The 55,950-nt window shown below is 66.7% G+C and carries 46 protein-coding genes, 5 tRNA genes, 1 pseudogene and 1 riboswitch (1 of these 53 cut by a window edge); of the genes and pseudogenes, 21 read left to right on the forward strand and 31 right to left on the reverse strand.

Going from position 1 to position 55,950, the window contains the following annotated elements; all coding sequences use genetic code 11:
• The 11 genes from PQU96_RS11010 to PQU96_RS11060 all read right to left on the reverse strand — a co-directional run.
• Positions 1-14, reverse strand: partial view of an amino acid ABC transporter permease gene (locus PQU96_RS11010; RefSeq protein ID WP_476345559.1) — the 5' portion only. 646 nt of this gene lie to the left of the window's left edge; 14 of the gene's 660 nt are visible here — the first part of the coding sequence; the start codon lies at positions 12-14; its stop codon lies off the left edge, out of view.
• Positions 15-77: 63 nt separating this feature from the next.
• Positions 78-857 carry a transporter substrate-binding domain-containing protein gene (locus tag PQU96_RS11015; RefSeq protein ID WP_272772375.1) on the reverse strand — a complete coding sequence of 260 codons (780 nt, stop codon included), beginning with the start codon at positions 855-857 and terminating at the stop codon, positions 78-80.
• 293 nt (positions 858-1,150) lie between these two features.
• Positions 1,151-2,242 carry a redox-regulated ATPase YchF gene (ychF, locus tag PQU96_RS11020; protein WP_272772376.1) on the reverse strand — a complete coding sequence of 364 codons (1,092 nt, stop codon included), beginning with the start codon at positions 2,240-2,242 and terminating at the stop codon, positions 1,151-1,153.
• 121 nt (positions 2,243-2,363) lie between these two features.
• Positions 2,364-2,945 (reverse strand): aminoacyl-tRNA hydrolase, encoded by a 582-nt coding sequence (pth, locus tag PQU96_RS11025; protein WP_272772377.1) that lies wholly within the window; start codon positions 2,943-2,945, stop codon positions 2,364-2,366.
• 89 nt (positions 2,946-3,034) lie between these two features.
• Positions 3,035-3,322, reverse strand: coding sequence for a 50S ribosomal protein L25 (gene rplY, locus PQU96_RS11030; RefSeq protein WP_272772378.1), 288 nt, complete (start codon positions 3,320-3,322; stop codon positions 3,035-3,037).
• A 71-nt stretch (positions 3,323-3,393) separates the two neighbouring features.
• On the reverse strand, positions 3,394-4,377 hold the full coding sequence (locus tag PQU96_RS11035; RefSeq protein WP_189351774.1) for a ribose-phosphate pyrophosphokinase: 984 nt from the start codon (positions 4,375-4,377) through the stop codon (positions 3,394-3,396).
• An 88-nt stretch (positions 4,378-4,465) separates the two neighbouring features.
• Positions 4,466-4,542 (reverse strand) — tRNA-Gln (locus PQU96_RS11040).
• A 24-nt stretch (positions 4,543-4,566) separates the two neighbouring features.
• Positions 4,567-4,643: transfer RNA gene (locus tag PQU96_RS11045), tRNA-Gln, on the reverse strand.
• Positions 4,644-4,652: 9 nt separating this feature from the next.
• Complete coding sequence (gene ispE / locus PQU96_RS11050; protein ID WP_272772379.1) at positions 4,653-5,507, reverse strand: 4-(cytidine 5'-diphospho)-2-C-methyl-D-erythritol kinase; 855 nt, start codon at positions 5,505-5,507, stop codon at positions 4,653-4,655.
• A complete protein-coding gene (gene lolB / locus PQU96_RS11055) occupies positions 5,504-6,094 on the reverse strand; it encodes a lipoprotein insertase outer membrane protein LolB (protein ID WP_272772380.1) in 591 nt (196 codons plus the stop codon). Before lolB ends, ispE begins: the two co-directional genes overlap by 4 nt.
• The gene (locus tag PQU96_RS11060) at positions 6,091-7,848 is read right to left on the reverse strand and encodes a tetratricopeptide repeat protein (protein WP_272772381.1); all 1,758 of its coding nucleotides are present in this window, start codon (positions 7,846-7,848) and stop codon (positions 6,091-6,093) included. The genes lolB and PQU96_RS11060 overlap by 4 nt, the downstream gene beginning before the upstream one ends.
• A 79-nt stretch (positions 7,849-7,927) precedes the next feature.
• On the opposite strand from PQU96_RS11060, the gene mutM reads away from it, so the two are divergent.
• The 3 genes from mutM (at position 7,928) to PQU96_RS11075 (ending at position 11,124) form a co-directional block, all read left to right on the forward strand.
• Positions 7,928-8,743, forward strand: a complete 816-nt coding sequence (gene mutM, locus PQU96_RS11065; RefSeq protein WP_272772382.1) for a bifunctional DNA-formamidopyrimidine glycosylase/DNA-(apurinic or apyrimidinic site) lyase — start codon at positions 7,928-7,930, stop codon at positions 8,741-8,743.
• A 34-nt stretch (positions 8,744-8,777) separates the two neighbouring features.
• Positions 8,778-9,566 (forward strand): lysophospholipid acyltransferase family protein, encoded by a 789-nt coding sequence (locus PQU96_RS11070; RefSeq protein ID WP_272772383.1) that lies wholly within the window; start codon positions 8,778-8,780, stop codon positions 9,564-9,566.
• A gap of 232 nt (positions 9,567-9,798) precedes the next feature.
• Positions 9,799-11,124 (forward strand): dicarboxylate/amino acid:cation symporter, encoded by a 1,326-nt coding sequence (locus tag PQU96_RS11075; protein ID WP_272772384.1) that lies wholly within the window; start codon positions 9,799-9,801, stop codon positions 11,122-11,124.
• A gap of 96 nt (positions 11,125-11,220) precedes the next feature.
• Here the strand turns inward: PQU96_RS11075 and PQU96_RS11080 are convergent, their stop codons facing one another.
• A complete protein-coding gene (locus PQU96_RS11080; protein ID WP_272772386.1) occupies positions 11,221-12,048 on the reverse strand; it encodes a symmetrical bis(5'-nucleosyl)-tetraphosphatase in 828 nt (275 codons plus the stop codon).
• Positions 12,049-12,377: 329 nt separating this feature from the next.
• Here PQU96_RS11080 and PQU96_RS11085 point away from each other — a divergent pair, with 329 nt between their 5' ends.
• The gene (locus tag PQU96_RS11085) at positions 12,378-14,393 is read left to right on the forward strand and encodes a UvrD-helicase domain-containing protein (protein ID WP_272772388.1); all 2,016 of its coding nucleotides are present in this window, start codon (positions 12,378-12,380) and stop codon (positions 14,391-14,393) included.
• 81 nt (positions 14,394-14,474) lie between these two features.
• On the opposite strand, the gene PQU96_RS11090 is transcribed toward PQU96_RS11085, so the two are convergent.
• Positions 14,475-15,212, reverse strand: a complete 738-nt coding sequence (locus PQU96_RS11090) for a c-type cytochrome (protein WP_272772389.1) — start codon at positions 15,210-15,212, stop codon at positions 14,475-14,477.
• A gap of 164 nt (positions 15,213-15,376) precedes the next feature.
• On the opposite strand from PQU96_RS11090, the gene PQU96_RS11095 reads away from it, so the two are divergent.
• The 7 genes from PQU96_RS11095 (at position 15,377) to PQU96_RS11125 (ending at position 21,319) form a co-directional block, all read left to right on the forward strand.
• Positions 15,377-15,453 (forward strand) — tRNA-Arg (locus PQU96_RS11095).
• 253 nt (positions 15,454-15,706) lie between these two features.
• Entirely contained in the window at positions 15,707-16,585 is an 879-nt protein-coding gene (locus PQU96_RS11100; protein ID WP_272772391.1) for an NUDIX hydrolase, read from the forward strand.
• Positions 16,586-16,847: 262 nt separating this feature from the next.
• The gene (locus PQU96_RS11105) at positions 16,848-18,203 is read left to right on the forward strand and encodes an aldehyde dehydrogenase family protein (protein ID WP_272772392.1); all 1,356 of its coding nucleotides are present in this window, start codon (positions 16,848-16,850) and stop codon (positions 18,201-18,203) included.
• 81 nt (positions 18,204-18,284) lie between these two features.
• On the forward strand, positions 18,285-18,917 hold the full coding sequence (locus tag PQU96_RS11110) for an exopolysaccharide biosynthesis protein (protein WP_272772393.1): 633 nt from the start codon (positions 18,285-18,287) through the stop codon (positions 18,915-18,917).
• Positions 18,918-18,982: 65 nt separating this feature from the next.
• Positions 18,983-19,606: a glutathione S-transferase family protein gene (locus tag PQU96_RS11115; RefSeq protein ID WP_272772394.1), complete on the forward strand. Its 624-nt coding sequence runs from the start codon at positions 18,983-18,985 to the stop codon at positions 19,604-19,606.
• 1 nt (position 19,607) lies between these two features.
• A complete protein-coding gene (locus PQU96_RS11120) occupies positions 19,608-19,940 on the forward strand; it encodes a hypothetical protein (protein WP_272772395.1) in 333 nt (110 codons plus the stop codon).
• Positions 19,937-21,319, forward strand: a complete 1,383-nt coding sequence (locus PQU96_RS11125) for an FAD-binding oxidoreductase (RefSeq protein ID WP_272772397.1) — start codon at positions 19,937-19,939, stop codon at positions 21,317-21,319. The genes PQU96_RS11120 and PQU96_RS11125 overlap by 4 nt, the downstream gene beginning before the upstream one ends.
• A gap of 313 nt (positions 21,320-21,632) precedes the next feature.
• Here the strand turns inward: PQU96_RS11125 and PQU96_RS11130 are convergent, their stop codons facing one another.
• Both PQU96_RS11130 and PQU96_RS11135 read right to left on the reverse strand, forming a co-directional pair.
• Positions 21,633-22,157 carry a response regulator transcription factor gene (locus PQU96_RS11130; RefSeq protein ID WP_272772399.1) on the reverse strand — a complete coding sequence of 175 codons (525 nt, stop codon included), beginning with the start codon at positions 22,155-22,157 and terminating at the stop codon, positions 21,633-21,635.
• The gene (locus tag PQU96_RS11135; RefSeq protein WP_272772400.1) at positions 22,154-23,398 is read right to left on the reverse strand and encodes an ATP-binding protein; all 1,245 of its coding nucleotides are present in this window, start codon (positions 23,396-23,398) and stop codon (positions 22,154-22,156) included. Before PQU96_RS11135 ends, PQU96_RS11130 begins: the two co-directional genes overlap by 4 nt.
• 132 nt (positions 23,399-23,530) lie before the next feature.
• Here PQU96_RS11135 and PQU96_RS11140 point away from each other — a divergent pair.
• A tRNA-Tyr gene (locus PQU96_RS11140) sits at positions 23,531-23,615 on the forward strand.
• A 198-nt stretch (positions 23,616-23,813) separates the two neighbouring features.
• Here PQU96_RS11140 and PQU96_RS11145 read toward each other — a convergent pair.
• Entirely contained in the window at positions 23,814-24,809 is a 996-nt protein-coding gene (locus PQU96_RS11145) for an isocitrate/isopropylmalate dehydrogenase family protein (RefSeq protein WP_272772401.1), read from the reverse strand.
• 244 nt (positions 24,810-25,053) lie between these two features.
• Here PQU96_RS11145 and PQU96_RS11150 point away from each other — a divergent pair, with 244 nt between their 5' ends.
• Positions 25,054-25,833, forward strand: coding sequence for a ferredoxin--NADP reductase (locus tag PQU96_RS11150; protein WP_272772402.1), 780 nt, complete (start codon positions 25,054-25,056; stop codon positions 25,831-25,833).
• Between the two features lie 378 nt (positions 25,834-26,211).
• Here the strand turns inward: PQU96_RS11150 and PQU96_RS11155 are convergent.
• From PQU96_RS11155 to recB, 5 genes are all read right to left on the reverse strand, one after another.
• Positions 26,212-26,288: transfer RNA gene (locus PQU96_RS11155), tRNA-Pro, on the reverse strand.
• 85 nt (positions 26,289-26,373) lie between these two features.
• A complete protein-coding gene (locus tag PQU96_RS11160) occupies positions 26,374-27,153 on the reverse strand; it encodes a gamma-glutamyl-gamma-aminobutyrate hydrolase family protein (RefSeq protein ID WP_272772404.1) in 780 nt (259 codons plus the stop codon).
• Positions 27,154-27,242: 89 nt separating this feature from the next.
• Complete coding sequence (gene recD / locus PQU96_RS11165) at positions 27,243-28,955, reverse strand: exodeoxyribonuclease V subunit alpha (protein ID WP_272772405.1); 1,713 nt, start codon at positions 28,953-28,955, stop codon at positions 27,243-27,245.
• 75 nt (positions 28,956-29,030) lie between these two features.
• Positions 29,031-30,515, reverse strand: coding sequence for a polyphosphate:AMP phosphotransferase (gene pap / locus PQU96_RS11170; protein WP_272772406.1), 1,485 nt, complete (start codon positions 30,513-30,515; stop codon positions 29,031-29,033).
• Positions 30,516-31,085: 570 nt separating this feature from the next.
• Positions 31,086-34,646, reverse strand: coding sequence for an exodeoxyribonuclease V subunit beta (recB, locus tag PQU96_RS11175; RefSeq protein ID WP_272772407.1), 3,561 nt, complete (start codon positions 34,644-34,646; stop codon positions 31,086-31,088).
• Here recB and PQU96_RS11180 point away from each other — a divergent pair.
• On the forward strand, positions 34,645-35,079 hold the full coding sequence (locus PQU96_RS11180) for a hypothetical protein (protein WP_272772408.1): 435 nt from the start codon (positions 34,645-34,647) through the stop codon (positions 35,077-35,079). The two genes, recB and PQU96_RS11180, sit on opposite strands and share 2 nt — an antisense overlap.
• Before the next feature lie 98 nt (positions 35,080-35,177).
• On the opposite strand, the gene recC is transcribed toward PQU96_RS11180, so the two are convergent.
• Positions 35,178-38,354, reverse strand: coding sequence for an exodeoxyribonuclease V subunit gamma (gene recC, locus PQU96_RS11185; protein WP_272772409.1), 3,177 nt, complete (start codon positions 38,352-38,354; stop codon positions 35,178-35,180).
• 226 nt (positions 38,355-38,580) lie between these two features.
• Between recC and PQU96_RS11190 the strand changes: the two genes are divergently transcribed.
• Positions 38,581-38,958, forward strand: a complete 378-nt coding sequence (locus PQU96_RS11190; protein WP_272772410.1) for a SirB2 family protein — start codon at positions 38,581-38,583, stop codon at positions 38,956-38,958.
• A 113-nt stretch (positions 38,959-39,071) separates the two neighbouring features.
• Here the strand turns inward: PQU96_RS11190 and PQU96_RS11195 are convergent, their stop codons facing one another.
• Positions 39,072-40,358 (reverse strand): NAD(P)/FAD-dependent oxidoreductase, encoded by a 1,287-nt coding sequence (locus PQU96_RS11195; RefSeq protein ID WP_272772411.1) that lies wholly within the window; start codon positions 40,356-40,358, stop codon positions 39,072-39,074.
• Between the two features lie 149 nt (positions 40,359-40,507).
• Positions 40,508-41,473: a LysR family transcriptional regulator gene (locus tag PQU96_RS11200; RefSeq protein WP_272772412.1), complete on the reverse strand. Its 966-nt coding sequence runs from the start codon at positions 41,471-41,473 to the stop codon at positions 40,508-40,510.
• 530 nt (positions 41,474-42,003) lie between these two features.
• Between PQU96_RS11200 and PQU96_RS11205 the strand changes: the two genes are divergently transcribed.
• Entirely contained in the window at positions 42,004-43,182 is a 1,179-nt protein-coding gene (locus tag PQU96_RS11205) for an NAD(P)H-dependent flavin oxidoreductase (protein ID WP_272772413.1), read from the forward strand.
• 183 nt (positions 43,183-43,365) lie between these two features.
• On the opposite strand, the gene PQU96_RS11210 is transcribed toward PQU96_RS11205, so the two are convergent.
• The 6 genes from PQU96_RS11210 to PQU96_RS11235 form a co-directional block, all read right to left on the reverse strand.
• On the reverse strand, positions 43,366-44,670 hold the full coding sequence (locus PQU96_RS11210) for an ATP-binding protein (protein WP_272772415.1): 1,305 nt from the start codon (positions 44,668-44,670) through the stop codon (positions 43,366-43,368).
• A complete protein-coding gene (locus PQU96_RS11215; RefSeq protein WP_272772416.1) occupies positions 44,667-45,329 on the reverse strand; it encodes a response regulator in 663 nt (220 codons plus the stop codon). The genes PQU96_RS11210 and PQU96_RS11215 overlap by 4 nt, the downstream gene beginning before the upstream one ends.
• A 54-nt stretch (positions 45,330-45,383) precedes the next feature.
• Positions 45,384-45,920 carry a cytochrome b/b6 domain-containing protein gene (locus PQU96_RS11220; protein ID WP_272772417.1) on the reverse strand — a complete coding sequence of 179 codons (537 nt, stop codon included), beginning with the start codon at positions 45,918-45,920 and terminating at the stop codon, positions 45,384-45,386.
• Positions 45,921-46,037: 117 nt separating this feature from the next.
• Positions 46,038-46,307 (reverse strand): PepSY domain-containing protein, encoded by a 270-nt coding sequence (locus PQU96_RS11225; protein ID WP_272772418.1) that lies wholly within the window; start codon positions 46,305-46,307, stop codon positions 46,038-46,040.
• 62 nt (positions 46,308-46,369) lie between these two features.
• Complete coding sequence (locus PQU96_RS11230) at positions 46,370-47,104, reverse strand: phosphatase PAP2 family protein (RefSeq protein ID WP_272772419.1); 735 nt, start codon at positions 47,102-47,104, stop codon at positions 46,370-46,372.
• Positions 47,105-47,134: 30 nt separating this feature from the next.
• On the reverse strand, positions 47,135-48,763 hold the full coding sequence (locus PQU96_RS11235; RefSeq protein ID WP_272772420.1) for a phosphoethanolamine transferase: 1,629 nt from the start codon (positions 48,761-48,763) through the stop codon (positions 47,135-47,137).
• Between the two features lie 200 nt (positions 48,764-48,963).
• Between PQU96_RS11235 and PQU96_RS11240 the strand changes: the two genes are divergently transcribed.
• Together PQU96_RS11240 and PQU96_RS11245 are read left to right on the forward strand one after the other, a co-directional pair.
• Positions 48,964-49,785 carry a UDP-2,3-diacylglucosamine diphosphatase gene (locus PQU96_RS11240; protein ID WP_272772421.1) on the forward strand — a complete coding sequence of 274 codons (822 nt, stop codon included), beginning with the start codon at positions 48,964-48,966 and terminating at the stop codon, positions 49,783-49,785.
• Positions 49,773-50,840: a glycosyltransferase family 4 protein gene (locus tag PQU96_RS11245; RefSeq protein ID WP_272772422.1), complete on the forward strand. Its 1,068-nt coding sequence runs from the start codon at positions 49,773-49,775 to the stop codon at positions 50,838-50,840. Before PQU96_RS11240 ends, PQU96_RS11245 begins: the two co-directional genes overlap by 13 nt.
• A gap of 67 nt (positions 50,841-50,907) precedes the next feature.
• Here PQU96_RS11245 and PQU96_RS11250 read toward each other — a convergent pair whose 3' ends face one another.
• A complete protein-coding gene (locus tag PQU96_RS11250) occupies positions 50,908-51,813 on the reverse strand; it encodes a DMT family transporter (protein ID WP_272772423.1) in 906 nt (301 codons plus the stop codon).
• Between the two features lie 82 nt (positions 51,814-51,895).
• On the opposite strand from PQU96_RS11250, the gene PQU96_RS11255 reads away from it, so the two are divergent.
• The 3 genes and pseudogenes from PQU96_RS11255 to PQU96_RS11265 form a co-directional block, all read left to right on the forward strand.
• Entirely contained in the window at positions 51,896-52,456 is a 561-nt protein-coding gene (locus PQU96_RS11255) for a helix-turn-helix domain-containing protein (protein ID WP_272772424.1), read from the forward strand.
• Between the two features lie 43 nt (positions 52,457-52,499).
• Positions 52,500-52,562, forward strand: a riboswitch (Fluoride riboswitch).
• A 90-nt stretch (positions 52,563-52,652) separates the two neighbouring features.
• Positions 52,653-53,966, forward strand: coding sequence for a voltage-gated chloride channel family protein (locus PQU96_RS11260; protein ID WP_272772425.1), 1,314 nt, complete (start codon positions 52,653-52,655; stop codon positions 53,964-53,966).
• A 93-nt stretch (positions 53,967-54,059) separates the two neighbouring features.
• Positions 54,060-55,826, forward strand: a pseudogene (locus PQU96_RS11265) (ribonucleoside triphosphate reductase); the annotation flags it as partial.
• Between the last annotated feature and the right edge of the window lie 124 nt (positions 55,827-55,950).

Raw genomic sequence — 55,950 nt, forward strand, 5'->3', positions numbered from 1 at the left:
TCAAGCCATTCCATCATTCATCCTTCAAATACAAACGCCCCCGCGACTGGCGGAGGCGTCAAGGTTGGCCGCAACGCTCAGCGTGCGCCCGGTGCCTTCGAGACGTCGATACCGAACCACTTCACCGAGATCTTCTTGAAGCTGCCGTCCTTGTGCAGGGCGTTCAGCGCGCCGTCCAGCGCCGCCTTGAACTTAGGATTGCCCTTGGCGAACGGGATGCCCATCTGCGTCGCACTGCCCACCGCGGCGCCCGCCTTCAGCGGCAGCTTGGCTTCCTTGATCGCGAACGGGATCAGCAGGCTGTCGTTGATGCCGGCATCGATACGGCCGGTCGCCAGATCCTGGAAGATTTCCGGAGCCGACGGGTAGAACTTGGACTCGATGCTGCCCTGCGCCTTCACCATCTCGGCGTAGTTGCTGCCCTGGGTCACGCCCATCTTCTTGCCGGCGAGATCGGCCAGGCTCTTGAAGCTGCGGGTCTCGTTCTTGCGCACGATCAGCTGCGCGCTGGAGAGGGTATACGGCTGCGAGAAGTCGAACACTTCCTTGCGCTTGTCGGTGATCGACACCTGGTTCATCACCACGTCGAACTTGCCGCCCTGCAGGCCGGCCAGGAGGCCGCTCCACTCGCCGGTGATGAATTCCGGCTTCAGCTTCAGCTTCTGCGCCAGTGCCGCGCCCAGCTCCACCTCGAAACCGGTCAGCTTCTGGTCCTTGTCCTTGAAGTTGAACGGCGGGTAGGTACCTTCCAGTGCGATCTTCAGCGTGCCGCGCTGCTTCACGGTGTCCAGCAGATCGGCCGCGTAAACGTTGGCCGCCATGCCCAGCAACGTCAGGGTAAGCACTACTTTTTTCATTTTTTATTCCTTTTTGGTATTGATTTTAAAATCAATAAAACAGAAAGAACTATAACAAAGCCAACCGCTTTGCTCCAGCCTTGGCAGCGAATGAAAATGCATAAGCACATCACCAAAAGCGGATAACAGCGGTGCCGGGTCAGCGGCAATCCAGAGCGCGATTGTACGCAATATCCCGCGCGCTGGCGCGGCCGTGTTGCCTGTCAGCAGCACAGGACCGTTACGGCAATGAAAAAGCCCGGCTGGCAACCGGGCTTGCTGATGCCATCGCGGCCGGCATGGCCGCAAACGGCTTAGACGTTGAACAGGAAGTTCAGCACATCGCCGTCCTGTACCACGTAGTCCTTGCCTTCGGCACGCATCTTGCCGGCCTCCTTCGCCTTGGCTTCGCCGCCGTAGGCAACGAAATCGGCGTAGGAGATGGTCTGCGCGCGGATGAAGCCGCGTTCGAAGTCGGTGTGGATCACGCCGGCCGCCTGCGGCGCGGTGTCGCCGACGTGGATGGTCCAGGCGCGCACTTCCTTCACCCCGGCGGTGAAGTAGGTCTGCAGACCCAAGAGCTTGTAGCCGGTGCGGATCAGGCGATTGAGGCCCGGTTCTTCCAGGCCCATGTCGGCCAGGAACTCCGCCTTGTCGGCGTCGTCGAGGTCGGCGATCTCGCTCTCGATGGCGGCACACAGCGCCACTACCGGCGCGCCTTCAGCCTCGGCCAACGCCTTCAGCTTGTCCAGGTGCGGGTTGTTCTCGAAGCCGTCTTCCGCCACGTTGGCGACGTACATCGCCGGCTTGATGGTCAGCAGGCACAGCGGCTTGAGCAGCGCGATCTCGTCCGCGTCCAGCTTCATGCTGCGTACCGGCTTGCCTTCGTTCAGGTGCGGCATCAGTTTTTCCAGCAGCGCCACCAGCTTCTGCGCGTCCTTGTCGCCGGCACGGGCCTTCTTGCCGTCACGGATGATGGCTTTTTCCACCGCCGACATGTCGGCCAGCGCCAGTTCGGTGCCGATGGTTTCCAGGTCGGCGATCGGGTCGACACGACCGGCAACGTGCACCACGTTGTCGTCGTCAAAGCAGCGCACCACGTTGACGATGGCGTCGGTCTCGCGGATGTTGGCCAGGAACTTATTGCCCAGGCCCTCGCCCTTGGAGGCGCCAGCCACCAGACCGGCGATGTCGACGAATTCGACGATGGCCGGCTGGGTCTTCTGCGGGTTGACGATCTTGCACAGCTCGTCCAGGCGCGGATCCGGCACTTCCACGATGCCGACGTTAGGCTCGATGGTGCAGAACGGATAGTTGGCCGCTTCGATACCGGCCTTGGTCAGTGCATTGAACAGGGTGGACTTGCCGACGTTGGGCAGACCGACGATACCGCATTTCAGACTCATGGGAATTCCTCGAATTTTCCGGCCTGCGCGCTGGGCGCCGCAGGCATTGACCGGTGGCATTGTACCACCTGGCCGATCATTTTTTGTGCACTCGGGCTTGGCCGCAGGCTGCGGCCAACGTTTACTTGGCGGCGGTGTGCAGCGTCTTCATCGCCGCCGCGCTGTTGCCGGCCAGCACGTCCGGCATCACCTGCAGCGCCTTGGCAATGGCATCGTCGATCGCCTGCTGCTCTTCGGCGCGCGCCTTTTTCAGCACGAAGTTGGCGACCTCGTTGCGGTCGCCGGGATGGCCGATGCCGATGCGCAGGCGCCAGAAATTGGGCGAACCCAGCTTGGCGATGATGTCCTTCAGGCCGTTGTGGCCGCCGTGGCCGCCGCCCTGCTTCAACCGCGCCGCGCCCGGCGGCAGGTCCAGCTCGTCGTGTACCACCAGGATTTCTTCCGGCGCGATCTTGTAGAAGCGCGCCAGCGCGCCCACCGCCTGGCCGGACAGGTTCATGTAGGTCATCGGCTTGAGCAGCCACAGCTCGCCTGCGGCCAAGGTGGCGCGCGATACCTCGCCGAAATACTTGCCCTCGCCACGCAGCGGTGCCTTGTGCTGCCAGGCCAGTTCGTCCACCAGCCAGAAGCCTGCGTTATGGCGCGTTCTTTCGTATTCCGGCCCGGGATTTCCCAGCCCCACCACCAGACGGATTGCCGACATTCTCTTGATCCCAACAATGAAAAACCCGCTGCGGAGCGTATCAGCAGCGGGCCTCGTACCGCACCGTCAAACGGTGAGGCGCTTAAGCATTACACACGAATGAAGTCGATGTGCAGCACCAGTTGCTTGAACGGGTGGTTCTGGAAAGCAGCAACCTTGACTTGCTCTTTCTGACCGTCGATCACCAGATCCAGCACTTCGTTGTGGAAGGCTTCGGTTTTCAGTGCGTAGTACATGGTGTTGTGGTCCAGGGAGATGGACACGGCTTCCTTGCCTGCGCCGTAAACGACAGCAGGGGTTTGACCAGCGCGACGCAGGCGGCGGCTCGCACCAGTACCTTCCAGAACGCGCTTGGTAGCGATAACTTCGATTGCCATTTGAATAACTCCAGTTAAGCTTTGCAGCTTGATTTAAATCTCCAGCCCACCGCGACCAGTGGGCTGAACGTTTACGGCAGGCAGGCGCCCGACGAAACCAGATCCTCATTGAAGAGGTAGGACACCGATTCTTCGTTGTTGATGCGACGCAGGGTTTCTGCGATCAGGCCACCAATCGATACCACGCGGATGCGGCTGCTCTGCTTGGCTTGCGCCGACAGCGGAATGGTATCGGTGATCACGACTTGGTCGATGTCCGAATTGTTGATGCGATCCACGGCCTGGCCGGAGAAGATGGCGTGCGAGGCGTAGGCCAGCACGCGCTCGGCACCGCGCTCTTTCAGCGCGGAAGCGGCCTTGCACAGGGTGTTCGCGGTGTCGATCATGTCGTCGACGATCAGGCAGGTACGGCCCTGCACGTCACCGATGATGTTCATCACTTCGGCCACGTTGGCCTTTGGACGACGCTTGTCGATGATCGCGAGATCGGTATTCAGCGCCTTGGCCACGGCACGGGCGCGGACCACGCCGCCCACGTCCGGGCTGACCACGATCAGGTCTTCGATGCGCTGCGAGCGGATGTCCTTCAGCAGTACCGGGGTCGCGTACACGTTGTCCACCGGCATGTCGAAGAAGCCCTGGATCTGGTCGGCGTGCAGGTCGACGGTCAGCACGCGGTCGATGCCGGCGCTGGTCAGCATGTTGGCCACCAGTTTGGCGGTGATCGGCACACGGGCGGAACGCGGACGACGATCCTGGCGCGCGTAACCGAAATACGGAATCGCGGCGGTAATACGACCGGCAGAGGCGCGCTTGAGCGCGTCAGCCATGGTCAGGATTTCCATCAGGTTGTCGTTGGTCGGCGCACAGGTCGACTGCAGGATGAACACGTCGCGACCGCGCACGTTTTCCAGCAGCTCCACCGCGACTTCACCATCGCTGAACTTGCCCACATCGGCGCGGCCGAGGGAAATATCGAGGTGCTTGACCACGTTTTGTGCAAGTTCCGGATTTGCGGTACCGGTGAAGACCATCAAACTATCGTATGCAGCCATAATAAAAGAATTGCCTTAAATCGGTAGATAAAGAAAAAGCGTGTAAGGAGCCTTACACGCTTTTTTTCTTAGTTTACTCTCGTAAGCCTGGCTGAGGAGGAAGGATTCGAACCTTCGCATGCCGGAATCAAAATCCGGTGCCTTAACCAACTTGGCGACTCCCCAGTATTCTTTAATTGTGCAGTGTTTTGGCTGAGGAGGAAGGATTCGAACCTTCGCATGCCGGAATCAAAATCCGGTGCCTTAACCAACTTGGCGACTCCCCAGTAACCCTGCTATTCCCTGTCAAACATCGGATGTGCTGCCAACCCCTTGGCAACAAAGCCGCTGAATCGTGACGACAAGGACTGATATACTGTTTTTGCTTGATCTTCGTTACCGCATTCCAGAAATACACAGGCTCCGGAACCGGTCATCAACGGCGAGCCACATTCTCTTAATGCGCTCAAGGCTTCATTTACCGCTGGATACATTTGGCAAACAACGCTTTGCAAATCGTTTTGTTTTTGCGGCGTCGTTGCTAGGGTTCGCATTGTGGAGAAACTGACTGCCCCTGTCAACACCTGACGTGAAAATTCCTTGAAAACCGTCGCCGTCGGTACATGCACTGTTGGATGCAACACCACATACCAGGCTTCCGGCAGACTGATTTCGCTCAATTGTTCGCCGATACCGGTGGCGCGCGCATTGCGCCCGAAAATGAACACCGGCACGTCCGCCCCCAGCCGCACCCCCAGCTGCATCAGCGCCTCACGCGACAGGCCGCAGCCCCACAGGCGGTTGAGCGCCAGCAGCACGGTCGCCGCGTCGGAGGAGCCGCCGCCTAGGCCACCGCCCATCGGGATGCGCTTGTGCAGGCGCAGGCTGGCGCCTTGCGTGCTGCCGCTGGCCTGCTGCAACAGCCGCGCCGCGCGCACGGTGAGATCGCTGTCCGCCGGCACACCGGTAATCGGGTTCAGCAGCACGATGTCGCCATCGTCGCGTACGGCGATGTCGATGCTGTCGCACAGGTCGATGAAGCGAAAATCGCTGTCCAGCAGGTGGTAGCCATCGTCACGCTTGCCGGTGATCAGCAGGTTGAGGTTGAGCTTGGCCGGTGCCGGAAAGCTCTGGAACACGGGTTCGGTCATGGTGCAGGAAGGACGGTATCGGATTGCAGGGGAACGAACTGGCGCCAGTCGGACAGCACCAGGCGGATGCTCAACCCCTCGCGCTCCAGCTCGACGCGGCGTGGCTGCGCAGGGTTGGCCGCATCGCGGTGGATGCGGATCAGCCAGCCCTGCTGTAGCAGGTGGCCTTCCGGGGTGGTGGTGTAGGGAATCAGCGGCGCCGGGTGGCCGCGCACCCACCACACCAGATTGGCCAGCGGCAGCGGCCAGCCCAGCTGGCGCTCGGTCAGCGTCTCGACATCGCTGGCGAACTGCTCCTGGCCGTCGGCCAGCAGGGTGACGCCGTGGCTGTCGCGGTGCAGGCTGGCCACGGTATTGCCCACCGGCGTCCTGATCGCCAGTTGGTCGTCGTCCGGCGTGTGCTGCCAGTCAAAACCGGCGACATGGCCCTTGCCGTCCAGATTCACCGCCAGCCGTCCCCCGACATCGAAGGGCTGGTCCCGCACCAGCGGCTGCAGTGGCGCGGCACTGGATGGCACCTCCTGGAACGAGGCGCAGCCGGCGAGCAGCCACAGCGGCAGCAGCAGTAACAGCCAGCGTACGATCATGGCAGCAGGCGTTGCAGGGTTTCACGCAGCACCGGGTGATCCGGCTCCTTCTTGCGCGCCTCGGCCCACACCTTGCGCGCCTCGTCGAGACGCCCCGACTGCCACAGCACCTCGCCCAGATGGGCGGCCACCTCGGCGTCCGGCATGCTGGCGTAGGACGTCTGCAGGTATTGCAACGCCTGCTCCAGCTTGCCGAGCTTGTAGTACACCCAGCCCAGGCTGTCGAGGATCATCGGGTCGTCCGGAGCCGCCTGGTGTGCCTTCTCCACGTAGGCCAGCGCCTCGCGGTAGCGGGTAGTGTGGTTGCTGAGCGCGTAGCCCAGCGCATTCATCGCGTGCACGTGGTCAGGCACCAGTTCCAGCACCTGCAGCAGGTCTTTTTCCGCCAGCGGAAACTGTCCGTCCTGCTCCGACAGCAGCGCGCGGTCGTACAGCAGTTCGGTGGCACGCGGCTGGCGCTGCAGTCCCTGGTTCAGCAACGTCATCGCCTGCGCGCGGTCGCCGGCATTCTTGGCGATCTGCGCCTGCAGCGCGACCACCCGCACCAGCTGGTTGCCGTCGCCGGTCAGAGGCTGCAGATCGTTGATCGCCTGCTGCCAGTTGCCGCCCTCGGCGTCCAGCTGCGCCAGACGCAGCCGTGCCGGCAGGTAATTCTCGCCCTGCCCCACTTGCTGGTACCAGTGACGCGCCTGTTGCGACTGTTTCTGTTCGTCCGCCAGCTGCCCCAGGGTGTAGCGCAGGGAGTCGGCATCGGCGTAACCGGCCTGCAGCGCGGCCTCCAGCTGACGGCGCGCCAGCGGCAGGTTGCCGTTCTGGAATGCCAGCAGGCCGGCCATGTTCAGCAGTTCCGCCTGTTTCGGGTATTGTTGCAGCGCCTTTTCGGCGTGGCGCTGTGCGTCGGCGTAGCGCTTCTCGCTCGCCAGCAGCCGCACCATGGTCAGGTTCAATTCCAGGCTGGCGGCGGGGCGCAGCTGCAGTTGCGCCTGCAGGAAATCGATGGCGGAGGGCACCGAGTGGCGACGCAGGCGATCGACCTGCCACAGCAGCGGCAGGTCCCATTTCGGGGCAATCTGGGCGAGACGGGCGAACTCCTTGTCGACCTCGGCCTGCTCGCCGGCCTCGGCGGCCACCGCCAGGTGGGCGAAGCGCGCTTCCGGCAGTTCCGGATAGCGTTCGGCGAGGTCGCTGACCAGTTTCGCCGCGGCGACCCGGTCCGGCTGGCGCGCCAGCAGGCGTGCCAGCTGCACGAAGATGGCGCCGGCGCGCGCCGGTTGTCGCGCCAGCATGCCTTCCACCAGCGGCTGGCTTTCCGCCAGCTTGCCGGCGCGCAGCAGCGCGATCAGCAGCTGCTCGCGCGCCGAATCGGCATCCGGGTCCAGCTCGATCCACAGGGCCAGCGCCTCGGAGGCCTGCCGCACGTTGCCGGAGAACATCGCGAATTCGGAGGCGCGTTGCGCCACGCGCGGGTCGCGGGTTTCGCGCGCCAGTTGCAGGTAGGTTTCGGCGGCGACACCGGCGCCGCCGCGCTGCACCACGATCTCGCCGGCCAGCAGGCCGTACAGCCACTCCTCGCTCAGCTCCAGCTTGGGAATGCGCGGGTTGTCGACCGCTTCCGCCTCGACCGCCTCGTCGGCGAGATCCTCGGCCACCGCCTCGGCGCTGACGGTCGTCGCGGGAGGCGCGTGCGGAATACTGGCGCAGGCGGCCAGGGCAAGGGGAGCGAGTGCTGCGGCGATACGGAGTAGTGCGTTCATGCTTGGCCTAAACATCGGTTCAGACGGGTAGAATACCACGCCCATTCGTTTAATCATGCTCACGGCAAGGAAAACTGCAATGCCGGAATTGCCAGAAGTCGAAACCACCTGTCGCGGCATCGCGCCCCTGCTGCTGCACGCCACCATCCGTGACGTGATCGTGCGCGATGCGCGCCTGCGCTGGCCGGTGCCGCCGGATCTTGCGGCCAACCTTGCCGGCCGCCGTGTGCTCGGCATCAGCCGCCGCGCCAAGTACCTGCTCGTCGACTTCGAACACGGCACGCTGATCCTGCACCTGGGCATGTCCGGCAGCCTGCGCTTCGTGGCGCCGGGCACACCGCCGGAAAAGCATGACCATGTAGACATCGACCTGGGGCAAACGGTTCTGCGCTATCGCGATCCGCGCCGTTTCGGCGCCATCCTGTGGCAGCAGGGGCCGGTGGAAGCCCACCCGCTGCTGGCCAAGCTGGGGCCGGAGCCGCTGTCCTACGCCTTCGACGGCGCGGTGCTGCAGCAGGCGCTCCGTCGCCGCGGCAGCGCCATCAAGCTGGCGATCATGGACAACCACGTGGTGGTCGGCGTCGGCAACATCTACGCCAACGAGGCGCTGTTCCACGCCGGCATCCACCCGGCCCGCGCCGCCAACGGCCTCAGCGGCGAGGAGTGCGCGCGGCTGGCCGCCGAGATCAAGGCGGTGCTGGCGCGCGCCATCGACGCCGGCGGCAGCACGTTGCGCGACTTTGTCGACGCCAAGGGGAAACCGGGCTACTTCCAGCAAAGCTACATGGTCTACGGCCGCCGCGACCTGCCCTGCCACGTCTGCGGCAGCCTGATCCGCGAGCTGCGCCAGGGACAGCGCAGCTCCTGCTTTTGCCCGCATTGCCAGCCGTGTTAAATTGCGCCGCGTCGCCTGACTGATAAAGCCCATCGTGCATCGTCCCACCTCCTGGCCTACCCGCCTGCTCCGCCTCGGCCGCCTCGGCATGCACTTGCTGCGCGGCCTGCTGGTGATCGCCACCCGCTATCCGCACCTGTCGCAACCGGCCCGCGCGGTGATCACCCAGCGCTGGTCGCGGCACCTGCTACACATCCTGGCGATCAAGGTGCGCGTCCACGGTACGCCGCCGGCGGTGTATCCGGCCAACACGCTGGTGGTCGCCAACCACGTGTCGTGGCTGGACATCTTCGCGCTCAACAGCGTCACCGTGTCGCGCTTCGTGGCCAAGAAGGAGCTGCGCGACTGGCCACTGGCCGGTTTCCTAATCAAGAGCGCCGGCACCCTGTTCATCGACCGCAACAACCGCCGCGATGCCAGCCGCGTCAACGAACAGCTGGCCAAAGCCCTGCTGGACGGCGGCTGCATGGCGGTGTTCCCGGAGGCCACCACCTCCGACGGCCGCAGCCTGCTGCCGTTCAAGCCCTCGCTGTTCGAGGCCTCGCGCCTGGCGCACGCCACGGTGCAGCCGGTGGCGATCCGCTACCTGACCCCCGGCGGCCACTACTGCGCCGCCGCTGCCTACGCCGGCGACACCAGCTTCTGGCAGAGCCTATGCCTGATCCTGGCCTGCCGCGCCATGGTGGTGGAGCTGAACTACACCGCCGCCATCCCGCCCTACGACACCGCGCTGGCCAGCCGCTTCCAGCTGTCGGAAACCGCACGCGACGCCATCCGCGACGCGCTGCAGCTGCCGGCCGAGCCCGTCGCCGCCGCCGAATAGCCATCCAGGCCAGCCCCGGCCCGCACGCCGCCGGCATGGGGCATCACCGATGCTGCACCGCAGTAATGCCAGCCTGCTAGCCGGCAAAAGCCAATACGGAGATTCCCCAATAGGGTTTTCCGCGATGGGGAAATACCCAATGTTGGCGCCCTGTCCGTCTGCCGCATGATCCTCGCCAAGACGCAACACAGCGTGGGCGACCATCACGGCGCCAGACACAGGAGAGTGCACCATGCAGAAAAAACCCTTTTACAAGAGCCTGTATTTCCAGGTCATTGTCGCCATCGTACTGGGGGTGACCCTCGGGCACCTGATGCCGGAAGTCGGCGCCAAGCTGAAGCCACTGGGCGACGGTTTCATCAAGCTGGTCAAGATGATGATCGCCCCGATCATCTTCTGCACCATCGTGGTCGGCATTGCCGGCATGGAAGACATGAAGAAGGTTGGCCGCGTCGGCGGCAAGGCCTTGCTGTACTTTGAAGTGGTGACCACGATGGCACTGGCCATCGGTCTCCTGGTGGTGAACTTCGTGCAGCCGGGTGCCGGCATGAACATCGACCCGAGCACGCTGGACGCCGGTGCCATCGCCAAGTACACCGAGAAGGCCGCCGGCCAGAGCACGGTGGACTTCCTGCTGCACATCATCCCGCAAAGCGCGATCGGCGCCTTTGCCGAGGGCGAGATCCTGCAGGTGCTGCTGTTCTCGGTGCTGTTCGGTGCCGGCCTGTCGCTGATGGGCGAGCAGGGTAAACCGGTGCTGGGCTTCTTTGAAAAAGTGTCGCACGTGCTGTTCGCGATGATCGGCTTCATCATGAAGCTGGCCCCGATCGGTGCCTTCGGCGCGATGGCCTTCACCATCGGCAAGTACGGCGTCGGCAGCCTGGTGCAACTGGCCTCGCTGATGGGCACCTTCTACCTGACCTGCGTGCTGTTCGTCGGCCTGGTGCTGGGCACCATCGCCCGCTACTACGGTTTCAGCGTGTGGAAGCTGATCAAGTACATCAAGGAAGAGCTGCTGATCGTACTGGGTACTTCGTCCTCCGAATCCGCGCTGCCGCGCCTGATGACCAAGCTGGAGCAGCTCGGTTGCGCCAAGCCGGTGGTGGGCCTGGTGGTACCGACTGGTTACTCCTTCAACCTGGACGGCACCTCGATCTACCTGACCATGGCGGCCATCTTCATCGCCCAGGCCTGCAACATCGACCTGACCCTGACACAGGAGCTGACCATCCTCGGTGTGCTGCTGCTGACCTCCAAGGGTGCCGCCGGCGTCACCGGCTCCGGCTTCATCACCCTGGCCGCCACCCTGGCGGTGGTACCGGAAATCCCGGTTGCCGGTCTGGCGCTGATTCTGGGTATCGACCGCTTCATGTCCGAGGCCCGCGCCATCACCAACCTGATCGGCAACGCCGTCGCCACCGTGGTGGTCGCCAAGTGGGAAAACTCGCTGGACAGCGAACAGATGGCCCGCGAGCTGGCCAACCCGACGCCGATCAACCACGGCGCCCCGATCGAGGCGCCGCACCTGATCCGCGAAGTATCGCAAGAACTGAGCTGATCCCGGCCTGCCGGCCAAACACAAAGCCCCTGTCGCGAGACAGGGGCTTTTTTCTTGCGGCCAACGTTGGCCGCAGCCGCCGCGCCTTGCCTGGCCTTACTTGACCTTGCCGATCTGGCGGTACGGCGGGCACGGCAGCGAGAACTGGGCGCGGTCTTCCAGCCGCACCGCGGTCAGGCTGCCGCCCCACAGGCAGCCGCTGTCGATGGCCAGCACGTCCTCGGTCAGCATGAGCCCCAGCGCCGACCAGTGGCCGCAGACGATGGGCGTGTCCATGCTGCGCCGCCCCTCCACCGCGAACCACGGCTGCAGGGATGCCGGCGCGCTGTCCAGCTCGCCCTTGTAGGACAGGTCCAGCTCGCCGTCGCTGTTGATGAAGCGCATCCGCGTCATCGCGTTGATGATCAGCCGCCAGCGGTCCATGCCCTTCAGCTCGCCGTGCCAGCGCGAGGGCTTGTTGCCGTACAGCTTGGCGAACAGCTTGCGGTAGTCCTTGCCCGACAGCTCGTCCTCCACCTCCTCCGCCAGCCGCAGCGCCTTGTTGATACTCCACTCCGGCAGCAGGCCGGCGTGCACCATCGCGTAGCCCTGTTCGTAGATCATCAGCGGCTGGCAGCGCAGCCAGTCCAGCAGCAGCTTGCTGTCGGCGGCGTCCAGCACGTCGCCTATGGTGTCGTCGCTGTGGATCTTGCCGTAGCCCTCGGATACCGCCAGCAGGTGCAGGTCGTGGTTGCCGAGCACCATCTGCGTGCAGTCCTGGTGTTCGAACACCCAGCGCAGCACCGCCAACGATTCCGGGCCGCGGTTGACCAGGTCGCCGGTCAGCCACAGCGTGTCGCGGCCGGGGTTGAATTCAATCTGGCGCAAGAGCGCCATAAAGGGCGTGAAACAGCCCTGCAAATCGCCAATCGCGTAGGTGGCCATGTGTTGTTGTCCTGTTGATGAATGCGGCCAACCTTGGCCTGAGGGCCGGTTCACGATCTGCTACAACTGATCTCACGGGGCGATACCGCGTTGAAAATGCCTTCGGAATGCTGGTTTATATCTGGATAAACGCAGCTTCCTCAGCCGTTTTCGCCTTGTCTCGCGTGAGCGTACGAGATCGTGAGCACGCTCTGAGCCGTGCCGCAACGTCGCGCCCGCCGTCATTGCCACGGCGGCGCGCCGGCCGTCCATGATAAAGGAAAGCGCATGGCCGTATCGTGCCGCTGGCTCTACAATGCGCGCTGTCCATGAAAGATTGACGACATCCCATGTCCCTGCTGCAACTGAATCCGCCGCAACGCGCCGCCATCATGTCGCTGGACGGCCCGCTGCTGGTGCTGGCCGGCGCCGGCTCCGGCAAGACGCGGGTGATCACCCAGAAGATCGAGTACCTGATCCGCGAGGGCAATTACGACGCGCGCAACATCGCCGCCATCACCTTTACCAACAAGGCGGCGCGCGAGATGCTGGAACGCGTCGGCAAGCTGATGAACAGCCGCGAGCTGAAGGGCATCACCGTGTCGACCTTCCACTCGCTGGGCATGCAATTGCTGCGCCAGGAGGCGCCGCACCTGGGCTACAAGCCGCAGTTCTCCATCCTCGACAGCTACGATGCAGCCAAGATCATCTCGGACGTGCTCAAGACTACGCACAAGGACGAGGTGCGCAAGGTGCAAAGCCGCATCTCGCTGTGGAAAAACGAGCTGCTCGGCCCCGACGCCGCCATCGTGCAGGCCGACAACGAGTTCGACCGCATCTGCGCGATGACCTACGCCAGCTACCAGGCCACGCTCACCGCCTACCAGGCGATGGACTTCGACGACCTGATCCGCTTCCCGGTCGAGCTGTTCCTGAGCAACGCCGAGGTGCTGCAGAAGTGGCAGCACAAGCTGCGCTACCTGCTGATCGACGAATACCAGGACACCAACACCTGCCAGTACCAGCTGGTGAAGCTGCTCACCGGAACGCGCGGCATGTTCACCGCGGTGGGCGACGACGACCAGTCCATCTACGCCTGGCGCGGCGCCAACATGGAAAACCTGCGCCTGCTGCAGCACGACTTCCCCAGGCTGAAGGTGATCAAGCTGGAGCAGAACTACCGCTCCACCGCGCGCATCCTGCGTGCGGCCAACTCGGTGATTTCCAACAACCCCAAGCTGTTCGAGAAGCAACTGTGGAGTGAACTGGGCCTCGGCGAGCCGATCCACGTGGTGCAGTGCAAGGACGAGGAGCATGAGGCCGACGTGGTGGTGCAGCGCCTCTTGGCCCACAAGTTCGAGCACCGCACCGAGTTCAAGGACTACGCGATCCTCTACCGCGGCAACTACCAGGCGCGCATCTTCGAGCAGGCGCTGCGCAACCAGCGCATTCCCTACCAGATGGCCGGCGGGCAGAGCTTCTTCGACAAGCCGGAAATCAAGGACGTGCTCTCCTACCTGCGCCTGATCGCCAATCCCGACGACGACCCGGCCTTCATCCGCGCGCTGACCACGCCCAAGCGCGGCGTCGGCGCCACCACGCTGGAAAAGCTGGGTAGCTGGGCCGGCCAGCGCGGCAACAGCCTGTTCGCCGCCGCGCACGAGGAAGGCTTCCAGTTGCAGGTCGGCGCCGCGCAGCTCGCGCCGCTGCAGGACTTCTGCCGCTTCATCGTCAACCTGGAATACCGCGCCACGCGCGAGCCGGCCGGCGAGCTGGTGATGGAGATGCTGAAAGCGATCGGCTTCGAGGCCTGGCTGTACGACAGCGAGGACAGCCAGCGCGCCGCGGAAGTGAAGTGGAAGAACGTGATGGACCTGGTGGCCTGGCTGCAAAAGAAGGGCGAGGCCGACGGCAAGAACCTGATCGAGCTGTCGCAAACCATCGCGCTGATCACCATGCTGGAAGGGCGCGACGAGGGCGAGGTCGACGCGGTGAAGATGTCCACCCTGCACGCATCCAAAGGGCTGGAGTACCCGCACGTGTTCCTGATCGGCTGCGAGGAAGGCATCCTGCCGCACAGCGAATCGGTGGACAACGGCATGGTGGAGGAAGAACGGCGCCTGATGTACGTCGGCATCACCCGCGCCCAGCGCAGCCTGACGCTGACCTACTGCGTGAAGCGCCGCCGCGCCGGCGAGTGGCTATTCGTCGAGCCGTCGCGCTTCATCAGCGAAATCAACGGCGACGATATCCGCCACTTCGGCAAGCCCGGCGCCGAGCCCATCGTCAGCAAGCGCGAGGGCAAGAGCAAGCTCGCCAGCCTGATGGCCAGCCTGGACAGCAAGGTGCAGAAGCCGGAGGAGTGAGCGCCGCCTTGCGGCCAACCTTGGCCACAATAAAAAACGCCGCGCAACAGCGCGGCGTTTTTCATGACAACTACCGGTAACTTACTTGGCGGCGTTGGTCAGGTATTCCACGGCGGCACGGAACTCTGCATCGGAGCCGCCGAAACCACCCTTAGGCGGCATCGCGTTCAGGCCCTTGGTAGCGATCTTCACCACTTCGTCCAGACCCGGCTTCAGACGTGGCGCCCAGGCAGCCTTGTCGCCGAACTTCGGTGCACCGGCCGCGCCGGAGGCGTGACAGGCAACGCATACGCTCTCGTACACTTTCTTGCCAACTACCGCAGGATCGGCAGCAGCACCGCCTTCGGCACCACCCACTGGCGGCTCGGTGAACTTGCCACCGGCGGCGTTACCCATATAGGCCACTGCGCGCTTCAGTTCGTCGTCGGTCAGGTCGGCAGCGCCACCCTTGGCCGGCATCGCGTTGAAGCCTTGCAGCGCGTGCTGGGTCAGCGTATCCCAGCCCTTGGCAATACGCGGGCCCCAGGCGGCGGCATCGCCGAATTTCGGCGAACCGGCCAGACCGGCGCCGTGACAGGAAATACAGATGCCCTTGAACACCTGCTCGCCGGTACGCATACCCGGTGGTGCGTCGCTGGCCACGGATTCGCCGACCGGTTTCAGACGGGCGGCAACGGCTTCCTTGCTCATTACTTCCGCATTGACATCAAAACCGCTGGTGGCCAGTTTCGCCAGCAACCAGATACCCACCACGACCAGTACGACGATACCGAGCAAGATCGAGACGATCTGGCCTGGCGCTTTGGTTTCGTTACTCATTCCAGCCTCGCTGTAATAATGTCATTCAAAAATTGGGGAAATTATACGGAAAGCCCCAGCACAAGGCAAAGGCGGGAGGAACTTTCCGGAAATTCGTGAAACTGGCAGTCGCGACTGGACGCTGGGCGCCGCTATGCGCTATGATCCGCCTGCTTTTTTGCGCAGCACCCGTAGCTCAGTTGGATAGAGTGTCAGTTTCCGAAGCTGAAGGTCAGTGGTTCGATCCCACTCGGGTGCGCCAATCCGCCGGATTATCCGGCATCCCGCCGCAGTGTTCTTTGCGGATTGTCAAAGCAGCTTCCTCGTTGTGCCCCTCCCCAGCGTCTGCCGAATTTATATACCCTGAGCATGTCCCGTGCGCGGTCATTTCGCGCGATGTGTTGCAGCTACACACGCCGGCACCCGCGCCAAACGCCATCCTGCCGCAAATTCCTGCCCGTCGCGGCAAATCTCCGTAAGATGTCGCCTTCCCGAAGATTCAGGCAGGAGATGTCATGCAGTTGCAAGCCGTTACCGGCGCACTCGAGCAGATCGTGTGCTACGACAAGACCGGTTATTCCCCTCTCGAACTCGCAGGTCAGCGTATCGGCTGTGTCAACGACATCTGGCGCGAACGCCTGCTGACGCAGGAAGCGGCGATCTTCCGCGAGGAAAACGGCGTGCTGAAAGCGCTGGATGACGAACCGGACTTTGCCGCCCGCAGCGCCACCCTCGCCGCCGCCGCGCTGCGCTGGCGTGACGCCGGCTGGCTCAACGGCTGGCGCGACGAGCAGTTCACCGCCTACTTCACCGACGGCACGCCGGCCTTCGCGATGGAGCGCGCCGCGTTCCGTCCGCTGGGCCTGACCAGCCGCGCGGTGCACCTCAACGGCCTGCAGCGCATGGCCGACGGCGAGATCCGCATGTGGGTCGGCCGCCGCAGCCCGTTCAAGGACGTGGCGCCCAACCGCCTCGACAACCTGATGGGCGGCGGCATCGCCGCCGGTGAAAGCATCCAGATCGCGCTGGAGCGCGAAGGCTGGGAAGAAGCCGGCATTCCGCCGACGCGGCTGGAGCTGCTGCCGCAGACCGCGCTCTTGCTGGCCGAGCGCCCGGTGCCGCGCGGCCTGCACCGCGAATGGCTGTACGTGTTCGACCTGTGGCTGAAGGAAGGCGAAATCCCGCAGAACCAGGACGGCGAAGTGGCCGAGCACGTGCTGATGCCGCTGGCGGAAGTGGAACAGCACCTGGTCAACGGCCAGTTCATGAGCGACGCCGCGCTGACCGCCATCGACTGCATGGCGCGCTTGGGCTACTGGGGCGACGATGCCACACTGCACGCGCTGCTGGCCGGAGTGCGCGGCGTGCCCGGCACCGATACCGCCGGCCGCTGAGAACCTGTTCACGATCTGCTGCGACTGATCTCAACAAGGGCGACACGGCGTTAAGTACGGCTTCGGCATGCGTGTTTAAAGCCGGATAAACGCCGCTTCCTCAGCCGTTTTCGCCTTGTCTCGCGTGAGCGTGCTGGATCGTGAACACGTTCCAAGCCAACACAAGGTTGGCCGCAAGCGTTGCGGCCAACCTTGCCGCCTGCCGCGGCGGATGGATTTTTGCTACAGTGACCGTCTTTCCCCGTAGCCAAGCCGCCGCGTCATGACCGCCTTTACCAGCTGCAACCCCGCCTCCGGCGAGGTGGTGTACACCCGCCCCGCCCTGCCCGCCGATTCCCTGCCCCCGCAACTGGCCACGCTGCGCCGCGCGCAGCACGCGTGGTCGCACCTGGATACCGCCGAACGCGCCGAACGCCTGCTGCGGCTGGCCGACAGGCTGGCGGCCAGCCGTCATGCGCTGGCGGCCCTGGTGTCGCTGGAAGTGGGCAAGCTGGAGCGCGAATGCCTGGCCGAGATCGACAAGTCGGTACAGCTGATCCGCTACTACGCCGACCTGGCGCCGACGCTGCTGGCCAGCAAGGACATTGCCACCGGCGCCAGCAAGAGCGGCGTCGCCTTCGAGCCGCTGGGCATCGTGCTGGCGATCATGCCGTGGAACTACCCGGTGTGGCAGGTGCTGCGCTTCGCGGTGCCGGCGCTGATGTCCGGCAACGCCTGCCTCGTGAAACCGGCTCCGTCGGTGCCGCAGTGCAGCGCGCTGCTGCTGGACATCGTGCGCGCGGCCGGGCTGGACGTGCTGGACTTGGCGTGGATAGACCACGAAGCGGTGGATGACGCGATCCGCGGCTGCGACGCGGTCGCCTTCACCGGCTCCACCACCACCGGGCGCCAGATCGCGGCCATGGCCGGCCGCCACCTGAAGAAGACCGTGCTGGAGCTGGGCGGCAGCAACCCGTTCATCGTGCTGGCCGACGCCGATGTCGAGGCCGCCGCCAGCGAGGCCGCGCACTCGCGCTTTCGCGACGCCGGCCAGAGCTGCAACGCCGCCAAGCGCATGATCGTGGTGCCGGAGATCGCCGACGATTTTGTCGCCGCGTTTCTGGAGCACGTCCGCGCGCTGGTGCCCGGCCATCCGGCCGACGCCGCCACCACGCTGGCGCCGCTGACCCGCGCCGACCTGCGCGAGGCGCTGCACGCGCAGGTGCTGGACGCGCAGGGCCACGGCGCGCAGCTGCTGGCCGGCGGCATCATGCCGCACGGCGCCGGCTTCTATTACCCGGCCACGGTGCTGGACCACGTCAACAGCGCCTGCCGCATCTACCACGAGGAAGTGTTCGGCCCGGTGGCCAGCATCCTGCGTGCGGCCAACGTCGACGATGCCATCCGTCTGGCCAACGACACTCCGTTCGGCCTCGGCGCCACCCTCTTCAGCGCCGACACCGAACAGGCGTGGCGGCTGGGACGCGAGATCGAGGCCGGTGCGGTGTTCATCAACCGCTACACCAGCTCCGACCTGCGCCTGCCCTTCGGCGGCGTCAAGGCCTCCGGCTACGGCCGCGAACTGTCCGAGTTCGGCCTCTACGAATTCGTCAACGTGAAGACCTACTGGCAAAAATAAGGCGTGGGGCGGCCGCGGCCTGCAACAAATTCGCCATGCGCCGGTCGCATAGTGCTTGTTGCCTTCGTTTCGTGGACCGCCATGCTGCCTCACCGCTCCCGCCCTGCGCGCCAAGACCGCGCGCACGCCCCTCCTCCCCCGCTGTCGCACGCCACCCTCGGCGAGGCCGTCGGCCGCCACCCGCGCCAGCAGTTGCGCTGGCTGGGGCTGCTGGCGCTGCCGCTGCTGTTGCCGCTGACCGTGCCCGGCATGGCCACCAGCGTCGGCGCGCTGTGCCTGCTCTTGGCCGGCGGCCTGCTGCTGGCACGGCCGGTGGCGCTGCCGTCGTGGCTGGCGCAACGCCGCCTGCCGCCGGCGCTGGGCGAGCACCTGCAGCGGTTGCTGGCACACCTCAACCGGCACCTGCTGTCGCGCAGCCGGCCGCGGCTGTTGCGGCTCAGCTCGCCGCGCTACCGCTACCTCAATGGCGGCATGCTGGCGCTGGCCGGGCTGTCGATGATGGTGCCGGTGCCGGTGATCTCCTTCGACAATATGGTGCCAGCCGCCGCGGTGGTGCTGCTGGCGTGGGGGCTGCGCCTGCGCGATGGCGCGCTGCTGCTGGCCGGCTATGTCGCCACCGTGCTGGCGTGGGCCTATGTCGCGCTGCTGTGGTGGGCCGGCGCCGACATCCTGGCCTGGGGTTACCGCCTGCTGCGCGGCAGCTGGCTGGGTTAAGCCGCCACTTGCGCGTATCATCACAGGCTTGAGCGGGCCGCGCCCGCTTGGCACAGGAGCCCCCCATGAGCAGTCTCGTCCTCTACGGCAACCGTCTGTCCGGTCACAGCTACAAAGTGCGTCTGGCGCTGGTGCTGGGCAAGGTCGCGCATGAATACCGCAACGTCGCGCTGTCCACCCCGCGCGCCGAGCGCCCGGCCGACTTCCGCGCCGCCAGCCGCTGGGACGAGGTGCCGGCGCTGGTGGTCGACGGCGTGGCGATGGTGCAGTCCAACGCCATCCTGCAGTGGCTGGCGGAAAGCCAGGGCGTGCTCGCCGGCCAGCCCGGCGAGCGCCAGACGCTGCGCGAGTGGCTGAGCTGGGAGAGCAACCGCATCGGCCTGTCGCTGCCCAATCTGCGCTACGCGCGCGGCTTCGCGCCGCAGCCGGCAGAGGTCGAAGCCTGGCTGGAACAGCGTTGCCGCGCCGACCTGGACGTGCTGGACGCGCAGCTGGCGACGCAGGACTACCTGCTCGCCGGCGGCCTGTCGGTCGCCGACCTGTCGGCCAGCGCCTACCTGTGGTGGGCCGCCGACGCCGGCATCGACCTGCAAGCCTGGCCGCACATCGCCGCCTGGCTGACACGCATCGCCGCCCGGCCCGGCTGGGAGCATCCGGACGCGCTGATGGCGCCGGAGCGCGGACACTGACATGAGCGCGCCGCAGCGCATCTGGCTGGCCCGCGCCGCACCGGCCAAACCGGCCGTCGGCGCCGCCTGCAACGGCTGCGGCGTGTGCTGCGCGGCCGCGCCCTGCCCGCTGTCGACCCTGCTGCTGCGCCACCGTGACGGCGCCTGCCCGGCACTGCAGTGGCAGGCTGCGGCCGCGCGCTACCGCTGCGGCCTGCTCGCCGCCCCCACCCACTACCTGCGCTGGCTGCCCGCCGTCGCCGTGCCGCTGTTCGCGCTCTTGGCGCGACGCTATCTGGCCATCGGCGCCGGCTGCGACTCCGACACCAGCGCCGAACCGGAAACCACCCCATGACCGATCTGCTTGCGTCGTTGGCCGCCATTGTCGGCGCCGCCAACCTGCTGACCACGCCGCACGACATCGCGCCCTTCATTACCGACTACCGCGGCCGCTACCACGGCACGCCGCTGGCGGTGGCCTTGCCGGGCAACCGCGAGGAAGTGGCGGCGCTGGTGCGGCTGTGTGCGGCGGAAAACATCGCCATCGTGCCGCAAGGCGGCAACACCTCCACCTGCGGCGCGGCGACGCCGGACGGCAGCGGCCGGCAACTGGTCATCGCGCTGCGGCGGCTGAACCGCATCCGCGCCGTCGATGCGGCCAATCAGACCCTCACCGTCGAGGCCGGCTGCACGCTGGCGGCGGTGCAGGCGGCGGCGGCCGGCGCCGGGCTGCTGTTCCCGCTGTCGCTGGCCAGCGAAGGCAGCTGCCAGATCGGCGGCAACCTGTCCACCAACGCCGGCGGCCTCGCCGTGCTGCGCTTCGGCACCATGCGCGAGCTGACGCTGGGGCTGGAGGTGGTGCTGCCGGACGGGCAGTTGCTGGACACGCTGACCGCGCTGCGCAAGGACACCAGCGGCCTGGACGTGAAGCAGCTGTTCATCGGCGCCGAAGGCCAGCTTGGGCTGATCACCGCCGCCACGCTGAAGCTGTTCCCGCAGCCCACCGCACACGCCACCGCGCTGCTCGGTGTCGCCGGCGCCGACGAGGCCATCGCCACCCTCAACGCGCTGCAGGCGGCGTTCGGCGACCGGCTGACCAGCTTCGAGATGATGTCCGAGGTGTGCCAGCAGCTGGTCGACAAGTACCAGCCGGGCGCGCTGCCGTTCCGGGCGCCGTGGGCGCTGCTGGTCGAGCTGTCCGACAGCGGCGACAACACCAGCCTGCAGGAGCGGCTGCTGCAGTGGCTGGCCGCGCGCGGCCTCGGCGACGGCGTGCTGGCACAGAACGACAGCGAACGCGAACGGCTGTGGCAGCTGCGCGAACAGATGTCGGAGCTGCAAAAGCGCGACGGCCCCAGCATCAAGCACGACATCGGCGTGCCGACCTCGGCGATCCCGGCCTTCCTGCGCGCCTGCGGCGCGGCGCTGCAGGCCGCCTTCCCCGGCGTGCGCATCGTCGCTTTCGGCCACGCCGGAGACGGCAACCTGCACTACAACATCAGCTACACCCGCCCCGGCAATGCCGAGCTGTTTGCCGACGAGGACGCGGTCAACGCCATCGTCTACGAACAGGTCCACCGCCTGCGCGGCACCCTGGCGGCCGAGCACGGCGTTGGCCAGCTCAAGGGCCACTGGCTGCAGCGCTACAAGGACCCGGCGGCGCTGGCGGTGATGCGCGCGGTGAAACAGGCGCTCGATCCGCAAGGCATCATGAACCCGGGCAAGTGGCTGTAAGCATGGCCACGTCCCCAAAACCATGCGGCCAACCTTGTCTCAAGCTTGGCCGCATTGTCGTATCCGAAGCCGGCCGGCAAAAACGGCAGGCAAAAAAAATCCCCTGAGGGTCTCCACAGGGGCCAACACGAGGAAGAAACACCACACCGGCACAAGGCCGACGGATGCTTCGAGGGGCTAACACCACAAAAACCTTTCGGCTTGAGTGCAGCGCACAATCTAAGGCAATTACTCTAATTTGTCCACTGCTTTATCAGTGACTTAGCGCCGCACGCGGCGTTCGCGGCCGACCAGTGACCTGGCGCCCGTCGGCTCAATCACGCACCGGACGCTTGGCCAGCATGCGCTGCACGCTGCGCCGGTGCATGTTCAGCGCGCGGGCAGTGGCGGAGACGTTGCCGTCGTGCTCGGCCAGCACCCGCTGCAGGTGCTCCCAGCTGACGCGCTTCAGCGACATCGGCGCGGCGGGCAGCGCACACTCCGGGTTGGGCGCCGGCGCGCCGAGCGCGGCCAGGATCTCGTCGGCGCCGGCCGGCTTGGCCAGGTAGTTGACCGCGCCCAGCTTCACCGCCTCCACCGCGGTGGCGATGCTGGCGTAGCCGGTCAGCACCAGCAGCCGCGCCTGTGGCGCCACGGCCAGGAGTTGCGGCAGCAGGCGCAGGCCGCTGTCGCCGCCGAGATTGAGATCGAGGATGATCGCCTGCGGCGTACGGGCCGCCTCCTGCAGCGCGGCGGCAACGTTGGCCGTATGGCGTACCGCATGGCCGCGGCGCTGCAGGCTGCGCGCCAGCATCGCGGCGAAGGCCGCGTCGTCTTCCACCAGCAGGATGTCCATCATGCGTCGCCCTCCAGCGGCAGCCGCAGCGTGGCGCACACGCCGCCGGCGGCATCGTTTTCCAGTCGCAACTCGCCGCCCAGGTGCGACAGTGTCACGTGCGACAGCATCACGCCGAGGCCGAGGCCGGCCGGCTTGTCGCTGTCCAGCGGCGCCAGCCCGGCCCGCGCCAGCTGCTCGGCGCTGAGGCGGCCGCGCCGGTTGCGGATGCGCAGTTGCAGCTGGCCGGTGACGATGGCGGCGTCCAGCTCCACCTCGCCGCCACCGGCCTCCGCCGCGTTGTTGAGCAGATTGAACAGTGCCGGCCAGAAACGCGGGTCAGGCGCCATCGGCGGCCCGCCGTGCAGCAGGCCGTCACGCTGCAGCCGCACCCCCGGCCGCGTCGCCTGCCAGCCCTGCAGCTGCTGCGCCAATGCGTCGCCGATCGGCTGCGGCGACGGCCGGCTTTCGGCGCCGGCCTTGAGCTGCACCAGCGCCTCGCGGCACAGCGCCAGCTGCTGCCGCATCAGCTGCAGATCGGACTGCAACGCGGCATCGTCGGTCGTGCCGGCGCACAGCTCGTCGCACAGCAGGGTCAGCGTGTTGAGCGGCGTCGACAGGCTGTGCGCGGTGCCTGCCGCCTGCACTCCCAGCGCCACCAGCTGCTCGTCGCGCAGCTGCGCCTCGCGCGCCTGTGCCAGCGCCGCCTCGCGCTGCGCCAGCTGTCGCGCCAGCGAAGACACGAAGCCGGTCAGCAGCAGCACCGACATCGCAAAGGTCAGCCACATGCCGACCAGATGCAGGCGGAAGGCGTAGGCGGCATCGTCGCCGGCCAGCGGCCACGGCAGGTGCCAGCCAAACAGCAGCGCGTAGCCGCCCAGGCTCGACAGTGCCAGCAGCCAGGCCTGGCGCGGCGGCAGCAACAACGCCGCCAGCAGCACCGGCGGCAGGTACAGCGAAGCCAGCGGATTGGCGGCGCCGCCGCTGAAGGCCAGCACCTCGGAGAGCACCAGCACGTCGCTGAACAGGCCCAGCGCCAGTTGCCGCCGTGGCGACAGTGGCCAGCGCCACATGGCGAGATTGAGCAGCGCCAGCGTCGCCAGCGCCTGCAATAGCAGCAGCCACGGCAACTGCAGCGCCAGCGCGGCGCCCAGCCCCAGTGCCAGCAGCGCCGCGAGCAGCATCAGCCAGCGCAAACGCCGCACCGCCTGCGCCACCGGGCCAAGGTTGGCCGCAAACAGTGCCGGAAAAGTGGAAGTCATCATGGCGGCTACTTTAGCATCGCCAGCGGCGGCCACGGCAGGCTGCGACCATTTGTCGCAGCCTGCCGCCGCACATTTTTCCGGCCACAGGCTTGACAGCCTTGCAACGGGCGGCTATCATGCGCCGCTCTTGTAGGGGGGATTCCCGAGCGGTCAAAGGGATCAGACTGTAAATCTGACGGCTCAGCCTTCGAAGGTTCGAATCCTTCTCCCCCCACCACAAGACTCATCAAAGCCCTGCGCAACCGCGTCAGGGCTTTTTTGTTTGCGCGCCCGTCGCGGATCCGGGCATAAAAAAGGCCGCCCGCTGTTGCGGACGGCCAGTTCCAGTTCGCTTGGCGAAGACGCCTCTCCGCCACTTCTGACTATAGCCAATGCGCGGCGACAGCGATATGCGGCATCTTGTCGCAGGCCGCGCTCAATCCAGCCGCGCCAGCACCGCATCGCAAAATGCCGCCGTAGTGGCCTCCCCGCCGAGATCGGGGGTGGCAATGCCATCGGCCAGGGTGCGCCGCACCGCCTGCTCCAGGCGTGCGGCCAACGTTGGCTGCGCCCACCAGTGGCGCAGCAGCAGCGCCAGCGACAACAAACTGGCCACCGGGTTGGCGATACCACGGCCGGCGATGTCCGGCGCCGAGCCATGCACCGGCTCGGCGATGGCCGCCTCGCTACCTAGGTTCAGCGACGCCGCCACCCCCAGCCCGCCGCCGAACGCCGCCGCCAGATCGGACAGGATATCGCCGTACAGATTGGGCGCCAGCAGCACGTCGAAACCCTGCGGCGCCTGCGCCAGCTTCAGCGCGGCGGTGTCGACCAGCAGCTCGTCCACCGCGATCTGCGGATAATCCGCCGCCACATCGCGCGCCGCATCGCGGAACAGGCCGTCGGTGAGCGGCATGATGTTGGCCTTGTGCATGATGGTCACGCGGTGGCGGCCGCCATCCTGCGCCAGGCGGAACGCGGTCTCGGCGACGCGGCGCGAGGCGACACGGGTGATGCGCTTGATCGCGGTGGCGGTGTCGCCGTCGGACTGCTCCTCGCCGACGTACAGGTCTTCGGTGTTCTCGCGCACGATCATGAGGTCGATGCCCTCGGCCGCGCCACAGCCGGGCAGGCTCAGGGTTGGCCGCATATTGGCGTGGCAGCCCAGCTCGCGCCGCAGCTGCACGATGGGCGAGCGGTAGCCGGCCACCGGATACGCCGGCGAGCTGACCGCGCCGAACAGCACCGCACCGCACTCGCGCGCCGCCGCCAGCGTCGCCGCCGGCAACGCCGTGCCCTGCTGGCGGAAAGTGTCCCAGCCGGCCTCGGCCTCGACGATCTGCAAAGCCGGCAGCAGCCGGCGCAATACCCGTACCGCCTGCGGCACCACCTCGCGACCGATGCCGTCGCCGCTGATTACGCACAGTTTCATGTCCAGATCTCTCCCGCGTGTTGTTGCATGGCAACATATCGCGCCGCAGCCGGCAGGGCAAGCGAGGCCGCCGTCAGCGCCGGCCAGCCCGCCACGGCGGGCCATTCGAGAACGGCTATCATTCTATCCCCTGATATAAATCAAAAAAGCAATAAAGACAGAACCTTTACATCCAAGCAGTTATTTGGAAGTCGGGTTAGAATACGCGCTTGTTGAATTTGCCCGTTTGATAAAGACGACACTCATGGCTACTCTTTCCTCCGAAACCGTCCTGTCCGTCCATCACTGGAACGACACCCTGTTCAGCTTCACCTGCACCCGCGACCCGGGTCTGCGTTTCATCAACGGCCAGTTCGTGATGATCGGTCTGGAAGTGAACGGCAAACCGCTGATCCGTGCCTACTCGGTGGCCAGCGCCAACTGGGAAGAGCACCTTGAGTTCTACTCGATCAAGGTGCCGAACGGCCCGCTGACCTCGCGCCTGCAGAACATCCAGCCGGGCGACAAGGTGGTGATCTCCGGCAAGCCGACCGGCACCCTGGTGCAGGACAACCTGCTGCCGGACGCCAAGAACCTGTACCTGCTGTCCACCGGCACCGGCCTCGCCCCGTTCATGTCCATCATCAAGGACCCGGACGTGTACGACCGCTACGAGAAGATCGTGCTGATCCACGGCGTACGCTGGGTCAGCGAGCTGGGCTATCAGGACTACATCACCAAGGAACTGGCCGAGCACGAGTTCCTGGGCGAGATGATCCGCGAGAAGCTGATCTACTACCCGACCGTGACGCGCGAGCCGTTCCGCAACCAGGGCCGCCTGACCGACCTGATCCTGAACGGCAAGCTGGCTGCCGACATCGGCCTGCCGCAGCTGAACCCGCAGACCGACCGCGCGCTGCTGTGCGGCAGCCCGGCCATGCTGGAAGACACCTGCAAGCTGCTGGACAGCCTCGGCTTCGTCGAGTCGCCACGCATGGGCGAACCCGGCCACTACGCGATCGAACGCGCCTTCGTCGAGAAGTAATACCGGCCCTGCCGCTTGCGGCCAGCCTGACAAACACCCCGCCGCGTGCGGGGTGTTTTGCTTTTGGCGCCAGCCGCCGCACGGGTGAACGTGTCGGGCATGGCGTGCCGACTGTGGATAACTTGCAGCGCAGGCCGGTCGTTGTGGATAAGCTGGCGCAGGCGGCAATACCGCCACGGTACGGCCTGAGGGGCACGGCTAAACGGCAGCACGATGAGAAAGTTCTGACAGCGACGGGGACGATAGTGGCGTGACGCAGCATGAGCGGCGCCGGCGCGCGGCAAGGCGGCGCGGAAACGACAACGGCCCGCCAGATTGTTCTGGCGGGCCGCAGAATACGCAAAAGCCAGTTATCACGAGGATAACTGGCTTTCATGTTGGTCGGAGTACAAGGATTCGAACCTTGGACCTCCTGCTCCCAAAGCAGGCGCACTACCGGGCTGTGCTACACTCCGTCACTTCCGAAGAAGTGGAGCGAATTATATGTAACGTTCCCCACCCTGTCAAGCCATTCCTCAAGAAAAAATGTGACCGCACCGTTCAGCGCCGCGAGCGCTCGCGAGCGCGCAACAGGAAGCGGTCCAGCACCGGGGTGCAGTCGAGCAGGTGCGCGGCGCCGGGCGGGTGGAATTCCGGGTGCCACTGCAGGCCGCAGACGAAGTTGTCGTCGTCCAGCCGTACCGCCTCGATCAGGCCGTCGTCGCTGGCGCGAGCCTCCACCAGCAGGCCACGCCCCAGCGCGCGGATCGCCTGGTGGTGGATGGAGATCACCTGCTTGCCCGCCTGCCCGCCGAGCAGGTCGGCAAGCTGCGACGCCGGCGTCAGCACGATGTCGTGGGCGTGGCTGTCGTAGTCGCTGTGCTGGTGGTGCGTCACGCCCAGCTGGCTGGGGATGTCCTGGTACAGCGTGCCGCCGAGCGCGACGTTGATCAGCTGCGCGCCGCGGCAGATGCCCAGCACCGGCTTGCCGGCCTCGACGAACTCGTGGAACAGCTCCATCTCGTAGGCGTCGCGCACCGCGTCGCCGTGCCAGTCCTCGTGCAGCGGCTCCTCGCCGTAGCTGCGCGGGCTGAGATCGGCGCCGCCCTGCAGCACCAAGCCGTCCAGGTAGCGCGCGTAATCGGCCAGCCGGATGCTGCTGCGGTTGATCATGCCGTCGCCGAGCACGGTGGGGATCATCAGCACCATCACGTCGCGCGACATCACCCAGTGCGCCACCGACTGCTCCAGGTATTGCAGGGTTTTCGACTGCAGCCCGTCGGCACCGGGCTGCGGGTGGTAGATGCGGGCGGAAAGCCCGATTTTCAGTGGTGTCGTCATGCGGCCAACCTTTCACGCTCAGGATGCTGGCGGCCCGTCCGTCAGCCTGTCACAGACAGACGCCGCCGGCAGGCGATTGGTTCACCCGTTCATGGCTGCGGCCACAGCCGTTCGGCGAGGCCGGATTGCCGCGGCGGCGCGTTGAGTACGCCGGCCTCCAGCACCGCCGGGTTGCCGGCCAGCACAAACACGTCGCGGGCGCGGGTAATCGCGGTATAGACCAGCGCGCGGGTCAGCACCGCGCTTGGCGCCGCCGGCAGCGCCAGCCACACGCTGGCAAACTCCGAGCCCTGCGACTTGTGCACCGTCATCGCGTACACGGTGTCGTGCTCCGGCAGCCGCGCCGGCGCCACCTCGCGCCAGCCGCCGTCGGTGGTGGGGAACACCACCCGCAAGCGCCCTTCCCGCATCACGGTGAGGCCGATGTCGCCGTTGAACAGGCCGATGCCGTAGTCGTTGCGCGTCACCATCACCGGGCGGCCGGCGTACCAGTCGCTGCCGGCGGCCTTGCGGCCCAGCCTTTCCAGCTCGGCCTCGATCTGCGCGTTGATGGCCGCCACCGTGTGCCGCTCCGCAGCCAGCAACATGAAGCGGTTGAAGGCGGCAAACAGCGGCACCCAGTCTTCTGCTCCCTCGTCCAGCTGTGCCAGCGCCTGCCAGTAGTCGGCGCGCTGCGCCAGCAGGCCGGCGGCGTCGGGCAGCGCCGCTTGCAGCCGGATGTCGGCCTGCTCCTGCGCCAGCAGCGCGTGCACCTCGTCCAGCGCTGCGGCATTGACCGCGCGCGCCAGGCGGCCGATGCCGGAGTCGGCGCCAAAGCGGTGGCTTTTCTGCAGCACCACCACGCTGTCGGCGAGGATGGCACTGTCGTCGATCACGCCGGGCAGGCTGACGCCGGCGGCAAGCAGGCCTTGCGCCGTGTCGCTGCGCCACGCCTGCCGGCTGCAGATGTCGCCCAGCACCGCGCCGGCCTCCACCGACGCCAGCTGGTCGCGGTCGCCCAGCAGGATCAGCCGCGCGTGCGAGGGCAGCGCCGCCACCGTCTGCGCCATCAGCGTGAGGTCCACCATCGACGCCTCGTCCACCACCAGCACGTCCAGCGGCAAAGGGTTGGCCGCATGCTGGCGCGGCCGCGCGGTGCCCGGGACCAGCCCGAGCAGGCGGTGCAGCGTCTGCGCCTTGTCCGGCAGCTGCGCGCGCACCGCGTCAGCTACCGGCAGCGCCTCGCGCGCGGCACGCACCGATTCGGTCAGCCGCGCCGCCGCCTTGCCGGTCGGCGCCGCCATCGCCATCACCAGCGGCCGTGGCGACAACGCCGCCAGCGCCGCCAGCAGCCGCACCACGGTGGTGGTCTTGCCGGTGCCGGGGCCGCCGGAGATCACCATGAAGCGGCGCTCGGTGGCCAGCCGCGCGGCCAACCTTTGCCAGTCGCCGGCAGCGGTGGCCCCGAACAGCGCGTCCAGCACCGGCTCGATAGCGCCGCCCAACGGCTGCGGGTCGCGCGCCAGCCGCGTCAGCGCCGCCACCAGCTGCGTCTCGTCCTGCCAGTGGCGCGCGAGATACAGCCGCCCACCCTCGTCCAGCACCAGCGGCGTGTAGTCGCCGGCGCGCCCGGCCAGCGGGCTGCGCCGCAGCCGTGCGTAGTCGTCGCCGGACAGGCCGGACAGGCACACGTGGCCGCCGGCCACCGCCGCCAGCAGCCGCTGCAGCAAGGGCTGCAGCGCCGGGCCGTGCTCGGGGTCCAGCCGCGCGAACAGGCGGGCGAGCTGGTCGGGAAGAAAGCTGTCGCTGACGGTGGCAGTCATGGGCAAACCTGGTAAAAGACGTTACCCGCCGCAGCGGGTAACCGGAATGGACGATCACGATAACGCAACTGGCGCTCAGGCGCCGAGCTTGGCCTCCAGCGCCTCGCAGATGGTGGTCAGGATCTTGATGCGCGCGTAGTACTTGTTGTTGGCCGGCACCAGCGTCCACGGCACGGCGCTGGTGCTGGTGCGGTCGATCATGTCGCACACCGCCACCTTGTAGTCGTCCCACTTGTCGCGGTTGCGCCAGTCTTCCTCGGTGATCTTGAAGCGCTTGAAGCCGGTTTCCTCGCGCGACTTGAAGCGCGTCAGCTGCTCATCGGCGCTGATCGCCAGCCAGAACTTCAGCACGATGGCGTTGTTGTCGCGCAGCTGGTGCTCGAAGTCGTTGATCTCGTAGTAGCCGCGCATCCAGTCGGCGGTGCTGGCGAAGCCCTCCACCCGTTCCACCAGCACGCGGCCGTACCAGCTGCGGTCGAAGATGGTGACCTTGCCCTTGCCCGGCACATGGCGCCAGAAGCGCCACAGCCACGGCTGCGCGCGTTCCTCCTCGGTCGGCGCCGCCACCGGCACGATGCGGTAACGCCGTGCGTCCAGCGCCTGGGTGATGCGGCGGATGGCGCCGCCCTTGCCGGCGGCGTCGTTGCCCTCGAACGCCAGCACCAGCGAATGCTCGGCGAACTTCGGATGCCGCGTCAGCCCGTTCAGCCGCCCCTGCAGCGCCTCCAGCTGCCGCTGGTAGTCGCCCTTGGACAGCGTCTGGTCCAGCTGCAGCGATTCCAGCAGCAGCTTGTTGTCCGCCGGCGGCGTGATCGCCGCCACGTCGGAGCGTGCCTGCCACGCGTGATCCAGCGCCAACCGCTGCTGCAGCGCCTGCAGCAGTGCGCGGCCGACGGTCAGGCTGCGGTAGTTGGCGTCCTCGCCGTCCACCACCAGCCACGGCGCGTAGGCGGTATTGGTCAGCCGCATCATGTGCTCGGCGTTGTCGCGGATGCGCTTGTACTGCTGGTGGTGCTGCCAGTCGGCCTGGCTGACGCGCCAGGCCGTAGCCGGGTCCTTCTCCAGCGTCTTCAGCCGCTTCTTCTGCTTGTCCTCGGTCAGGTGCAGCCAGAACTTCAGCACCAGCACGCCGTCGTTGGCCAGCATGCGCTCGAAGCGCAGGATGTCGAACAGCTGCTTGTCGAAGGCGTCGCGGTTGCTCTTGCCGTCGACGCGGTCGAACAGTGCATCGGAGTAGTAGGAGCCGAAGAACATGCCGATGCGGCCCTTGGCCGGCAGCTCGCGCCAGTAACGCCACATCCACGGCCGCTCGCGCGCGTCGTCATTGGGCTTGTCGAAGGCGGCGGTGTGGATCAGGCGCGGGTCCAGCCACTCGTTGATCTGGCTCAGCGTCTCGCCACGGCCGGCGCCGTCCATGCCGTGCAGCAGCAGCAGGAGCGGGAATTCGCCGCGCTGCTTCAGCTCGTACTGCACGTCCAGCAACGCCTCGCGCAGCGCGGCCTCCTCGGCCTTGTAGGTACTCTTGTCGATGACGTGGCCGATCTCGGCGGATTCAAACATGGGGCAATCCTTTGCAAGGTTGGCCGCAAGCGGCACAGGTAGCGATGCTCGATGACATGATTGTAACGTCAATGCCATCGGTACGGAGACGGCCATTGCAGCACGGATCGGCCGGCGCGATCGCGACCAGGATCAAGGCTTGGGCTCGTCATGGCGGAGCCACACCTCGGACGAACACAAGACTGGCACGGTAATCAGTTTTGCTTTCTGACCACGGAAAGACACGGACAAAACCCGATCCCCCGCAACAGCCAGAGCCACACCGACGTGCCCATTCCCGTTGGCGCAAGCCGTGCAAACTGCCGCCAGCCCGGAAACAAGCCGCCCTCTTTTGAGCGCAGCGGATGGGCGGCGCCGGGACGGCAGCGGTTTGCACGGGAATTCTTGTGCCGTCGGGTCGCCTTTTCTTTGCTTACCTCAAAAACAAGGTTGGCCGCAAACCCCGTCACGGCTTGCGGCCAACCCTTCATGCAATCGCGGTAAACGTTGGGCTTCGCAAGCTCAGCGCCAACCTACCTGCCCTGCTTCCTTCGCCACCGGTGCGTCGCCCGGCAAGCCGGGTGACGCACCCTACGCCGGCGCTGCCGCCCGGAACACCCCGTCCAGCGCATCCAGCAGCGCGTCCGACGGCGCATCGCGCCACACGCCATAGCCCGCGTCGCTGATGCCGCGCAAATACAAATAATGCACGCCGCCCAGCTTCAGCTGCGGCGCGCGCTGGGCGATATAGCGGCGCAGCGCCACGCAGTAGATCAGGTATTGCAGGTAGTAGTGCTCGCGCGCCACCGACGCCGCCAGCGCGTCGTCGCCGTAGCAGGCAAAGCCGTCGCCAAGGTGGTTGGACTTGTAGTCCACCAGCCACAGCGCGTCGCCGTGGATAAAGGCGAGGTCGATGAAGCCTTTCAGATAACCCTGCACGCGGTCGAAGGTCAGCGTCGCCGCCGCCTCGCGCAGCGGTGCGGCGAGGCCCAGCGCCGGGTCGGTCAGGATGCGTTTGAGCGCCGGCAGGCTCAGGCCGTCGGCCGGCAGCGTGAACTCCATCTCGACCAGCCGCCGCGCATTCGGCACCGCCGCCAGGCGCACGCCGGGCGCGATCTCGCAGTGCAGGGTGTCGTGCAGCATCGCCAGCGCCGCGTCCTGCCACTGCGCATCGAAACCGTGCTTGTGCAGCGCCTCCTGCACCACCTGCGGCCAACCTTCCGGCCGGGTGAAATCGGCGCGCTCGAACATCTCGTGCAGGCAGGTGCCGGCACGCGCCCCGCGCGGAAAGCTGAAACGGTTGGCAGCCACCACCGCGTCCGGCTCTTGCAGCGGGCCGTGGTCGTGATCCGGCGCCTCGCTGCGCGGACTGGCGCCGCCGTGCAGGTGGCGCGTCAGGCCGGTAAAGCTGCTGACCCGCCACGGCGTGTACAGCGAGCGGTGGACGCCGGCCAGCTGCGGCACGAAGTCCGGCGCCGCTTCCGGCGGCAGCGCGTTGAGCGCGACGTCCACCTCGCGGCAGCGCACCGCGTCTGGCAGCCGCGCCGCCAGATCGGCCACGTCGTCCGCCAGCTGCGACGCCAGCAGCTCGCCCGCCTCCAGCTGCGCCAGGTTGGCCGCGGCGCGGCCGTGCAGCAGCCACGACAGCGCGGCGGTGTGCATCTTCTGCACATGGCCCCACACCACGTACTGGCGGTGCTCGGCGCGGGTCAGCGCCACGTACAGCAGGCGCAGCTTCTCGGCCAGGATCTCGCTGCGCGCCGCGTCGCGCGCGCTGGCGCTGACCAGATCGTCCGGCGCCAGCCACGATTCGTCGCCGTCGCGGTAACGCCAGAAGGTGGTGTCGCGCCGCTCCAGCGCGCCGTCCCACAGGAAGGGGCAGAACACCAGCGGGTACTGCAAGCCTTTCGCGGTGTGGATGGTGACGATCTTGACCAGCTCGGCGTCGCTTTCCAGCCGCAGCAGCGCCTCTTCCGCCGCCGGCGGGCTGGCCACCTGCGCCTCGAACCACGCCAAGAGCGGCGCGATGCCGGCCGTGTGCTCGCTCTGCTGCTGGATCAGCTCGGCCAGGTGGCCGAGGTTGGTCAGCCGCCGCTCGCCGTCCGGCTGCGGCAACAGCCGCACCGCCACCGCCTGCCGCGCGAAAAACGCCCGCCACGCCGCCATGAAGCCGCGCTGCTGCCACGCCTTGTGATCGTCAAGGTTGGCCGCAAGCTGCGCTTCCCACGCCGTCTCGTCTTCCAGCAAGGCCAGCAGCCGCGCGGCGTCGAGGCCGAACAGCTCGGTGGCGCACAGCGCCTTCAGCCGCCCTTCCGACGCCGGCTCCGCCCACGCGCGCAGCAGCGCCAGCAGCTCGCCCGCCTCGCGGCTGGCGAACACGCTCTCCTGCGTCAGCGCCACCGACGGCACGCCGCGCGCCGCCAGCGCCTCGCGCACCGCGTCGCCCTGGCGGTGGGTGGCCACCAGCACCGCGATGTCGCCGCCGGCCAGCGGCCGCACGCTGTCACCCTTGCGCAGCCGTGCCTGATCGGCCCGCGCCAGCGCCAGCAGGCGCGCGATCTCGTGCGCGCAGGCGTCGGCGGCGTAAGGCGTGGCCTCGGTCTTCGACACGCCCTTGGCGCTGTCGCTGGCCGGGAAGGTCAGCAGGTTGAAGGCGGCGTCGCCGTCGTCCACTTCCAGCACGCTGCCGCCGGCCGGCGCCGCGTCCACCGGCGGGTAGGCTATGCCGTCCAGCAAAAACGGCTGTGGCCGGTCGAACAGCGCGTTCACCGCCGCCACCAGCGGCGGCTGCGAGCGGCGGTTGGTCAGCAACGTGTACTGGCGCTCGGCGGGCGCGTCGTTGCGCGCGGTGAGGTAGGCGAAGATGTCGGCACCGCGAAAGCTATAGATCGCCTGTTTCGGATCGCCCACCATGAACACCGGCCGCTGCTGCTGCACGAAGGCGTGGCGGAAGATGCGGTACTGCAGCGGATCGGTGTCCTGGAACTCGTCGATCAGCGCCACCGAGAAATCCGCGGCGATGCGTGCGGCCAACCTTGGGCCGTGCTCGGCGTCCTCCAGCGCGGCGGCCAGGTCAGTGAGCAGGTCGTCGAAGCCGCGGCTGCGCGTGGCGCGGCGCTGCGCCACCGCGTGGCGGTTGATCCAGGCGATCATCTGCAGCTTCAGCCCGGCCAGTTGCTGCGCAAGCGCGACGCTGTACTTGGCCCACGCCGCCAGCCACGTTTCCACCAGACCGAACAGCGCGTGTTCGGGCGGGATGGCGCCCTTGTTGCAGCCCTTGGCCAGCGCCACCGGCGTCAGCCGCTGCAGGTCCTTTTCCTGCGCCGACGACAGCTGCGGCAGGCCGGCATCCGCTGCCAGCAACTGCAGCAATTTCACATAGCGCTGGCGCTGTTCCGGCTTGTAGCTGGTGCGGCTCAGCCCTTCGGCCGCCAGCAGCAGCGCACAGCCCTCCTCGATGGTGGCGGCATCGGCCTGCAGCGGCTGCCACGCCGCCGCCACCGCCGCGCGCGCGTCCAGCAGCGCGGCGCTGTCGATGTCGGGGTGGCGCAGGTAGGGCTTGGACAGGTACGGGCGGATCTCGGCCAGCCAGCCTTCCGGCGTGTCGCCGTTCTCGGCCAGCACCTGCGCCAGCGCCGGCAGCGCCACGATGTGACGGCGCCAGAAGTCGTCGGCCAGCTGCTGCAAGTCGGCCAGGTTGTCGCTGGCCAGCTCGGCGGCAAAGGTCTGGCCGCTGTCAAACGCCGCATCGGTCAGCACGCGCTGGCAGAAGCCGTGAATGGTGTAGATCGCCGCCGCGTCGAAGCCGTTGATCGCGGTACGCAGCCGCTCCCGCGCCATCGCACCGTCCTGCGCCGCCAGCCGTGCCGCCAGCGCCGTCAGGAAGTCATCCCCTACCGCCTCGCCATCCATCACCCGCGCGAGCTCCGCCAGCCGCCGGCGCAGGCGGTCGCGCAACTCGGCGGTCGCGGCCTTGGTGTAGGTGACCACCAAGAGCTTGTCCAGCGTCGGCGGCGGGTTGCCGTCGGCGTCGTGCTCCAGCAGCAGGCGGGTATACAGCGCGGCGATGGTCCAGGTCTTGCCGGTCCCGGCCGAGGCTTCGATCAGGTTGGTGCCGGCGAGCGGGCAGTTCAGGGGGTCGAGGGGGTGCATGTCTGTTGTCTACCGTTTTGCTATCCGCTGCGCGGGTGTTTTCTGGCTGCTGCCTGGTGCGCCGACTGCGCACCATGACGACAACGTTTACCGCAAATTAATGACCAAGGTTGGCCGCAAGCCGCGTCAGGTTTTGCGGCCGACCTTGCTCTGTCTGGTGTATCCGCTGCGCGGATGTTTTTTATCTGCCGCTTTCCGCGCGACGGCGGGGTACTTTCTTTTGCTTCGCCAAAAGAAAGTACCCAAAGAAAAGGCGACCCGAAGGCGCAAGAATTCCCGTGAAAACCGACGTCATCCCGGCGCCGCCCATCCGCTGCGCTTAAAAGAGGGCGGCTTGTTTCCGGGATGGCGCCAGTTTTCACGGCTTGCACCAACGGGATCGGGCGCGTCGGGCTGGTTCTGGCTGACGACATTGCTTGCTCGATTATCGTAGATCGGGTTAGCGCAGCCATCGAGGTGCGTTACCCTGCCGGTGACGCACCCTACACTTGTAAGCCGACCTACGCCCTTTCGTGGCTGATTCCCATCCCCTCACTCCTCCCCCGCCTTCAACGCCGCCACCATCGGTTTCAGCAGCGTTTCCGCCAGTTGCGCGAACAGCGGGTCGGACAGTGGTTCCTGATGGCGGAACACCAGCAGGTTGGCGGCGTCGTCGCGCTGCGGGCTGCGGCCGAAGCCGGTGAAATCGGGCGCCCATTCATTTTGCGCGGCGTCCAGTTCCTGCCCCGGCTTGGCGCGGGCGTAGGCCAGCGAGGTGCGGGCGAAGAACGGCAGCGGCTGGCTTTGTCCCTGGCGGTAGCGCAGCAGCCAGGCGTGCAACAGGCCGGCAGCGTCCAGCGGCGCACCGTCGCCGTCGTCCGGGCCGAAGCCGTGCACGCCGTCTTCGGCGAACAGCTGCGATTGCGGCGCGATGCCGGGCACGGCGGCGGCGAGGCGCACCAGGTGTTCCAGCCACAGCGCGATCAGGTCGCCGGCGTAGGCCTTGCGCGGCACCACGCGCTGCAGGCCCTCGGGGCGCAGGCCGGACAGCTCGCCGCTGAGCAGGATGTCACCCAGTTGCAGCCGCACCGGCTGCGGCGGCAGGGTGTCGTCCAGCAGCGTGGCCGGCAGGCGCGCGGCAAAGCGGGCGCTGGCGGCGCGTTCCAGCGCCAGCCACGACTCACCCAGCGCGGCGTCCGGCAGCAGGCCGCGCCCCTGCAGCCGCGCTTCTGCATGGCGCAGCGGCTGGCGCGCGAGCAGGGTGTGCACCAGCGTGTCGCGGATGTCGGCGCGGCTGTCGCGGTCGATGGCGAACGGCTCGCGCGTGGGCAGCTCGTCGGCGATGCGCTCCAGCTTCAGGCCGAGACGGTCGGCCAGCCAGGCGCGCACCGGGTTGCGCCAGAAGCGCAAGAGATCGGCCAGCCGCACCGAGGTCAGCTCCGGCAGCGCAAGGTTGGCCGCAAACGGTTGCGGCACGGCCGGCGGTGCGGCCAGCGCCTGCTGCCACACCGGCTCGAAGCTGTCGGCGGCGCGGTAGTAGGCGCGCGAGAACGGCTGCAGCGGGTGGCGGGTGGTGATGGTGTCGCCGATGTCGCCGCCGCTCATCGCGGCCAGCGTGTCCAGCAGCTCGGCCACCAGCGGCGACGGCGGCAGCGGCTCGTCGCTGCGCACGCTGCGGCCAACCCAGCTGAGGTAGAGCGTATCGCGAGCGGACAGGATGGCCTCCAGGAACAGGTAGCGGTCGTCGAAGCGGCGTGAGCGGTCGCCCTTTTGCGGATGGCGCGCCACCAGATCGAAGCTGACCGGGCGCTCGTCGCGCGGGTAGGCGCCGTCGTTCATGCCGATCAGGCACAGCACGCGGAACGGGATGGAGCGCATCGGCACCATCGCGCAGAAGGTCAGCCCGCCGGTGAGGAAACCGCCGCTGCTGGCCACCTGCAGCTGGCGCAACACCGCGTCGCGCACCACCGCTAGCGGCACGCTGCCGTCGAAAACGGCCAGCGCGGCATCGGCGGCCAGTTCGTCGGCGATGCCGTGCAGCACCTGCAACGCGGCTTCGCCGTCTTCCTCGACCTGGAACAGGCTGGCTGCGGCTTCGCGCAGACGCGCCGCCCAGTCGGCGACGCTGGCCGGCTGCGCCCACCGCTCGGCCAGCACGCTGAGCGTGTCGAACAGCGCGCCCAGCCGCGCCAGCCGCTCGGCGGCCTGGCCTTGCGCCGCGCCGTCGGGCAGCAGGCCGCCAAACAGCGGCTCGCCGTCGCCGGCGAGGCTGGCCGGCAGCAGCGTGCCCAGCAGCAGGCGGTCCAGCCCCCAGCGCCAGCTGTGCGTGGCCTCGGCCGGCAGGCCCAGTTCGGCCTTGTGCGCCGCATCGCGGCCCCAGCGGATGCCGGCGCCGCGCACCCAGCCGCGCAGCAGGGTCACGTCCTCGTCGGCAAGGCCGAAGCGGGCCAGCAGCTCGCGGCAATCGAGCAGCGCCAGCACCTCGTCGGCGGCAAAGCGCGAGTCGGCCAGCTCAAGCACCGCGCCGAAGGTGGCCAACAGCGGCACTTCGCGGGTCAGGCGGCGGTCGGCAATGCTGTAGGGGATGGACGGCGCGTCGCTGCGGTAGCCGAACACGGCATCGATATAGGGCGCGTAGGCGTTGATGTCCGGCGTCAGCACCGCGATGTCGGCCGGGGTCAGCGTCGGGTCGGCCACCAGCATAGACAGCAGGCGGTCCTTCAGCACCTCCAGCTCGCGCATCGGGCTGTGGGTGATGTGGCAGACGATGGAGCGGTCGTCCGCCGCCGGCGGCTGCACGTTGGCCGCAGGTGGGCTGAGCTGCAAGATGTCGCGCTGCAGCCGCGCCAGCAGGCTGTCGCCGGCGGGGGGCAGGAACATCGATTCGGCGTCCGGCACGCCGGCGGCGATGTCGTCGAAGAAGTCGCGCCCCTGCTGCCCCAGCGACGCCAGCAGCGGGTGGCCGCCGTCGGCGCTTTCGCCACGGGCGAACAGCTTGAGCTGGCCGCGCGCGTCGACTATGTCGCCCCAGTAGGCCTCGCACGGGTTGAGCAGGAACACGTTGACCTCGGTCAGCTCGGCCATGCGCAGCAACAGCGCCAGGTACATCGGCGCCAGCGTGGCGATGCCGAACACCGACACCCGCTCGGGCAGGTGCTCCGGCCGCAGGCGCGCAAAGAAGTCGTCGAGCATGGTGACGCGGTGGCGGCCGGGCAGCTCCGCGGCCAACCTTTGCCACAGCGCCGCCTGCCACGCCTCGTCCTCGCCCAGATCCAGGCGCTGGCCGGCCTCCCACGCGCGGATCCACGCCGGACGGAACACCAGGTACTGGTCGTAGATGTCGGCGATCTTGCCGGCCAGCTCGAAACAGGCCAGCGGCCCGCCTTCCAGATAACGCACCAGCGGCGTGTACGGCTCGCCCTGCAGTGTGGGCAACACCTCCATCAGCCGCCAGGTCAGCACCTCCGGCGCAAAGGCGGACTTGGGCGGCAGCTCGGGCAGCACCGTCTTCATCAGCCGCCAGCCGAAGCCGGCCGGCAGCACGAATTCAAGGTTGGCCGCAAGGCCGCGCTCGCGCGCCAGCTGCAGCGTCAGCCAGCGCCCCATGCCGCGGCTTTGCACCATCACCACTTCCGGCGCGAACGGATCGGCCAGCGGGCTGTCAGTCAGGTGGCGATAAAGAATGCCGAGGGCTTCGAGGCGGTTGGACTGGTACAGGTGCAGGGACATGGCGTGGTGATGGCGTAGTCATCAAGGTGCCAAGTTTAGCACCCCCGCCGCCGGGCAAAGCCGCTACCATTACCCGCTCCAGATAAGAGCCGCGAACAAAACCTCGCAGAGTACCTGAGCCAAGGCGCGCCGACGCAGACAGTACAAATAGTACGGCAAGGAGGCGCAACGCAGGATCAGGGGTTTTGTTAGTGGCTCCAAGCAACGCGTCACAGGAAGATCAAGCATGAACTATCTCGTACTGAAACACGCCCACGCCGGGCTGGCCTATCTGTCGGTGACGCTGTTCGCCGCGCGCGCCGCGCTGTCCTACGCCAAGCCGGCGCTGCTGCAGGGCAAGGCGCTGCGCATCGCGCCGCATGTGATCGACACCCTGCTGCTGGCCGCAGGCATCACGCTGGCGGTGTGGGCCGGCTTCTCGCCGCACAATCAGCCGTGGCTGGCGGCCAAGCTCGTGGCGCTGCTGGCCTATATCGCGCTGGGCAGCATCGCCCTGAAACGGCTGCACGGCTCACCGTGGCGCGCGGTGGTGCTGGCGCTGGCGCTCACGATGCCGCTGTACATGATCGCGGTGGCGAAGACCAAGCTGGCGTGGCCGTTCTGAGCGCGAAAAAAAACCGGCCCTGATCGGGGGCCGGTGCAACAGACAGCAGGGAGAACAAACGGGAGTTCAGGGTGGGCTCACGATCGCGGGAATGCCGCAGATCGTGACGCGCCTCAGACGCCGAGGCGGTCGCGCATGCCGTACCACCACGCGCCCATGGTCAGCATCGGCACACGCAGCAGCCGGCCGCCGGGGAACGGATAGTGCGGCAGGCTGGCGAAGGCGTCGAAGCGCTCGCTCTGGCCGCGGATGGCCTCGGACAGGATGCGGCCGGCGAGGTGGGTAAAGGTGACACCGTGGCCGCTGCAGCCCTGCGAGTAGTAGATATTGCTGTCGATGCGGCCAACCTGCGGTAGGCGCGACAGCGTCAGCGAGAAGTTGCCGGTCCAGGTGAACTCGATCTTCACGTCCTTCAGCTGCGGGAAGGTGTGCAGCATCTTGGGGCGGATCAGGCTCTCGATCTCGCCCGGATCACGCGCGCCGTACACGGTGCCGCCGCCGTACAGCAGGCGGTTGTCGGCGGTCAGGCGGTAGTAGTCGAGCAGGAAGTTGCAGTCTTCCACGCAGTTGTCGCCCGGCAGCAGCGAGCGCGCCAGCGCCGGATCCAGCCGCTCGGTGGTCACCACCTGGGTGCCGCACGGCAGGCTTTTTTCCGCCAGTTTCGGGATCAGGTTGCCCAGGTAGGCGTTGCCGGCCACCACCACGAAACGGGCGCTGACCTGGCCCTCGGCGGTTTTCACCACCGCCACCTCGCCGCGCTGGATGTCGGTCACCGCCGACTGCTCGAAAATCCGGCCGCCCAGCGATTCGAACGCCGCCGCCTCGCCCAGCGCCAGGTTCAGCGGGTGGATGTGGCCGCCCCAGTGGTCGAGCAGTGCGCCGGCGTACTGGTCGGAGTCGACGATGCGCGCCATGCCGGCCTTGTCGATCATCTCGATGCCGCTGTGGCCGTAGCTTTCCCACAGCCGCTTTTTCGCCTCCAGCTCATCCAGCTGCTTGCCGGTAAAGGCGGCGAACACGTTGCCGTTCTTCAGGTCGCACTGGATGCCGTATTTGGCGATGCGCTCGCGGATGATCTTGCCGCCCTCGAACGCCATCGCGCCCAGCTTGCGCGCGGCGTCCTTGCCGTGGCGCGCCTCGATCACGTCCATGTCGCGGCTGTAGCTGTTGACGATCTGGCCGCCGTTGCGGCCGGAGGCGCCCCAGCCGACCCGCGCCGCTTCCAGCACGATCACCCGGAAACCGGCCTCGGCGAGGTGCAGCGCGGTGGACAGGCCAGTGTAGCCGGCGCCGATGACGCAGACGTCGGCCTGCTGGCTGCCCTGCAGCGCCGGGCGCTGCGGCGACGGGTTGGCGGAGTAGGCGTAATAGGAGCGGGTGTGTTCTGTGGTCTGGCTCATGGCGGAGTCCTCGATACTGCATTTTTTAAACAGGGCCGCCACGGGCGGCACTCAATAATGGGTTCATTATCGGATGGCGCCGCCAAAATGTCTAATATGTTAAACATTGCACCGCAAAAAAAAGCCCGGTCTCCCGGGCTGTCGTGTGCTTACAGTATGCTCTGCCGCAGCTCTTCGCGCTTTTGCGACAGGTCGACACCGGGCAGCTCGGCGATGATGTCCGGGTGGTCGAGCAGCTTCTCCACCACGAAGTCGACGAACACCCGCGTGCGCGGCGCGATGTGGTCGCGGTGCGGGAAGCAGATGTAGATCGAGCGCTCCATCGACACGAAGTCGGTAAGCACCACTTCCAGCTTGCCGGCACGCACATCATTGAGGATCTCGTGCCCCGGCAGCTGCGCGACGCCGAGGCCCAGGCGCGCCAGTTCGCGCACGCCGTCGACGTCGTTGGCGGTGTAGGTGCCGGAGACTTCCAGCGGGATACGCTCGCCGTCACGCTCGAATTCCCACTTGTACAGCCGGCCGGAGGTCGGGAACTGGAAATTAATGCAGTCGTGCGAGGACAGGTCTTCCGGGATGCGCGGTTTGCCGTGCGCCTCCCAGTAGGCCGGCGCGGCGACCACGTACTGCGGGATGTGCGCCAGATGACGCGCCACCATGCGGCTGTCCGGCATCATGCCGACGCGCACGCCCACGTCGTAGCCGTCCTCGATCAGGTCGCTGAAGTGGTCGTCCATGCCGAAAAACACGCGGATCTTCGGGTAACGGGTGCAGAATTCTTCCATCAGCGGCAGGATGAAGCGGCGGCCGAAGGCATTGGGCAGGCTGATGCGCAGGTGGCCGGCCGGCTCGTCGCGGCTGGCCTTCAGCTGGTTGATCGCGGAGTCCAGGTTGTTGACCGGGCCGCGACACTGCGCGTAGAAGCGGCGGCCGTCCTCGGTCAGGGTCAGCTGGCGCGTGGTACGGTTGAACAGCCGCACCTCCAGCTCCTGTTCGAGCCTGGCAATACTCTGGCTGACCGCGGCAGGCGACACGCCCAGTTTGCGGGCGGCATCGGAAAAGCTGCCATTCTCGGCCGTGGTCATGAAGACCATTAATGCTTTCAACGTATCCATAGCTCGACTCAATCATTGAGGCCGGCGGCGCTTCACATTTGACAGAAAACACCTAAAAAAAACCGGCGATTAACAAAACACCTTGAAAGATAATAAGCGAAACAGCCGTCCTGTTAAAGCTATTTCCTTATTTTCCATTAAATATGATAAGTCGCATTCCTACCAGTTTTGTGTTGAATTTGTCGGCCACCAGATAGCATTTCATGCAAGTGACAAGCCGGCACAGCCTGTCGCAGCCTCGCTGCAAGGCGGCCGCTGTGCGCCAGACGCTCACCCGCTCAAAATATGACAAAAACCGCAACTGGTGACAAAAAATGGCTGCCAGCGACGCGGCAAGCACGGCGCAAAACGGCCCGGATGCGGGCTGCAGCGCATTTATTCCACATGTCATTATTTGCGGCAAGAATGCAACACTGCCGCCATCGCGGCGCGGCGGAGCCCTGCCGGGCACCGGGGCCGCTTGACCCACGTCAACGCCGGTATGGCGCCTTGCCGCCACAATCGTTCCTTTGCCCTACAGAAAGTTTGCCATGTCCCGCCCCCATGCCTTTTCCCCGCTCGTCATCCGCGGCCGCAGCCTGTTGCCCATCGTGCAAGGCGGGATGGGTGTCGGCATCTCCGCCAAGCAGCTGGCCGGTGCCGTGGCGCGTGAGGGCGGTGTCGGCACCGTGGCCAGCGTCGACCTGCGCCACCTGCACGAGGACCTGCTGGCCGATGCGGCCAACCTTGAGGGCCAGGACGGCATCAACCGCCTCAACCGCATCGCGCTCGACCGCGAGGTGAAGGGCGCGCTGCAACGCGCCGACGGTCACGGCATGGTGGCGGTCAACATCATGAAGGCGGTGGACGACCACGCCGCGCTGGTGCGCCAGGCCTGCGAGTCCGGCGCGCACGCGGTGGTGATGGGCGCCGGCCTGCCGCTGGACCTGCCGGAGATGACCGTGGATCACCCGGACGTGGCGCTGATCCCCATCCTGTCCGAATCACGCGGCATCGGCATCGTGCTCAAGCGCTGGATGAAGAAGGGCCGGCTGCCGGACGCGATCGTGATCGAGCATCCCAACCACGCCGGCGGCCACCTCGGCGCCGCCAGCATCGCCGGGGTCGGCGATGCCAAGTTCGACTTTGCCCGCGTGCTGGAGGAAACCTTCGAGCTGTTCAAGGGCCTGGGGCTGGAGCGCGAGCGCATTCCGCTGATCGTCGCCGGCGGCGTCAACAGCCACCAGAAAGTGCAGACCTACCTCAACGACTACGGCGCCAGCGGCGTGCAGATCGGCACCGCCTTCGCCGTCACCAGCGACGGCGATGCGCACATCAACTTCAAGCGCACGCTGGCCGGCGCCAAACGCGAGGATATCGTCGAGTTCATGTCGGTGGCCGGCCTGCCGGCGCGCGGCATCCTGACCCCGTTCCTGAAGAGCTACCTCAAGCGCGAGGACAAGCTGCAGGCCAATGCCAAGGCCGATCCGGCGCGCTGCACCCAGGCGCTGAACTGCCTGTCGGTGTGCGGCCTGCGCGACGGCCTGTCCAAGGTCGGCCAGTTCTGCATCGACCTCAAGCTGGCCGCCGCCTTCCGCGGCGAAACCAGCAAGGGGCTGTTCTTCCGCGGCGCCGAGCCGCTACCCTTCGGCGACGCGATCAAGAGCGCGCGCGAAACCATCCACTACTTCCTGACCGGCGAGAAGCCGCTGGACCTGCACGGCGCCTGAGCACGGTTCATCGTCCCGCGCGCTGACACGGGACAAGACAAAACGACCACGGCAGCGGTATTTATCGAGAGATAAACACCGCTGCCGTGGGCGTTTTTAATGCCGTCCCGCCCCATTGCGATCCCTGGCCGCAGACCTTGAACGGGTTCTACGCCGGCATACGGCCAACGTTGGCCGCAGACGCTAGGCGTCGTGGCTGCGCGTCAGCACCGCCTGCAGGCCGCCGCCTTCGCGGTTGTGCAGGCTCAGCCGCAGGCCGTGCAGCGTGGCGATGCGCTCCACGATGGACAGGCCGAGGCCGCTGCCGGTCTGCTGCTGGCCCGGCGGCCGGTAGAAGCGCTCGCATACCTTGTCCAGCAAGGCTTCCGGCACGCCCTCGCCTTCGTCGCTGACGCTGATCCGCGTCGCGTCGGCCTGCAGCGTGACGGTGCCGCCGCCATAGCGGATCGCGTTGTCCAGCAGATTGCGCAGCATCAGCAGCAACAGGGTCTGGTCGCCGTGCTGCAGCGGCCACTGCGTGTGCCCGGCCGGCGGCAGCTGCAGGGTGACATGGTGGCTGGTGGCCAGCGCGGACACTTCCGTGTGCAGTTCCTGAAGCAGCAGCGGCCAGTCCAGCGCCTCGTCCTGCTGTTGCTGTGCCGCCTCGATCCGCGACAGCGCCAAGAGCTGTGCCAGCAGGTGGCTGCTGCGGTCGACACCGTTCATCAGTTGTTGCAGTGCCCGTTCGCGCTGCTGCGGATCCTGCACCAGCTGCGCCACCTCGGCCTGCACCCGCATCGCCGCCAGCGGGCTGCGCAGTTCGTGCGCGGCGTCGGCGGTAAAGCGCCGTTCACGCTGCAGCGTCTGCGCCACGCGCCCGATCAGGTCGTTCATCGCGTCGATCAGGGTCTGCAGCTCGCGGGGCACCTCGCGCGACAGCGGCGTGGCATCGTCCGGCGCGCGCTGCTGCAGCTGTTCGCGGATGCGCGCCAGCGGCGCAAGGCCGCGCCCCACCGCCCACCACAGCGCCAGCAACACGAACGGCAGCAGCAGCAGCCACAGCAGGCCCTGCGTCAGCAGCAGCCCGCCTATCATCTCCCAGCGCTCGGACATTTCCTGCGCCACCGCCACACTGCCGGCCTCGCCGGACAGGTAGTAGACGCGCCAGTCCTCGTCGTGCTGGCGCAGGCTGGCAAAGCCGGTAAAGCCGGGCCGCGCGTCCAGCTCCAGGCCGTCGCTGTCGACCAGCAGCAGCTGGCCACGCGGGTTCCATACCGCCATCGCCTGATGGTCGTTGTCGCCCGGGCGCACCGACTGCGGCTCGCTGCGCGCGACCAGGGTCGGCAAGGTGCCGTACAGCTGGTGCGCAAACAGCGTCTGCTGCTCCTCGTACAGCTCGTTGACCTCGTGCCAGGCGTGGAAGGCCAGCAACGTGCAGATCAGCAGCCACAGCGGCGTCACTACCTTGAGCAGGCTCCTGATCAGGGTGCCGCGCAGGCTGTAGCTCATGCCTCGTCACCGAGGGTGTAGCCGATGCCGCGCCGCGTCTTGATGAAGTCGCTGCCCAGCTTCTTGCGCAGGTGGTGCACGTGTACCTCGATGGCGTTGCTCTCCACCTCGTGCGCCCAGTCGTACAGTTTTTCCTCGATCTGTTCGCGGCGCAGCACGCGGCCCTTGTTACCCAGCAGCAGCTCCAGCAGCGCCAGCTCGCGCGCGCTGAGGTCCACCACCTTGCCGTCCAGCGTCGCCTGCCGCGCCGCCGGGTCGAAACTGACGCGGCCGTGCTGCAGCAGCGGCGTGCTGTGCCCGCTGCGCCGTCGCACCAGCGCACGCAACCGCGCCGCCACCTCGCCCAGCGCAAACGGCTTCACCAGGTAGTCGTCGGCGCCGCTGTCGAGGCCGCGGATGCGGTCGTCCACCGCGTCGCGGGCGGTGAGCAGCAGCACCGGCTCGCTGCGGCCGCTGCGCCGCCACGCGGCCAGCACCGCCAGGCCGTCCATGCCGGGCAGGCCGAGGTCCAGCACCACCGCGTCGTAGGGCGCGGCGCCGATGCCGGCCAGCCCCTGCCGGCCATCGCGCAGCCAGTCGCAGGCAAAGCCTAGTGCCGACAGGCCGGCCTGCAGCCCGTCGCCGATCAGTTCGTCGTCTTCGATTATCAATACCCGCATGCCCGGTCCTGTGCCTGATACCGTTACCCGTTTAGCGCTGCCGCTTGCCGCGACTCAGCGCCACGTCTTGATGCCGGTAATCATCGCACGAACCAGGTTCACCCGCTCGATGCGGCTCATCAGCAGCGCGGCGGCAACGTGCAACAGCACCGCGACCTGCAGCAGCGTGGCCAGTGCCTCGTGCACCTCTTCCAGCCACTCCTCGCCCCAGAACTGGTCGGTACCCATCAGGTAACCGCTGACACCGAGGCTGATCACCAGCCCCATCAGCGCCAGCATCATCAGCGCCCCCGCCGGATTGTGGCCGGCGCTGGACTCGTGGCGGCCGCTTTTCAGTGCCGCGAGGTGCGCAGCCAGCCGCGACGGGGTCGGGAAGAAGCTGGCAAAGCGGGCATGATGACTGCCGACAAAGCCCCATACGATGCGTACCAGCACCAGGCCGCTGGCGATATAGCCGGCCCAGCGATGCGGCGGATCGCCCTCTTCCAGAAACAACAGGTTGGCCAGCACACAGGCGACCAGGCTCCAGTGGAACAGGCGCACCACGATGTCCCACACTTTTTCCTGACGGGGTAAGGCAGTCGGCGTCATGACAACACTCCTTGGCAAAAAAATAACGCGGAACAGGGCGACAACCCTGCCCCGCGGACAGTCGCGGCATCACCGCGGCACAGACTTGGCCGGAGATGGCCCCGGCTCTGTGATGACTCAGTTGCCGATTTCGCTCTTCACAGGCTTGCCGGAGACCGGGTCGAAGTAGATTTCCACTTTCTTGCCTTCCTTGTTCTTGCCGTAGATTTCGTAGCAATTACCGGATACCTTGAACTTCTTGATCTGGTAACCCTGTGCGGTCAGCTGTTTCTGGAAGTCGGCTTCTTTCTGCCACTTGTCTTTCGGTTGTGCCGGGCATTCGGCACTGGCAAAGGCGGCGGAGGAAGCAAAAGCAGCCATCAGGGCCACAGCGATCAGTTTTTTCATGGTTAAGCTCCTGGTCTAGGCCTGCAACATTGCAGGTACAGTGTCATTAAAGCAGCCCAATCTTAAGCGCCGCTTATGCCGTGCAACTTGCCGTCATTTTTCTGCACGTTGACCGCGCAATGCAGGTCAAAAACGGCAAAAAGCAACACCGCCACCAGCCACACCACCCAGGCGCTCCACAGGTTGTGCGACAGGAAATGGGCGCCGCGCGCCATCTGCCCCAGTCCCATCAGCAGGCCGAGCGTGGCGCCGCCCGCCAGCCAGCCCCATGCCTGGCGCCGGCTACCCGGCCAGGCATAGAAAAACAGCACCATCACCGCAAAGCCGCTGCTGGCATGGCCGCCGGGAAAACAACGACCGGGGCCGGGGATGGCCGCCACCGGGCCGAACAGGTCAAACATCTCGGCCGTACCGCCAAAGGGCTGCAGGTCCCACGGACAGGAGTGCAGGCTGTGCGCCTTCAGCCATGACACCGCCAGCGTCGCCAGCAGCATCGCCACCACCGCACAGCCCAGCCGTGCATCGCGCCGCCGCACGGCGCGCAGCGCCAGCCAGCCGCAACCGGCGATCAGCGCGTACTTGAGCAGGCGGTGATTCAGCCACTCCAGCAGCAGGCTGTCCTTCAGCGGGAAACGCTGGCCGACCGGATCAAAGAACGCCTGCGCCAGCAGCATGTCCAGCCCGCTGCGTTGCTCCAGCCACCAGAACGCGGCGCCCGACAGCGCCAGCCACAGCAACTGCCACGCGTAAAGGCGCCAGTCCGCCGCCTCGTTCCTGAGTACACGCCCGGATGTCATCGACTCGCTCCCCGTGTCCGCCACGCGCACTCAGACCTCCGCCGCACGACGGCAGGTGGCAAACATGTCCAGCGGTTTCTCGTAGACGGTGGTGTGGATCTGCATCAGCCCCAGCACGCTGTGGAACAGGTTGTCCTGGCTGTAGCGCTGCTTGCTGGACGCCTGCAGGCAGGCCTGATCCAGCCCGCTGCGCTGCTGCCACAGCGGCGAGAACCAGGCCACCATCGGCACGTGTTTCTGTGCGTCCGGCGCGATCAGGTAGGGTGCCGCGTGCAGGTAAAGATTGCTCTCGCCCAGCGATTCGCCGTGGTCGGACAGGTAGATCATGCTGCCCGCCACCTCCGGTGCCGCCTGCAGGGTGGCGATGACGCGGGACAGGAAGTCGTCGGTATAGAGAATGGTGTTGTCGAAGGCATTGACGATGTCGCCCTGGCTGCACTTCTGCAGTTCGCTGGTGCGGCATACCGGCTTGAAGCGCTCGAACGCCGGCGGATAGCGCTTGTAGTAGGCCGGACCGTGGCTGCCCTTCTGGTGCAGCACGATCACGCTGTCCTCGCGCAGGTTCTGCAGCTTGACCGCCAGCCCTTCGAGCAGGATATCGTCGCGGCACTCGCCATCGGTGCAGTACTGCGGATCGGTGCTGTCGTACAGCATGCTGCTGACCACGCGCTTGCACACCTCCTTGCAACCGGAGTTGTTGTCACGCCAGTTGACCTTGACCCCGGCCCGCACCAGTACGTCGAGCAGGTTCTCGCGGTGCTTGGCCTGCTCGGCATCGAACTTGTCACGCGGCAGCGACGAGAACATGCACGGCACCGAGATCGCCGTTTCGGTGCCGCAGGACCAGACATCCGGATAGTTGATCAGCCCGGCCACCTGCGACAGTTTGGGGTTGGTCGGCCGCGCATAACCGTTGAGCGAGAAATGGTCGGCGCGGGCGGTTTCGCCCACCACCAGCACCAGCACCCGCGGCTTGCTGCTACCGGTGGCCAGCACACGGCGGGCGTCCAGCGCAATGCGCTGCAGCGGCTGCGGCTTGGCCGTCGCGCGCTTGATGTAGGAGCTGGTGGCCTGCACGTAGTTGGTTGGCGTCAGCGCAAAGCGCAGTTCGCGATGATTGCGGAACAGCGAGGCAAAGTCCTGATAGCCGATCATCGCCACCGCAACCAGCACGCCGGCCGTCGCCAGCAGCGCCACGCTGCGCATGCCGACTTCCTTCAGCGGCGCGCGAAACAGCAGCGGCGTCTTCCACAGCCACCAGCTGGGCAGACCGCCCAGCAACAGCACCGTCAGCGCCATTTTCACGGTCAGCAGGTCGCGCACTTCGGCACCGTCGGTCTGCATCGCGTTGCGCACCATATTCATGTCGATCAGCACGCCGTACTGGGTCATGAAATAGGTGACCGCAGCCGTAGTCAGCAACAGCGCGGTCAACAGCGGCTTACCGATTTTCGGCCACACCAGCAACAGCAGCAGCAGGTTGAAGAACGCGGTCACCAGCACGAAGGCCATGCCCAGCATCCTGATGCCGTGACCATCCAGCGGTTGCAGCACAGCCAGCAGCCGCTGCCAGAACGGCCAGTTGAAGAAGACGACAAACAGCAGCGACACACACAGTGACAGCCACTCCGGGCGCAGCGGACGGAACAGGGGCTTCATGCAGTTTTCTCGGTGAAAGTGGGGACGACGCGGCCATAATCCGCGCAATCATAGGAAAATGCTAACAGATTAACTTTAAGCCAAGCTTAGCAACACCCGGCCGGACGGCCTTGAGGTCACCGTATCGTCATCGCCGCCACATCCGCCTGTCACATCGCTGCGCCACCATCGGCGCATCTGCCCCCACGCCGGAGCACGCGATGAACCAGCGCTACCGCACCATCTGGATTTCCGATGTCCACCTCGGCACCGCCGGCTGCCAGGCCGCCTTCCTGCTCGACTTCCTGCGCCACCACGAGTCCGACACCCTGTACCTGGTCGGCGACATCATCGACGGCTGGCAGCTGAAAAAGTCGTGGTACTGGAAGCAGGGCCACAACGACGTGGTGCAGAAGGTGTTGCGCAAGGCGCGCAAGGGCACGCGGGTGATCTACGTGCCCGGCAACCACGACGAGGCGGCGCGGCAGTACGCCGGACTGGACTTCGGCGGCATTGCCATCCGCAGCGAGGCCGAACACCACACCGCCGACGGCAAGCGGCTACTGGTGATCCACGGCGACGAGTTCGACGGCGTGATCCAGCACGCCAAGTGGCTGGCCTACGTCGGCGACAGCCTGTACACGCTGATCCTCGGCCTCAACCGCCACTACAACTGGCTGCGCCACAAGCTGGGGCGGCCGTACTGGTCGCTGTCGCAATACCTGAAGCACAAGGTGAAGAACGCGGTGAACTTCATCAGCGACTTCGAGCACATCCTCGCCGCCGAGGCGCGCCGCCGCGGCTACGACGGCGTGGTCTGCGGCCATATCCACAAGGCCGAGGTGAAGGACATCGACGGCATCGTGTACGGCAACTGCGGCGACTGGGTGGAAAGCCTGTCGGCGCTGGTCGAACACCACGACGGCACGCTGGAAGTCGTGCACTGGACACAGCAGGCCGGCGACACCGTCCCGCAGAGCATTGCGGCCAACCTTGCCGCGCAACCCCAGCTCAACACAGAGGCCGAAACATGCGCATCATGATCATCAGCGACGCCTGGCTGCCACAGGTCAACGGCGTGGTCCGCAGCATCACCGAAACCGTGCGCGAGCTGCGCGGCTTCGGCCACCAGGTGGCGCTGATCACGCCGCTGGGCGGCGAGAGCGACGACGGCGACGGCTTCGCCACCCTGCCCTGCCCGACCTATCCCGACATCCGCCTGTCGCTGTTCCCCTACCGCAAGGTCGCGCAAAGGTTGGCCGCATTCAGCCCGCACGCGGTGCACATCGCCACCGAAGGCCCGCTCGGCCTCGCCGCGCAGCGCTGGTGCCGCCGCCACGGCCAGCCGTTCACCACCGCCTACCACACCCGTTTTCCGGAGTACATCCACGCCCGCACCCGGCTGCCGCTGGCGCTCAGCTACGCGTGGATGCGGCGCTTCCACAACCGCGCGCAGGCGGTAATGGCGCCGACGCCGGCCATCGTCGCCGACCTCAAGGCGCGCGGCTTTCACAACGTGGTGCTGTGGAGCCGCGGCGTCGATACCCGCCTGTTCAGCCCCGGCGAGCGCGAACGGCTGGACACCGCGCAGCCGCGCTTCCTCTACATCGGCCGCGTGGCGGTGGAGAAGAACATCGAGGCCTTTCTCAAACTGGACCTGCCGGGCAGCAAGTGGGTGGTCGGCGAGGGGCCGCAGCTGGCGGAGCTGAAGGCCAAATACCCGGAGGTCTACTTCGCCGGCGTGTTCCCGCAGCACGAGCTGGCGCGCTTCTACCGTGCCGGCGACGTGTTCGTGTTCCCCAGCCTGACCGACACCTTCGGCCTGGTACTGCTGGAGGCGATGGCCTGCGGCACGCCGGTGGCAGCCTACCCGGTGGCAGGCCCCTTGGACGTGGTCGGCGCCAGCGGCGGCGGCGTGCTGCACCAGGACCTGCGCAGCGCCTGCCTGCAGGCGCTGACGCTGGACCGCGACCAGGTGCGGCGCGTGGCCGAGGGCTACTCGTGGACGGCGGCGACGCGGCAGTTCGAATCCCACCTCTGCCCGCGCCCGCAGGGCGAACAGGAAGGCATGGCCTTCACCCCCGGCGGCGGTCGCTGAGCGCGACACCCAAAACGCTGCGGCCAACCTTGGGCAAGGTTGGCCGCATTGCTTTGCATCGTCAGAATCAGGCCGGCGCGTGTGTCGCCTTGCGCGCGCCCAGCTGGCTCAAGAGCACGCTGGCCACGATCAGCGCCGCACCGCCGACCTTGCCGGCGCTCATCGCCTCGCCGGCCAGCCAGCCGATCAGCCCGCCCCACACCGGCTCCATCGCGTAGATGATGGTGGCGCGCGTCGCCGGTACGGTTTTCTGCGCCCAGTTCATCACGATCTGGATCAGCGCGGTGGCCGCGCCCAGCGCCAGCACGCTCACCAGCAGCAGCGGCTGCCACTGCGGCGGCACCTCGCCGGCCAGCGGCGCACTGGCCAGCGACAGCAGCGCCACCGTCGCCAGCTGCACCAGCGCCATGCGCCCGGCGTTGCAGCCGGCGGCAAAGCGGCTGATCAGGCAGATTTCCAGCGCGATGGTGGCGGTGGCGGCAATGGTCAGCCATTCGCCCAAGCCCAGCTTGATGCTCAGCCCGTCCACCCCGGCCAGGAGCAGCAGGCCGGCAAAAGCCAGCGCTACCCCCGCCCACGCCAGCAGGCCCGGGCGCTGGCGGAACAGCAGCCATTGCAGCAGTGGCACCAGCGGCACGTACAGGCCGGTAAGAAACGCCGAGGTGCTGCTGGCGATATGGCCCAGCCCCAGCGTCTGCAGGTTGTAGCTGAAATACAGGATCACGCCGATGGTGACGCCGCCCAGCAGCTCGGTGCGGTTGAGGCCGGCCAACTGGCGGCGGCACAGCAGCAACGCCAGCAAGGCCGCGACGGCAAAGCGCATGCCGACAAAGGCGAAGGCACCGCTCCACTGCAAGGCGGTCTGCACCGCGAGGAAGGTGCCACCCCAGATCAGGGTGACGCCGACCAGCGACAGGTCGGGCAGCCAGGAACGATGGGCCGCGGGTGCGGCAGACAGGGCAACGGTGGACATGGGGAGGGCTCGCGTGTAGGGTGGTGGCTCGGTTTTGTGCACTATACTGCACAAAAACACAATTGAGCAATATATTGCACTTATGAGCGAACACGTCCCCCTGCAAGTCTTCAGCCACGTCGCCCGCAACCTGCGCGAAGCGCGCCAGCAGCGCGGCCTGAGCCAGGAAAAACTGGCCGCCAGCGCCGAGGTCAGCCGCCGCATGCTGGTCAACATCGAGGCCGGCGCCAGCAATGTCAGCATCGCCACGCTAGACCGCCTCGCCAGCGCGCTGGGGCTGACCTTTTCCGAGCTGGTGCGTGCGCCCGGCAGCGACGCGCCGGTGAGGGTGTGGCAGGGCAACAGCGGCGACAGCCACGCCACCCTGCTGCACAGCCTGGCGCTGGCGCACTGCACGCTGGAGCTGTGGCAGTGGCAGCTGGCGCCCGGCGACTGCTACCTTGCCGCCCCCGATCCGGCCGGCTGCGGCGAGATCGTCGAGGTGCACAGCGGTACGCTGCAGCTGGCCTACGCCGGTGGCGAGCACACGCTGCAAGCGGGCGACACCGCCGGCTACGGCACCGAGCACGGCTACCGCTACCACAACCCCGGCGCCAGCCTGCTGCGTTTCCAGCGCAGCATCGTGATGCCGGCCCCCGGCTGAGCGCGCGGCCAGGCTTGCCGCCCGGCAAAAACTGTTCGTACAATGGCACGCAGGAGATGGTATTCCTCCTTTAACCGCCCTCGGGGCTGATGATGCCTGCACGTATTCCCGAACTGGCGGGTAGGTGCAGGCGCACGATACTCAGCCTGCCACGCGTCCGGGTTTGTGCCTCCAACACACAAGCAACAGGACACGCATGAAATCCTCCACCCGTCCCGAACAGATCGACCTCTTGCCCTATATGGGCAAATGGCTGCTGCTGGCCAGCGCCGTTGCCGTGCTCGCCGGCTCCGCGTCCGCCTTTTTCCTGTTCGCCCTCGACTGGGCTACCGCCACCCGCCTCGCCCATCGCTGGCTGATCTGGCTGCTGCCGCTGGCCGGTTTTGCCGTGGGCTGGCTCTACCTGCGCTTTGGCCGGCAGGTCGAGGCCGGCAACAACCTGCTGATCGACGAGATTCACGACCCGAAGCAGGTCATCCCCCTGCGCATGGCGCCGCTGGTGCTCGGCGGCACCGTCGTATCCCACCTCTTCGGCGCCTCGGTCGGGCGCGAGGGAACGGCGGTGCAGATGGGCGGCGCGCTGGCCGACCAGCTCACCCGCCTGTTCCGTCTCCGGCACGAGGATCGCCGCATCATCCTGATGGCCGGCATCAGCGCCGGCTTTGCCTCGGTGTTCGGTACGCCGCTGGCGGGTGCGATTTTCGGGCTGGAGGTGCTCGCCATCGGCCGCCTGCGCTACGACGCCATCCTGCCCTGCATGGTGGCGGCCATCGTCGCCGATCAGGTCGGCCTGCTGTGGGGCGTGCATCACACCCACTACGCCGTGCCCGTGGTGGTGCCGATCGCACTGTGGCCGCTGCTGGCGATGGTGATCGCAGGCGCCGTTTTCGGTCTCACCGGCAAGGCCTTCGCCGAACTCACCCACGCGCTGGGCGGCTGGATGAAGCAGCGCATCGCCTACGCGCCGCTGCGCCCGCTGCTGGGAGGCGTGGTGGTGGCGAGTGCCGCCTGGTTCCTCGGCGCGGACCGCTACCTCGGCCTGGGCATCCCGTCCATCGTGGAAGCCTTCCAGCAGCCGCTGGCACCGTACGACTTTGCGGCCAAGATGGCGTTCACCGTCGTCTCGCTCGGCAGCGGCTTCAAGGGCGGGGAAGTCACACCACTGTTCTACATCGGGGCCACGCTGGGCAACGCGCTGGCGCCACTGCTGAACATGCCGCTGCCGCTGCTGGCCGGGATAGGCTTTGTCGCGGTCTTCGCCGGCGCCGCCAACACGCCGATCGCCTCGACGCTGATGGCGATGGAACTGTTCGGTGCCGAGATCGGCGTCTATGCCGCCACCGCTTGCGTGGTGAGCTACCTGTTTTCGGGCCATACCGGCATCTACCGCTCGCAGCGGATCGGCCATGCCAAGCATCGCCATGCGCCGGAAGGTATCAGGCTTGGCGAACTCCCCGCCTATCGCAAAGAGCAGGCCCGGCGCGACACGACGGAGCAGACCGAACGCTGACTCAAGACGGGAGCGAAGGCACGACACACCGCCGCACCACCGCCATGCCAACAGTATTTTTCGCCGCTTGATTCAGATCAATCACTACTACATGCTGCGTCAATACAATGCGCCAAACACAAGATATTGGAGCAAAACATGGACGCACGCCCCAGCCACCACGTGGATGCGGTCAGCAGCATCAGCGAATACCTGTCCCGTGCCGACTGGCGGGTGCAGGCCAATGCCAACCAGGGCTACAGCCTGGGCGGCATGATCCTCAACATCGCCGGCAAGCTCACCGCCGAGTACTGGCTGCATGAGGTATTTCCGGCAGAAGCCGCCAGCGCGCACCGCCACGGCGACCTGCACATCCACGACCTGGACATGCTGTCCGGCTACTGCGCCGGCTGGTCGCTACGCACCCTGTTGCAGCTGGGCTTTGCCGGCGTCGGCGGCAAGGTGGAATCCGCCCCGCCGCGCCACCTGTCCAGCGCCTGCGGCCAGATCGTCAACTTCCTGGGCACGCTGCAAAACGAATGGGCCGGTGCGCAGGCGTTCAGCTCTTTCGACACCTACCTGGCGCCGTTCGTGAAAAAGGACGCGCTGAGCTACGCACAAGTGAAGCAGGCGATCCAGGAGCTGATCTACAACCTGAACGTGCCCAGCCGCTGGGGCACGCAGACACCGTTCACCAACCTGACCTTCGACTGGGTGTGCCCGGAAGACCTGCGCGAGCAGATTCCGGTGCTGGGCGGCGAGGAGATGCCGTTCCGCTACGGCGACTGCGCGGCGGAAATGGCGCTGATCAACCGCGCCTATATCGAGGTGATGCTGGCCGGCGACGCCTGCGGCCGCGCCTTCACCTTCCCTATCCCCACCTACAACATCACCAAGGATTTCGACTGGTACGGCGAGAACAGCGAACTCTTGTTCGAGATGACCGCCAAGTACGGCCTGCCCTACTTCCAGAATTTCGTGAACTCCGAACTGGAGCCGCACATGGTGCGCAGCATGTGCTGCCGCCTGCAGCTGGACCTGCGCGAGCTGATGAAGCGCGGCAACGGCCTGTTCGGCAGCGCCGAGCAGACCGGCTCGGTGGGGGTGGTCACCCTCAACTGCGCGCGCCTCGGCCACCGCTTTGCCGGCGACGAAGCCGCGCTGCTGGCCGAAACCGACCGCCTGCTGCAGCTTGGCCGCGAGGTGCTGGAAGCGCGCCGCAGCAAAGTGCAGCAGCACATCGACGGAGGGCTGTACCCGTACACCCGCCACTTCCTCGGCAGCCTGCGCAACCATTTCTCCACCCTGGGGGTGAACGGCATCAACGAGATGATCCGCAACTTCACCGCGGATGCGCACGACATCACCAGCGACTGGGGCCATGCCTTCGCCTGCCGCTACCTGGACCACATTCGCGCACGCATGGTCGAGTTCCAGCAGGCTACCGGCCACCTATACAACCTGGAAGCCACCCCGGCGGAAGGCACTACCTACCGCTTCGCGCGCGAGGACAACAAGCGCTACCCCGGCATCCTGCAGGCCGGCAGCGCAGAGCAGCCGTACTACACCAACTCCAGCCAGCTGCCGGTGGGCTTCACCGACGACCCGTTCGAGGCGCTGCTGCGCCAGGACGAGCTGCAGCGCAAATACACCGGCGGCACCGTGCTGCACCTGTATATGAGCGAGGCAGTCAGCAGCGCCGACGCCTGCCGCCAGCTGGTGCGGCGCGCGCTGGAAAACTTCCGCCTGCCCTACATCACCATCACGCCGACGTTCTCGATCTGCCCGACGCACGGCTACCTGTCAGGCCGCCACGACTACTGCCCGAAGTGCGATGCCGAGCTGATCGCCAGAAAACAGCAGGCGGCCTGCGCGCCGTAACCGCCGTAGCCCAATGAGATGGACTCCTCCCTCCCGCAACGGCATCCAGGTGCCAGACTGGAAGGGTTCACCACCAGTCAGACAGAAGGAAGGAGTCCACCATGAACGTTAGCCGAATCGGTGT

Origin of the sequence: Vogesella margarita (assembly GCF_028548475.1) — a bacterium.
In the GTDB taxonomy this organism is placed as follows: Bacteria; Pseudomonadota; Gammaproteobacteria; order Burkholderiales; family Chromobacteriaceae; genus Vogesella; species Vogesella margarita.

What these genes read in the sequence shown, in the direction of transcription:
- PQU96_RS11015 (WP_272772375.1), bottom strand. Translation starts at nt 857, where the DNA reads ATGAAAAAAGTAGTGCTTACCCTGACGTTGCTGGGCATGGCGGCCAAC.
- ychF (WP_272772376.1), bottom strand. Translation starts at nt 2,242, where the DNA reads ATGAGTCTGAAATGCGGTATCGTCGGTCTGCCCAACGTCGGCAAGTCC.
- pth (WP_272772377.1), bottom strand. Translation starts at nt 2,945, where the DNA reads ATGTCGGCAATCCGTCTGGTGGTGGGGCTGGGAAATCCCGGGCCGGAA.
- rplY (WP_272772378.1), bottom strand. Translation starts at nt 3,322, where the DNA reads ATGGCAATCGAAGTTATCGCTACCAAGCGCGTTCTGGAAGGTACTGGT.
- PQU96_RS11035 (WP_189351774.1), bottom strand. Translation starts at nt 4,377, where the DNA reads ATGGCTGCATACGATAGTTTGATGGTCTTCACCGGTACCGCAAATCCG.
- ispE (WP_272772379.1), bottom strand. Translation starts at nt 5,507, where the DNA reads ATGACCGAACCCGTGTTCCAGAGCTTTCCGGCACCGGCCAAGCTCAAC.
- lolB (WP_272772380.1), bottom strand. Translation starts at nt 6,094, where the DNA reads ATGATCGTACGCTGGCTGTTACTGCTGCTGCCGCTGTGGCTGCTCGCC.
- PQU96_RS11060 (WP_272772381.1), bottom strand. Translation starts at nt 7,848, where the DNA reads ATGAACGCACTACTCCGTATCGCCGCAGCACTCGCTCCCCTTGCCCTG.
- mutM (WP_272772382.1), top strand. Translation starts at nt 7,928, where the DNA reads ATGCCGGAATTGCCAGAAGTCGAAACCACCTGTCGCGGCATCGCGCCC.
- PQU96_RS11075 (WP_272772384.1), top strand. Translation starts at nt 9,799, where the DNA reads ATGCAGAAAAAACCCTTTTACAAGAGCCTGTATTTCCAGGTCATTGTC.
- PQU96_RS11080 (WP_272772386.1), bottom strand. Translation starts at nt 12,048, where the DNA reads ATGGCCACCTACGCGATTGGCGATTTGCAGGGCTGTTTCACGCCCTTT.
- PQU96_RS11085 (WP_272772388.1), top strand. Translation starts at nt 12,378, where the DNA reads ATGTCCCTGCTGCAACTGAATCCGCCGCAACGCGCCGCCATCATGTCG.
- PQU96_RS11090 (WP_272772389.1), bottom strand. Translation starts at nt 15,212, where the DNA reads ATGAGTAACGAAACCAAAGCGCCAGGCCAGATCGTCTCGATCTTGCTC.
- PQU96_RS11100 (WP_272772391.1), top strand. Translation starts at nt 15,707, where the DNA reads ATGCAGTTGCAAGCCGTTACCGGCGCACTCGAGCAGATCGTGTGCTAC.
- PQU96_RS11105 (WP_272772392.1), top strand. Translation starts at nt 16,848, where the DNA reads ATGACCGCCTTTACCAGCTGCAACCCCGCCTCCGGCGAGGTGGTGTAC.
- PQU96_RS11110 (WP_272772393.1), top strand. Translation starts at nt 18,285, where the DNA reads ATGCTGCCTCACCGCTCCCGCCCTGCGCGCCAAGACCGCGCGCACGCC.
- PQU96_RS11115 (WP_272772394.1), top strand. Translation starts at nt 18,983, where the DNA reads ATGAGCAGTCTCGTCCTCTACGGCAACCGTCTGTCCGGTCACAGCTAC.
- PQU96_RS11120 (WP_272772395.1), top strand. Translation starts at nt 19,608, where the DNA reads ATGAGCGCGCCGCAGCGCATCTGGCTGGCCCGCGCCGCACCGGCCAAA.
- PQU96_RS11125 (WP_272772397.1), top strand. Translation starts at nt 19,937, where the DNA reads ATGACCGATCTGCTTGCGTCGTTGGCCGCCATTGTCGGCGCCGCCAAC.
- PQU96_RS11130 (WP_272772399.1), bottom strand. Translation starts at nt 22,157, where the DNA reads ATGATGGACATCCTGCTGGTGGAAGACGACGCGGCCTTCGCCGCGATG.
- PQU96_RS11135 (WP_272772400.1), bottom strand. Translation starts at nt 23,398, where the DNA reads ATGATGACTTCCACTTTTCCGGCACTGTTTGCGGCCAACCTTGGCCCG.
- PQU96_RS11145 (WP_272772401.1), bottom strand. Translation starts at nt 24,809, where the DNA reads ATGAAACTGTGCGTAATCAGCGGCGACGGCATCGGTCGCGAGGTGGTG.
- PQU96_RS11150 (WP_272772402.1), top strand. Translation starts at nt 25,054, where the DNA reads ATGGCTACTCTTTCCTCCGAAACCGTCCTGTCCGTCCATCACTGGAAC.
- PQU96_RS11160 (WP_272772404.1), bottom strand. Translation starts at nt 27,153, where the DNA reads ATGACGACACCACTGAAAATCGGGCTTTCCGCCCGCATCTACCACCCG.
- recD (WP_272772405.1), bottom strand. Translation starts at nt 28,955, where the DNA reads ATGACTGCCACCGTCAGCGACAGCTTTCTTCCCGACCAGCTCGCCCGC.
- pap (WP_272772406.1), bottom strand. Translation starts at nt 30,515, where the DNA reads ATGTTTGAATCCGCCGAGATCGGCCACGTCATCGACAAGAGTACCTAC.
- PQU96_RS11180 (WP_272772408.1), top strand. Translation starts at nt 34,645, where the DNA reads ATGTCTGTTGTCTACCGTTTTGCTATCCGCTGCGCGGGTGTTTTCTGG.
- recB (WP_272772407.1), bottom strand. Translation starts at nt 34,646, where the DNA reads ATGCACCCCCTCGACCCCCTGAACTGCCCGCTCGCCGGCACCAACCTG.
- recC (WP_272772409.1), bottom strand. Translation starts at nt 38,354, where the DNA reads ATGTCCCTGCACCTGTACCAGTCCAACCGCCTCGAAGCCCTCGGCATT.
- PQU96_RS11190 (WP_272772410.1), top strand. Translation starts at nt 38,581, where the DNA reads ATGAACTATCTCGTACTGAAACACGCCCACGCCGGGCTGGCCTATCTG.
- PQU96_RS11195 (WP_272772411.1), bottom strand. Translation starts at nt 40,358, where the DNA reads ATGAGCCAGACCACAGAACACACCCGCTCCTATTACGCCTACTCCGCC.
- PQU96_RS11200 (WP_272772412.1), bottom strand. Translation starts at nt 41,473, where the DNA reads ATGGATACGTTGAAAGCATTAATGGTCTTCATGACCACGGCCGAGAAT.
- PQU96_RS11205 (WP_272772413.1), top strand. Translation starts at nt 42,004, where the DNA reads ATGTCCCGCCCCCATGCCTTTTCCCCGCTCGTCATCCGCGGCCGCAGC.
- PQU96_RS11210 (WP_272772415.1), bottom strand. Translation starts at nt 44,670, where the DNA reads ATGAGCTACAGCCTGCGCGGCACCCTGATCAGGAGCCTGCTCAAGGTA.
- PQU96_RS11215 (WP_272772416.1), bottom strand. Translation starts at nt 45,329, where the DNA reads ATGCGGGTATTGATAATCGAAGACGACGAACTGATCGGCGACGGGCTG.
- PQU96_RS11220 (WP_272772417.1), bottom strand. Translation starts at nt 45,920, where the DNA reads ATGACGCCGACTGCCTTACCCCGTCAGGAAAAAGTGTGGGACATCGTG.
- PQU96_RS11225 (WP_272772418.1), bottom strand. Translation starts at nt 46,307, where the DNA reads ATGAAAAAACTGATCGCTGTGGCCCTGATGGCTGCTTTTGCTTCCTCC.
- PQU96_RS11230 (WP_272772419.1), bottom strand. Translation starts at nt 47,104, where the DNA reads ATGACATCCGGGCGTGTACTCAGGAACGAGGCGGCGGACTGGCGCCTT.
- PQU96_RS11235 (WP_272772420.1), bottom strand. Translation starts at nt 48,763, where the DNA reads ATGAAGCCCCTGTTCCGTCCGCTGCGCCCGGAGTGGCTGTCACTGTGT.
- PQU96_RS11240 (WP_272772421.1), top strand. Translation starts at nt 48,964, where the DNA reads ATGAACCAGCGCTACCGCACCATCTGGATTTCCGATGTCCACCTCGGC.
- PQU96_RS11245 (WP_272772422.1), top strand. Translation starts at nt 49,773, where the DNA reads ATGCGCATCATGATCATCAGCGACGCCTGGCTGCCACAGGTCAACGGC.
- PQU96_RS11250 (WP_272772423.1), bottom strand. Translation starts at nt 51,813, where the DNA reads ATGTCCACCGTTGCCCTGTCTGCCGCACCCGCGGCCCATCGTTCCTGG.
- PQU96_RS11255 (WP_272772424.1), top strand. Translation starts at nt 51,896, where the DNA reads ATGAGCGAACACGTCCCCCTGCAAGTCTTCAGCCACGTCGCCCGCAAC.
- PQU96_RS11260 (WP_272772425.1), top strand. Translation starts at nt 52,653, where the DNA reads ATGAAATCCTCCACCCGTCCCGAACAGATCGACCTCTTGCCCTATATG.